Genomic DNA, 56,510 nt, shown 5'->3' with positions numbered 1-56,510 from the left:
GTCGCCTCGGCGGGTGAACCTGAGGATCGCGCATCCGCTAACGCGTGGACCAACTTCGACAAGGCCTTGGCGATCACGGTCACGGGTGAAGAACACGCCACGGTACGGATCTCACGCTCTGATATGGGCGCCTCAGCGCGCGCGGCACACACCGTGATAACAGCGCGCCCCCATAGCAATAGCACGGTGCTCATCGAGTCATCTGGATCGGCCTTGCTCAGCGAGAATGTTGAGATTGTGGTCGAAGATGGTGCGACTCTCAATGTCGTCAGCGTTCAAGATTGGGCTGACGACGCTATCCATCTTGCAAGCCACTTCGTTCAAGTTGGCCGCGACGCTACCCTCAAGCACACGTTGGTGTCGCTTGGCGGCAAGGTTGTGCGCGTGAACCCTTCAGTACATCTCTCTGGGGAGGGCGCTGACGGCGAGCTCTATGGACTGTACTTCGCCGACGAAGGACAACACCTTGAACAGCGTGTTTACCTTCACCACCAGGCCGCGCAGACTCGCGGCCGCGTGAACTACAAGGGTGCCCTTCAAGGCGCCGGTGCACGCACGGTGTGGGTGGGCGATGTCCTCATCGGCAGTGGTGGATCAGGAACCGATAGCTACGAGCAGAACCGAAACCTCGTGCTCACCGAGGGCACTCGCGCCGACTCGATCCCGAACCTTGAGATCGAAACCGGTGACATTCAAGGCGCAGGCCACGCGAGCGCAACTGGCCGTTTCGACGACGAGCAGTTGTTCTATCTGCAGGCCCGCGGCATCTCTGAGGCCGAGGCTCGTCGTCTCGTCGTCATTGGGTTCCTCGCCGAGATCGTTCAGAAGGTCGGCGACGAGCAGCTAGAAGCTCGGCTGCATACTGCAATCGAATCTGAGTTGGAAGGCACGAACTCGTGACCTCCCAGCGTGTCTGTGGCATTGATGAGCTCGAACTCAATAAGGCGTATCGGGTTGATCTTGACGGCACCGCAATCTGCGTCGTTAAGGACTCCGCCGGCGTTGTACACGCGATCGGTGACACCTGCACGCATGGTGACATCTCACTTGCCGAAGGCTTTGTCGAAGACGGTGCTATCGAATGTTGGGCGCACGGTTCGCTTTTCTCCCTTGACACCGGCAAGCCGCTGAGCCTGCCAGCCTATGAACCTGTACCGGTCTTTGTAGTGAAGATCGACGACGACGGAGGGGTCCATATTGACCCCGAGGACACCGTCGCCATCGAGAGCTAACCGCTCTCTATACGAGACCACGAAGGAAAGAAATAATGTCAGTACTGTCAGTAAAAGACTTACACGTCAGTGTCGAAACCGAACAGGGCACCAAGCAGATCCTCAAAGGCGTTGACCTTGAGATCAAGCAGGGCGAAATCCACGCCATCATGGGTCCTAACGGTTCGGGCAAGTCCACTCTCGCTTATACAATCGCCGGCCACCCGAAGTATCACGTAGAGAGCGGTTCGATCACGCTCGATGGTGCAGAAGTGCTCGATATGACCATCGATCAGCGTGCTCGTGCTGGCCTCTTCTTGGCTATGCAATACCCGGTTGAAATTCCGGGTGTTAAGGTCGCTGACTTCTTGCGCACCGCAAAGACTGCGCTTTCTGGCGAGGCCCCGGCTCTGCGCCCCTGGATCAAAGAAGTCAACGGTGCGATGAAGGCTCTCCGCATGGAGAAAGCTTTCTCCGACCGTAACGTTAACGAGGGTTTCTCTGGCGGAGAGAAGAAGCGCAACGAGATTCTTCAGCTTGAGCTGCTCAAGCCACGTTTCGCTGTTCTCGATGAGACTGACTCCGGCCTCGACGTCGACGCGCTCAAGATCGTTTCGGAGGGTGTCAACCGTGCTCGAGAGTCGACGGGCCTCGGCTTGCTCTTGATCACTCACTACACCCGCATTTTGCGTTACATCAAGCCAGACTTCGTTCACGTATTCGTTGATGGTCGCGTCGCTGAAGAGGGCGGCCCCGAGCTTGCCGACCGCCTCGAAAACGAAGGCTATGATCGATTTTTGACCGACACGAGCGTAGTCTAAGCGTATGTCTACCGTTCTTGCACCCGCCCTATTTGACGAGGTCGAAGAAGCGCTCAAAGACGTCGTGACCCTGAACTCGGTGTGAATATTGTCGATCTCGGCCTGATCTATGACTTGAGTTGGGATCCAGAGAACAACGCGCTCATCATCAGCATGACGCTGACGTCGGCGGGTTGCCCTTTAACTGACGTCATCGAGGAACAGATCGCTCAATCTCTCGACAATGTCGTAGAAGCTTTCCGCATCAACTGGGTGTGGATGCCGCCGTGGGGTCCCGAAAAGATTACTGATGACGGTCGTGACATGATGCGCGCTTTAGGGTTCTCAATCTAGCTAGCCAGATCGCTTGAGGCGACCGCTGCTCGTGAACCCCTCGCTATTGCAGGGCAGGTTCACGGGCGGCCTTGCGCAGAATGGCTCTCCAACTGAGAGCGAAAATCGCGGAAGCCAGAAGGATCTTGATTGTTGCTCCGAGGAGGAATGGCGTAAATCCTGCGGCGAGTAAATTCGTGATGCGGTTTTCGCTCTCCATCCGTTCTAATGCGAAGCTCAGACCTGCCAGGCCGAAGAGAAACGTCACCGCTGTCCCCAAGCTCGTGGCGGCCGTTGCCAGAGCAAACGAACGGTCCCATTTTTTTTCGGCAAGAAATCCGACCAGCGCTGCAGAAACCACGAAACCAGCGATATAGCCGCCGGATGGACCTGTGAGAACCTCAAGGCCGGAGCCTAAATTACTAAACACCGGAAACCCCATCACACCGAGTGTTGCGTAAAGAATCATCGCTAGCGCGCCGCGGAGTGCGCCCAAAGCCATCCCGACCACCAGAACTGCAAGAGTCTGGGCTGTCACGGGGACGGGATAGAGCGGTACGACGAATTGCGCAGCGATAGCCGTAAGTGCGGCACCCGCTACGACGAAAGTCACGCTCGATGCAATATTTTGACCAAAAATCCGATCAACGATAGTCGGCCGCAACCCCAAGGTTGTATCGCTCATAGAGGAGCTCTCCGGATCGTCTAGATCTGCGACTGCACTTCGCAGCCGACGCTAGGAAGTAGACTAGTTGGTTGGTGCTGTCGCCCGTAAACCCTAACCCCAAAGATTTGGATGTTTTCCCGTGCTTGCTGTGCATGATCTCGAGTTGCGCGTTGGCGCACGCATGCTGATGCAGGGCGTCAATTTCAGGGTAGACCGCGGCGACAAAATTGGTTTGGTCGGGCGAAATGGCGCCGGCAAAACGACCCTCACCAAGACCCTCGCTGGCGAACTGGAATCCACCGGTGGTTCCATCGAGCGCACTGGCGAAATCGGCTATCTTCCTCAGGATCCGCGCTCCGGGAATCCCGAAGATCTGGCGCGCACGCGCATTCTCGACGCCCGTGGCTTAGGCAGCATTGTTTTAGAAATGCGCCAGGCTCAAGACGAAATGGGCAGTAGCGATCCAGAGATCAGTGCCGCCGCGATGAATCGCTACGGCAAACTGGACGACCGCTTTCATTCGCTAGGCGGCTACGCTGCCGAAGCAGAAGCCGCGTCAATCGCGAGCAACCTGAGCCTTCCTGACCGTATTCTCGATCAGGCATTGTCCACGCTCTCTGGCGGTCAGCGCCGACGAATCGAACTTGCCCGCATCCTCTTCTCTGGTGCCGACACGATGCTGCTCGACGAGCCAACCAACCACCTTGATGCAGACTCGGTTGTCTGGCTTCGCGAGTTTCTCAAGAACTTTAGTGGTGGCCTGATCGTGATCAGCCACGATGTTGAGCTGGTTGAAGACACCGTGAATAAGGTGTTCTACCTTGATGCCAATCGGCAGCAGATCGACCAATACAACATGGGCTGGAAGCACTACTTGCGCCAGCGTCAGTCTGACGAAGAACGCCGTAAAAAGGAACGCGCAAACGCGGAGAAGAAGGCGAGCACTCTGCAGGCACAGGCCGCAAAGTTCGGTGCTAAGGCATCGAAGGCGGCGTCAGCTCACCAGATGGTGGCGCGGGCCGAGAAACTCCTCGCGGGTCTTGATGACGTTCGCGCCAACGATCGTGTTGCAGCATTGCGTTTTCCCGATCCTGCTCCTTGTGGGCGCACTCCGCTGATGGGCTTCAATCTCAGCAAGAGCTATGGCTCACTTGAAATCTTTGCCTCGGTCGACCTCGCAATCGACCGCGGGTCCAAAGTGGTTATCCTCGGTTTCAACGGTGCCGGAAAGACCACGCTGTTGCGGATGCTCGCCGGTGTGGACGAGCCTGATACCGGTCGGATCGAACCAGGTCACGGACTTCGCATCGGCTACTACGCGCAAGAGCACGAAACCATCGATGTAAAGCGTTCGGTTCTCGAAAATATGGTGTCCTCGTCGCCCAACATCACCGAAATGGAAGCCCGCCGAGTTCTGGGATCCTTCTTGTTCACCGGCGATGATTCGGCAAAGCCCGCTGGCGTACTCTCCGGTGGAGAGAAGACTCGACTGGCCCTCGCCATGATCGTGGTTAGCGGCGCAAACGTGTTGCTCCTCGACGAACCAACTAACAACTTGGACCCTGCCAGCCGTGAAGAGATTCTGGGCGCCCTCGCTAACTACAAGGGTGCCGTTGTGCTCGTGAGCCACGATGAAGGCGCCGTTGAGGCGCTCAACCCAGAGCGCGTGCTGATTCTTCCTGACGGCATCGAGGACCACTGGAACAAGGACTACGCCGACCTGATCTCTTTGGCCTAGTTCGCCCCTTCGGCCCAGCTCGCAGTCGATAGCACTGCGCTATGCAGGGGAACGCCCGTCGTTCAAATAGTGCGTTAATTATGCATCTAAGATGGCGTCTTCGATTTCTGCGTCCGTGGGGCCGCGGTCTTCTACTTTTTGTTTGCGCTTTTCTGCGCGTTCGCGTTCGACCGGATCCGCTTCATTGATGAGCCGATACTCCTGACGAATCGCCCAGCCGAGACCGATGAAAGCCAGTACTCCGAACGCCACCCACTGGAACGCGTACGACAGATGTGCGCCTTCGTCTAGGAGCGGTTTGGGATACGCAAGCGGCATCTCAGCAACACCGGGAGATTCTGATGCAAGAATTCCATAGCCACCGGTGTAGGTCGGCTGGTTGAGAATCTCGGCGACGGTCGGGAGGTGGATTGTTGCCACCTGACCAGCTGGGGCAGACCGCCCCTGAACTGTTGGTTCGCTTGGCTTGAGCCTCATCACGACATCTACTCGACCCGATGGGGGAGCGGGGACGGCGTCTGGGGCGTCCTGGCTGTTGCCGGCGGGCACCCAACCGCGATCCACAATGATCAGACGGCCACTGTCGAGTTGAAACGGCACGAGAATTTCGAATCCTGGCTGCCCTGAATAAGGGCGACCTCGAACGAGAAGTTGTTCTGATGCCAAATACTGGCCACTTACCGCGACCGACATCCACTTATTGTCGACGTCGAACTCGCTGAGTTCTGGCATAACATCACTCAGCTGTAGAGGATCGGATTCCCAGTTTGTGCTCACGCGAGCCACCTCGGCAGCTGCTTCTTCTCGGCGATCGAACTGCCAGTGAGAGAGGAACACACACCCGATCGCAAAGCCGATAACGAGGGCGAGGTAACCGAACCAGCGTTGTGAGAACGCGAATCGCCACTTGTTCATTGCCCGGCTCCATCGAGAACGACTGCGGCCGGTTGCGCCAATTCGCTGACCACAACGGGAAAACTTCTACTGCTGAGGTACTGCTGGAGATAATCGACATGCTCGTCACACGCTAGCCAAATCTTCACCCGATCAAGACCATGGATGCGAGGATTGCGCCAGTTAACGTTCCAGCTAGCGTCTAGCAAGCATCCTGATCGCGAGCACCGGGACGTCGCGGGGCCACTCTCGCCAATCACCGATGTGCCTCATCAGAAGTGCTTGAGTGGTATGACGGGTCTGCCGAGCTCAAAGCGAATTGGCCGGGAGCATCAATAGGACCGGATCGACGGGTTGTCACGTTTGCTAGTACAACTGCGACGTAGGGCAGAACTACCGCGCCTAAGACGGGCAAGACAAGCCACCACCCGCGAACAAAGACGCACAGAAGAACGCACACAATTCGGATGCCCATCGCGATCGAGTAATTGATCGCGCGTCTGCGGCGCTCGTCATCGGGTCGTTCGGGAAGCGAAGTGATCGACTGAGGACTGTTCATGGGCTTTCTTAGTTCGTCGAAGGTAGGTACCCCTAAGCCTACGCCGCTAGCCGCGACTATATGCTGGGAACCATGATCAGCACAGCACCAGCACCTCGTATCGTTCTCGTCACTGGAGGCAACCGCGGCATTGGCCGTGCGATTGCGGAGGAGTTTGTAGCGTTGGGGCACAAAGTTGCCGTTACCGCTCGCACCGGAACCGGCCCCGAGGGAACGCTTACGGTTATCGCTGACGTAACGGATCCTGCGAGCATCGATGCGGCCTTCACCGAAATCGAAGCGAAACTGGGTGCGGTGGAGGTTCTCGTTGCCAACGCCGGCATCACCAGGGACATGTTGCTCATGCGCATGAGTGACGACGACTTCACCGAGGTCGTCGACACCAACCTTTCCGGTGCTTTTCGTGTCGTCAAGCGAGCTTCCAAGGCAATGATGAAGGCTCGATTTGGGCGCATCATTCTCGTCTCGAGCGTTGTCGGCCTTCTCGGCTCTGCAGGCCAGGTGAACTATTCAGCATCGAAGAGCGGGCTTATCGGCCTGGCGCGTTCGTTGACTAGAGAATTGGGCAGTCGAGGAATTACGGCGAACGTGATTGCGCCGGGGTTCATCGAGACCGATATGACCGCGGCGCTCCCTGCTGAACAGCAGGATGCGTACCTCAAACAAATTCCGGCAAACCGCTTCGCCCAACCACAAGAAGTTGCCCGGGCGATTGCCTGGCTAGCAAGTGATGATGCAGCCTACATTTCTGGCGCCGTCATCCCCATCGACGGTGGCCTCGGAATGGGGCACTAATTCGCACCATTTCGGGCGCGGTGCTGGTCTAACCACGAAGCCCGATCAGCGGCAGAATCGCGCTCAAATCGCGCGAGTCGATATGAACATCTGCGTTGGCGCGCACAATCGGCTTCGCCGTGATGCCGACAGACAGTGCGGCCGCTTTCATCATGAGCAAATCGTTCGCGCCATCGCCCACCGCAATTGTTGCCGCTAGGGGAGTACCAGAGTGCTCGGCCCATTCGCGGAGCGCGTCTGCTTTGGCCTGAGCATCAATAACCGGGCCACTAACGACACCGGTGAGCTTGCCATCAAGGATTTCGAGTCGGTTCGCACGCGCGTAACTAAGCCCTAGGCGGCGGGAGAGGGGATCGAGTAGTTCATGAAACCCGCCCGAGACGGCAGCAACGTTCCCGCCGGCCGCTGTTACTGCCGCAATCATCTCCTCAGCGCCCAGCGTTACGCGAATGTCTCGTGCGCACTCAGCAAAAACCGACTCGGGCAGACCTGCGAGCGTTGATACTCTCGCTCGCAAGCTCGCGGCAAAATCCAGTTCGCCGTTCATCGCTCGAGTGGTGATTTCGGCAACTTCGGGCTCAGAACCCGCATGAGCGGCCAACAACTCGATGGCTTCGTTCTCGATGAGAGTCGAGTCAACATCGAGTACAACGAGAAATTTCGCCAAAGTCTGAAGCCTTTCGTGCGGCAGCGGTGGTAATTCGGTGCCGGATCGACACGACGCCACACGCCAGACTATCGGGATCGTTCGAGTGGCTTCCCCGCGCGGCGCTCAGAGCGAATAGGATAGGTGATCATGGCTAGCGTTCTCACCTTTTCCGACGTATCCGTTACTCGAAACGGCACCACGATCCTCGACTCTATTTCGTGGAGCGCGAAAGCATCCGACCGGTGGGTGATTTTGGGGCCAAACGGCGCAGGCAAGACGACCTTGTTGCAGTTGGCCGCCGCCCAAATACACCCGAGTTCCGGAGAAGTGGTTGTGCTTGAGAGCACTCTCGGCTCCGCCGACGTGTTCGACGTACGCCCACGAATCGGCTTTGCGTCAACGGCGCTCGCGCGTCGTGTGCCCAATAGTGAACGTGTCATTGATGTTGTACTCACTGCCGCTTACTCCGTAACCGGGCGATGGAACGAGCAGTACGAAAAAGTTGACCTTCGTCGTGCACGTCGAGTGCTCGCCGAGTGGAGCCTCTCGCACTTGGAAGATCGTCGCTTCGGTGAGCTTAGCGACGGTGAACAGAAACGTGTTCAGATCGCTCGTTCTGTCATGACCGATCCAGAACTTCTCTTACTTGACGAGCCGGCCGCGAGTCTCGACCTCGGTGCACGCGAAGAGCTTGTTCAACTTTTGAGTGGATATGCGAAAGCACAAACCGCGCCAGCCATCGTCATGGTCACTCACCATGTTGAAGAAATTCCTCAGGGATTTACGCACGCGCTGATTATCACCAACGGCACAGTGCATAGCGCCGGTAAGATTGACGATGTCGTGACGTCAGAGAACTTGAGTGCCGCATTCGGACTTGAGCTCGTCATCACGAAAGACGCTGGCCGCTACACCGCACGAGCTGCCTAAACCTCTGATAGGCTTGTGTGTCGGTCCGCGTGGCCGCCTAAGTCTTTCTTTTAATCCAGAACCCAGGGAAATCCAATGAAGTCCGAGACCCACCCCACATACATGCCCATCGTTTTTCGCGACCTCGCGTCGGGATCAACGTTCCTCACTCGCTCGACAGTGACGAGCGAGAAGACGATCGAGTGGGAAGACGGAACCACGTACCCGGTGATTGACGTCGAGATTTCCTCCGAGTCGCACCCGTTCTACACGGGCAAGCAGCGCATCATGGACTCTGCTGGCCGTGTTGAGAAGTTCAAGAACCGTTACAAGGGCTTCGGCAACTAGTAACACCCATCTTTTCCTGAAGGCGACCGGTACTCCGGTCGCCTTCAGTCGTTAACGCAGATAGTAGTCGGCGCGCGCCATGCGCGGGCAAGAAAAACTCCTCGCCCACGCACGGAAACGTTGGTCGCCGCGAGCTCTAAAGTTCGGGTAACGAACGAACGGGCCATTCGCCATTTGCGACGAAAGTGTGATCACCCTTTGACGAACGCATGTAGTCCTGGAAGCTTGCGGCCTGGTCGGAATACCACTGACGCTGGTTCTTGTGAAGTTCTGCGAAGGGGATGCTTAGTTCTGCAGCGAACTTCACCAATAGCGCTTGCGCGACGCGAGCGGCCGCGATCGCATCTGATCCCGCATCGTGCGCGTCATCAAGAGACACGCCGTACAGGCCCGATGTCACTTCAAGGGTGCGCTTTCCTCGTCGGTAACGATCCACCGCTTTGTCAATGACGAGCGGGTCGATGACCACATATGGCTCAGCAAGGCTGTCGAGCGAATGACGACGACATTCGCGATCGAGGAGGGAGAGATCATAGGGAGCGTTGTAGACAACCAACGGGATGCCTAGGGCGCAAGTGACTCTGAGCGTTTGCACGATCTCGGCGACCACGATAGCGGCCTGACGGCCTTCAGCACGAGCGCGCTCAGTAGAGATACCGTGAATTGCTGCAGCACCCTCCGGGATTTCGATCCCCGGATCTGCCAACCAATCCCATCGTGAGATGACAGCGCCAGAGGCGTCGACAATCGCGATGCATGCGGAAACGATACGGCTGGTTTCGACGTCAACGCCAGTGGTTTCAAGATCGAAGGTAGCTAGGGTGCCCGAGTTGCTCATGAACTCAGCGTAGGCGGGCGCACCGACAGCCGGAACACGGCTCGCGGATATCCCGGCGGCAAGCCCCATTGTTGGCGGCGCGATTGCGCCAGTGCCACCAACTTCTCCACCGACTGCCTAGAATTGTTGGAATGAGACCCGCATCGCCGTATGGAGCACTGCTCGAGCAGAACCAGGCGACGCACTCGACCATCGAAGTTCTTGGGGCGACTACGCATTATTGGGAATACGGTCCCGCCGACGCTGAGACTGTTCTCGTACTCGTTCATGGGTTTCGCGGCGACCACCACGGGCTTGAAGCAGTGTGCGCGCACATTCGCGACATCCGAATCATTAGTCCCGATCTACCGGGCTTCGGTGAGTCGGCACCCCTCAGCGGCCGCGTCCACGACATCAGCGGCTACGCGCTCTGGCTGGAAGCTTTTGTCGAATCTCTAGGCCTCACCGGGCGGGCGGTGCTTCTTGGGCATTCGTTTGGTTCAATTGTGGTCGCCGCGGCCATAGCCCGAGGTCTTGAAACTCCTCAACTTATCTTGGTGAATCCGATCGCGGCACCTGCCCTCTCGGGACCCAATGCGGTACTGAGCAAGATCACACTCGCATTTTATCGAGCAGCTCGCGCTCTTCCTCATGCGCTGGGAGCGCCGATGTTGAGTGCCTGGGTTGTGGTTCGTGTGATGAGTCTGGCGATGGTAAAGACCCACGATTCTGAGTTACGTCGCTGGGTTCATCAGCAGCATCATGCGCACTTCAGCAGCTATGCAAACCGCGACAGTTTGCTCGAAGGATTTGAGGCGTCAATCGGATCTGACGTGAGTATGTTTGCCGAAAAGATCTTGATGCCGACGCTACTGATTGGGGCACGAAGCGATCCGATCAGCCCGGTTCCCGCGCAGCAGCGACTCGCACATCTGATTCCGGATGCTCGGCTTGAGCTCTTCGCTGACGTCGGTCACCTCATCCACTATGAACGACCGCGCGAAGCCGCGGAACTGATTGTTACGTTCCTGAAGACAGGGACAGTTGCGGAGCCCACAGCGTGAAAATTATCTTTGATTGCCGTTACACGCGCATTGGTCGGCACGATGGAATCAGCCGCTACGGCTCACGCCTCGTTGAAGAGCTCAGCAAGCTGCATCCAGTGACCATGCTAATTTCTGACAAGCGCCAGCTGGAGCTGCTGCCCGATCTTCCTTGGGAACTCGCAAGCTCGCCAACCGGGGCTGGCGAGCCGTTTGTGGCATTCCAGGTGAACAAGCTCAAGCCAGACGTCGTGTTCACTCCCATGCAGACCATGGGACCGTTTGGGCGCAAGTACACACTCGTAACCACCGTGCACGACCTGATTTACTACAAGCATCCAACGCCGCCGCACAACCTGCCGTGGCCCGTTCGCGCGATGTGGCGTATTTATCACCTCACGTGGGCCTTCCAGCGGGCACTGCTGAATCGGGCAGACGCTCATGTCACTGATTCGCAGACCACTCGCGATCAAATGCTTGAACATCGGCTCACGAAGCGCCCCATCTCCGTTGTCACGCTCGGCACTGACAGCATCACCGAGTCCCCGGTGCGCGCTGTACCCACGTCACGTGAACTTGTTTACATGGGGTCGTATATGCCGTACAAAAACGTAGAACTCTTAGCACGTGCCATGCAAGACCTACCGGGATACACCCTTCACTTGATGAGCCGCGCGGATGACGATGTAAAAGCGTTCCTTAGCGAGCTGGCCCCAGAATCTAGCTTGATCTTTCATAACGGGGCAACCGATGAGGTCTATGTCGAGACGCTCTCACGGGCAACGGCTCTGGTATCGGCATCGCGCGACGAGGGATTCGGCTTGCCACAGGTGGAAGCGATGGCGGTAGGAACTCCCGTAGTGCTCAGCGACACTCCAATTTTTCGCGAGATTTCCGCGTCAGCCGGCGGATTTTTCGACCCGGATGAGCCAGCAGCCCTAGTGCGGGAAATCAAAGCGCTCGAAGACCCCGCCGTGTGGCAGTCACGCTCAACTGCCGCACGAAGTCGTTCCGCAGAATTCACGTGGGCTAAGGGTGCCGCTGAGCTGTCACAGGTGTTGCACGATGCCGTGGCTGCCCGCGCGCGCACACGTCAGTAGACGAACGCCGCGAACCTACTGAGTGGATGACTCTCGGCGCGCGATGGCGTTTTGTTCCGCGAACGATTCCGTGCCGGTCGTCTCGGACTCTGCTTCGATCGGATCATCGAAGTTCACCAGACTCAGGGTTCCGCCGTCATGGCGAAAGCTGTGTATTGAGCCGTTGACTATGGGGGTGCGCGGACGATCAGGAGCAACGGCCGCCAAGATTGACGCGATGACCCCGCCGTGAACGACCACAATGACAGACTTGCCATGGTTTCGCTCGGCAAGTTGAATGAGCGCGGGGAGCGCTCGATCAATCACCGACTGTCGAGTTTCTCTGCCGGGAACGTCAGCGTCACCGGGATAAAGCCGATCGACTTCGTTATCGGTACGACCCTCGGCGTCGCCGTAGTTTCGTTCGACAAGGGCAGGCAGCGCAATAGGAGTTTCTGCGCCGATTTTGGCGGCGATGATTTGCGAAGTCTCCATGGCGCGGGAGAGCGGGCTCGCGAAAACACCGTGCCACTGGCGTCGCGTCAGTAGATCGCCGGTGGCCGCAGCTTGCGCCCGACCCGTTTCGTTTAGCGGAATATCGCTGCTGCCCTGAATGCGCCTTTCACGATTCCAATCGGTTTCGCCGTGGCGCACGAGATAGATGAACATGAAACTCCATTACTAGCGAAGGGTCGGGTTTGCGTTCGAAGAGTGTTTAGGCTGTGAGCTGATCCAGCAGTCGGCACAGAATGTCGGAGGCTCCACCGTCGATTTTAATGTCGGCACGTCGATCGACCTTCGTTGTTCCGCGATTAATAACAATGAGCGGAATGTGGCGACGAAGTGCTCGTTCCACCAAACGGATGCCGGAATTAACCACCAGCGATGAACCAGCCACGATGAGCGCATCCGACTGGTCCACGAGCGACGAAGCAAGCTGAAACTTGCGAGGGGGAACGAACTCGCCAAAGAAAACGACATCCGGTTTCAAAATTCCGCCGCACACGGTGCACTCAGGAATCATGAAAGCGTCAACATCGTGAACTTCGGCATCCCCGTCGGGGTTGAGAGTGTGCGAGGTGGATTCCTCGAGCCAAGGGTTGAGCTCAGAGATACGTTGAGCGAGCGGCGTCCGCGCGAAATACTGGCCACAGCGCAGGCACCGGGCGCGATCAATACTGCCGTGAACATCAACAACGCGTGTTGATCCAGCACGCAAGTGCAAGCCATCGACGTTCTGGGTGATGATCCCATTGCTTAGTCCACGACGCTCGAACTCCGCGAGTGCTGCATGACCGTCGTTGGGATTTGATGCGGCGAAGCGTTTCCAGCCCAAGTGGCTCCCTGCCCAATATCGCTGTCGAAAGCCGGGGTCGCTTTGAAACTGTTGGAACGTCATTGGATTACGCACCGCGGCACCTTCACCGCGATAATCAGGGATGCCGGAATCGGTACTGATGCCCGCCCCGGTGAGCACGCTGATGAGCTTTCCGCTGAGGAGCTCTGCAGCACGATCGATCTCAGGGCTACCGTTTTGTGTCTGCACCCCTCCAGCGTAGACACTGCTAACAGCACAAATGCCGAGTTGAGACTTTCTTGGCTCGCAATTGCACAGTAGGGAACGCATCGTGAATGTCATCCGAGTCACCGAACTCTCTGATCCGCGCTTGAGTGACTTCGCGAATCTGACCGACGTTGCCCTTCGCCGCCGCACTGAGCCGGAGGGCGGTTTATACATTGCGGAATCGTCAAAGGTCATCGCCCGGGCATTGAGGGCCGGGCACATTCCGCGGGCGGTTCTAGTTCTCGAGCAGTGGCTCGACGACGTCGCAGAACTGCTCGGCGACTCGGAAGCACCCGTGTATGTGGGGGACTCAGCGCTGCTCGAACAGTTGACGGGGTTCAACCTTCATCGCGGTGCACTCGCATCGATGCATCGGCCGCAATTGCGCCCTGTAGCAGAGCTCATCAAGGGTGCGCGGCGCATCGTCATTCTCGAAGACATCGTTGACCACACGAATGTCGGCGCAGTGTTCCGTTCGGCGGCGGCGCTCGGGGCGGATGCCGTTCTGATCACTCCGCGCTGCGCTGACCCTCTTTACCGTCGCAGCGTGCGCGTGAGCATGGGCACTGTTCTCCAGGTGCCCTGGACCCGACTAGAGAACTGGCCCTCCGATGCGAAGGTTCTGCAGGAGGCAGGCTTTCACCTAGCGGCTCTTGCCCTGAGCGATGACTCAGTCGATCTCGATACTTTTGCCGCCCACGCGCCCGAGCGAGTCGCGTTGATTCTCGGCACTGAGGGCGATGGACTATCACGGCAGACGATCGAAGCGGCGGACAGTGTCGTGAAGATCCCGATGATGCATGGAGTGGATTCCCTCAATGTTGCCGCGGCCAGCGCGGTCGGAATGTACACCCTTCGCGTGCGCTAACCATCAAATGCCGTCTAACTGTTAGCGTTATGCGGTGCCGCTGACTCAACGCCAAACTTTTCGTCGCCGCCGTATCGTCGTCTTCTCTGGGATCGCAGTGGTGCTAGCGACTGCGTTCTACTTGCCGATGACCCTGCTGGCGCCGCTCGACGAAATCGCCGCCTCCGTCGCAATACCCTCGATGCCGCAACGTGCTGCCCCGGCCCTCGAACTGCCGGCCTATGGCGCGTCGGCGATCGCCGCAATCGACCGCCCAGAAGTTCTCGCGCACGCTGGCAGCGAAGACGCGTTGCCGATCGCCTCGATCACAAAAGTGATTACCGCGCTCGTCGTGTTGGAGGCGAAGCCCCTGGGGGCCAACGAGCCAGGCCCGACCATCACCTTCGGGCCCGCCGACCTCGACTACTACTACACGCAACAGGCCGCGTATGGCCTCGTGTGGCCTGTCGCTAATGGCCAACAGCTGTCGCAACGTGACGTCATGAACGTCGTTTTGCTTGCCTCCGCCAATAACTACGCGCAGTCCCTCGCACTTTGGGCTTACGGCTCTGAGGACGCATTTGTTGCGGCTGCGGCAACCTGGTTGACCACCAACGGACTTGAAAATACGACGCTCGTAGAAGCATCCGGCATCAAAGAGGCCAATCAGAGCACGGCACTAGACCTCACAAAACTGGCGCAATTGGCGATCGAGAGTCCTGTCGTTGCCGCAATAGTGTCAACGCCATCGACGGAAGTTTCAGGATTGGGCACCGTCAATAACCGAAATCAACTACTCGGCATTGATGGGGTCGACGGCATAAAGACTGGAACCCTCGGTGACGCGTGGGCGTGCCTACTCTTCTCTACGGATGTCGTCATTGGGGGAGAGACAAAAACCTTCGTGGGTGCTGTTGTTGGTGGGCCAGATCATCCGACTATCGCAGCCGCGATTCGGGCACTAATAGAAGACGCAACCGCGGGCTACACAGAAATAACCCTTGCGACTGCCGGAGAAGAGTTCGCAGAATACGACACGCCGTGGGGCGATGAGGCTAACGCCATTGCCTCCGCCACGGTGAAACGCGTGGTGTGGGGAGAAGATGAGATCACGGTCACCGTGGATGCTGACCCCGTGCGCCTGACAAACGCGGGCGAGAGCGCGGGTGTTATTCACATTCGCGTCGGCACGGAGTCTCTCGATGTTCCGCTGGAATACAGCGATGAGATCGACGATCCGGGTCTTTGGTGGCGACTCACAAACCCACACGGTATTTTTTAGTTTCGAATAAACACTGGGCACACAGGCACTCGCGATAGGGTGGAGTGTATCTAGAGCACAAGCTCACCTGTCACATGACTGGGAAGTCATTCGAAATATCTGAGGTCACGTGAGTAGTTCTCTCTCAGCCGATCCCACACGTGTAATAAAAACTGGTCCACGCGGTGTCGGCAATCCCATCAGCGAATTCGCTGCTTTGCTTCGCACCGTGCGCGAGGCTGGTCTTCTGCGTCGCAGCAGGGCCTTTTACATCATTACTTTTGCGGTAATCACGCTGGCTATGGTCGCCGCCTGGTTCGGCTTTGCGATGCTCGCCGGCACATGGTACGTGCTCATTATTGCCGCCGTTATGGGCGTTCTCTTTACGCAATATGCCTTCATCACCCATGAGCTTGCACATCGTCAGGTGTTCGATTCGAGCAAGCTTAATGACACTCTTGGTCGCCTCTTGGCCGACCTCGTTGTGGGCATTAGCTATGCGTGGTGGATGAACAAGCACTCGCGTCACCATGCAAACCCCAACACTGTAGATAAAGATCCGGACATCGAGACCGACTTCATCATTTTCCAGAAGGAAAAAGCGGTCGGTCTCAAGGGCATCACTAAGTTCATGGCTAACCGCCAGGGCTATCTCTTCTTCCCTGCACTCCTGCTCGAAGGCTTTAACCTTCACTCCCACGCTTTTCAAGAGGTCTTTAACGCTAAGAAAAAGGTCGACAAGCGTGCGCTCGAGATCGTGTTGCTGCTTGTGCGCAACATCGGCTACCTCGCCGTCGTCTTCACCTTCCTGCCCATCGGCATGGGGTTCGCTTTCCTCGCGGTTCAGATGGGTATCTTCGGTTTGTACATGGGGGCGTCGTTTGCTCCCAACCACAAGGGAATGCCGATCCTGCCTAAGGGCTCAAAAGTTGACTACTTGCGTCGCCAAGTTCTGACTAGCCGCAACATTCGCAGTGGAGTCTTTATGAACCACTTCATGGGTGGTTTGAACTACCAGATCGAGCACCACTTGTTCCCCACGATGCCGCGCCCGCATCTGCCTCGTGCCGCTGAAATGGTCAAGGAATACTGCAAGACCAAGGACATCAAGTACACCGAGGTTGGTCTGATCACCTCGTACGGAATTGTTATTCGTCACCTCAATGAGGTCGGCCTTGGCGCCGACGGTGACCCGTTCGATTGCCCCGCAGCGGGCCGAACCGGGTACACCGGCTAAATAACTCCGCACAGCAACGCTAAAGGGCCCCTACCAACTTGGTAAGGGCCCTTTAGCGTTGTGTCTCGCCTAAAACTCGGGGCGCTTCGCGGTGATGTTGTCTCCTGATGACTGGTGACGGATCCGCCGAAGTACCCACGGCACGAGGTGTTCTCGTGCCCAGCCCATGTCTTCTACGCGAGCAGTACGCCACCGTCGAGGGGGAAGGGGCTCTGGCTTAAAGGGTTCCAACTCGTTCGCTACATTGAGTGCTTCCAAGACCATCCGAGCGACCGTATGGTGGCCGATCGCCGAGAAATGCAGGCGGTCCGGCGCCCACATCCGAGAATCTGCAAGCTCCCGCAACGACCACATATCAGCGACGACGGCGTCGCGATGGTGCGCAATGCTCCGAATATTCTCGTTATAAATGGCTACTTTGCCACGCATCCGGTTGAGCACCGGGGTCATCCCTATATCAGGGCCCGTAAATAGGACGACGGTTGCCCCATCGCTGCGCAGACCGGCAACGAGCGCATCGACTCGGCTTGCCACCTCGTCGGGATCTGAGCCAGGTCGGATGATGTCGTTTCCGCCCGCTGAAACGCTGATGAGATCGGGCTTGAGAAGCAATGCCGGCTTGAGTTGCTCGGTGTGAATCTGGTTGAGCAGCCGCCCGCGAATGGCAAGATTGGCATACGCAAAACCTGGTTTGTTATGGCCAAGAACCTCGGCTACGCGGTCGGCCCACCCCCGATTGCCGCCGGGGGAGTCGGGCTCGGGATCGCCGATACCTTCAGTAAAAGAGTCACCGATCGCAACGTATCGGGTCCACGGATGTTGTTCTTCCATCTACCTAGCTTGCCTCAGATCTTGTCTGTGCAAAACCCGAGTGATTCCTGTGAGCAACCTGTATTGCTTTGACCCCCAGACGGGGCTCATATTAGGTTTATTCACGATCTTCACATCGAAGACAACTTACAACCGTTTGGAGAACACACAATGGGAATCATTGGTTGGATCGTACTGGGACTTATCGCTGGCGCAATCGCGAAAGCAATTTTGCCCGGACGCCAAGGCGGCGGTTGGATCGCGACACTGCTTCTTGGTGTTGTTGGTGCTCTTGTCGGTGGATTCGTCGGAGGTGCGATCTTCGGGATTGGTCTCGAAGAATTCTTCTCCATCCAGACGTGGCTCGTAGCCATCGCGGGTTCAGTGCTCGTGCTGTTCATTTACGGACTCGTTACCCGCGGCTCACGTCGCTAACTCTTGACAAACAAAACAGGCGGCACACTACGGTGTGCCGCCTGTTTTGTTTAACGAGGGCACGGCGGGACGCCTTCGAGATTGGCGGATCGATCGTCCATTCAACGTCAGAGGCACCTGAGACAATAGAGCCATGGGCAAGCAAGACGGATTGACGCGGTACGTTTCCGCCATAAACGTCGATGACAGCACCGCCACCATCCTGCACGTAGACATGGATGCCTTCTTCGCGTCAGTTGAACTTCTCGACCATCCAGAGCTCATCGGCAAGCCGGTGATTGTTGGCCACAACTCAACCCGTTCTGTCGTTACCGCAGCAACCTACGAAGCCCGAAAATACGGAGTCAACTCAGCAATGCCCATGGCACTTGCGCTTCGTCGCTGCCCCAACGCCATCGTGCTCGAACCGCACTTCGAGCGCTATCAATACTTCTCTTCGAAAGTTTTTGAGATCTGTGATGAACTCACCCCTAAGGTCGAGCGCTTAGGCATTGACGAGGCCTTTCTGGATGTCGCGGGCGCGCGTGCCATTTACGGGTCGCCCAAGGAAGTGGCGTCGCTGCTTCGCTCACGAGTGTTCGCCGAGACGGGCCTCGTGTGTTCGGTGGGCGCGGCAGCATCCAAATACGTAGCCAAAGTTGCATCGGGTCTATCGAAGCCTGACGGGCTTTTGGTGATTCCTGCGGACAAGACCGTGGAGTTTCTTCATCCACTTCAGATCTCCGCGCTGTGGGGCGTCGGAGCCAAAACGGAGGAGAATCTTCGACAACGCGGATTCTCCACGATCGCCGATATCGCGCACGCCGATCGTGAATCCCTCACGCGTGCTGTAGGGGAGTCGGGCGCCGTTAAGCTGCATAATTTGGCATGGGGCAACGATGTGCGTGAGGTCTCCGAGCGCCCAGCCGAGAAGAGTATTGGCCACGAGACAACGTTCGAATATGACGTGCTCAACGGTGATGAAATCCGCAGAGAACTGCTGCGACTCTCCGGAAAGGTCGCCATTCGCCTGCGGGCGTCCGGCATGGTCGCTCGCACGGTAGTGCTCAAACTGCGGTTTGAAGATTTCAGTACCGTGACTCGGTCGCGCAAGCTCCCCGAGCCAACCGACTTGGGGCGCACCCTCTATGAGACTGTCCGCGGCATCTACGACGAGTTTGCGGCAGAAGGCCGCCCAGTGCGACTCGTCGGGGTGCGGGGCGAGCAGCTCGTCGATCCTGGAGGCACCCTTGTGAGCCTCTGGGACACTACCGACGGTTGGCGAGATGCCGAAGAAGCTATGGAAGCTGCCTCTGCTCGTTTCGGTAGCGGAGCTATTGGTCCCGCACGGCTATTGGGCGTCGAACGCTCCGAACGCCCGCGACTCGGTCAACGCGATTAACCCGCCAGCAGCGAAACTCCGCTGCGGCGACAATTAATGTCAGTGAGAAACGGTAAAGTCTTATCAAGTGAGCACTCCATTGCCTGGCCCCACCGTGGGCACGTTTGCGGCGGAACATCTCTCACCGTCGTACCCCGAACGCGCTGCCAGAGGCACAGCATCTAAACTGCGTGCCTGGCAAGCTGAAGCGCTCGACCTCTATTTTGAGCGCGAACCTCGCGACTTTCTGGCCGCCGCAACCCCCGGCGCCGGCAAGACGACCTTCGCATTACGCCTTGCCGTCGAACTCATCGCACGACGGGTCATCGACCGCGTAACCGTTGTAGCGCCAACCGATCACCTAAAGCGTCAGTGGGCTGATGCTGCCGACCGCGTCGGATTGCGACTCAACCCTGGTTTCTCCAATGGAGACGCGTGGGGCGGGCGCCGGTTCAACGGACTAGCAGTCACGTACGCCCAAGTGGCGATGAAAGCATCCCTGCACCAAGAAATTACCGACTCGGCACGAACCTTGGTGATTCTCGACGAAGTGCATCACGGTGGTGACGCTCTCAGCTGGGGCGACGCGATTCACGAAGCGTTCGGCCGAGCAACTCGCCGACTTTCGCTCACCGGAACGCCCTTCCGCAGCGATACGGCACCAATCCCCTTTGTTACGTACGCTCCTGACGGCAAAGGCATCCGCACCTCCGTCACTGATTACAGCTACGGGTATGGCCGCGCTCTCTCCGATGGCGTTGTTCGTCCCGTCATGTTCATGGCCTACGCCGGCAAAATGCGGTGGCGCACGCGGATGGGCGACGAAATGGAAGCCCGACTGGGCGAAGGCGACACCAAAGACGTTACCTCCCAGGCCTGGCGAACAGCTCTCGACCCCAAAGGCGAGTGGATGCCAGCAGTGCTGCGTGCAGCGGATCGCCGTCTTACCGAAGTGCGGCACTCCATTCCGGACGCGGGCGGACTCGTTATCGCGACTGACCAACTCGCTGCTCGCGCCTACGCCGGACTCATCAAAGAGATCACCGGCGAATCAGCAACGATCGTGCTCTCGGACGAGAAAGAATCGTCCGCCCGCATTGAACAGTTCGCTGTTAGTGACAGTCGGTGGATGGTTGCCGTTCGAATGGTGTCCGAAGGCGTAGACGTTCCCCGGCTAGCCGTTGGAGTCTACGCAACCTCCGCATCCACCCCGCTCTACTTCGCCCAAGCCGTTGGCCGCTTTGTGCGCGTGCGCCGCCGCGGCGAAACCGCATCGATCTTCTTGCCGAGTGTGCCGTCGCTCATGCTCCTCGCCGAGAAACTTGAAATAGAGCGCGATCACGCACTCGATCGCGACAGCGAGAAAGATGATGATCTCCTCGAGGACAGTCTTCTCGATAGCGAGAATCGCGAAGAGAAGACGAGCGACGAGCTCGCTGACGAATTTATTTGGGAAGCGATTGAGTCTGACGCAAACTTTGACCGCGTGCTCTTTGACGGCAACGAGTTCGGGTTCGCGGCCGAAACCGGCAGTGACGAAGAACTCGACTTCATCGGCCTGCCCGGCATCTTGGAGCCCGAGCAAGTGCGCGAACTGTTGCTGCAGCGCCAAAAAAGACAATCACGTCGTGCAGAAAACAAGCCCAAAGAAGATCAACCACAGCCGCTCTACCGCACGCTCAAAGAACAACGCACGCTACTCAACAACCTTGTGGGGCGGCGCGCAAAACTCGCCAACGAACCACACGGGCTGATTCATGCAGAGCTACGAAGAGTGTGCGGTGGCCCCGCTGTCGCCCAAGCCACAGTGACTCAGCTGCAGACCCGCATTGATTACCTGAGCAAGAGTAAGCACTCGTAGAACGGGGGATCGCTGAGCTTCGCCGCAAAGCCGACACTCACGCTGCTTGTTAACAAGAAAACGCCCCCGGTATAGGACCGAGGGCGTTTTCGTTACTGAACTATCAAGATCAGATGGGGCGGATGTTCTCCGCCTGGGGTCCCTTGGGACCCTGTGTGATGTCAAACTCAACCTTTTGGTTCTCGTCGAGCGACTTGTAGCCATTTGTTGCGATGGCCGAGTAGTGGGCGAACACATCAGGACTTCCGTCCTCGGGGGCGATGAAGCCAAAGCCCTTTTCTGCGTTGAACCACTTGACGGTACCTAGTGCCATTTAAAACTCCTCCAGGAGCGTTTCTATCAGGCCCCGACAGTCGAGGCCGCATCCATGCCTTGTATAGAACATGAACGATTCCATAAGGCTATATCAGTATGGCGCTGCATGCGTCATGTATTTCATTAAGTTCACACAACGGTAATGAAGTAGCTCTTACTGAAAATCACGAGATTGCGTGCGGGGGAGCCCAGAAAGCGGTTCAAAACGGTCGGCGAGCACATTGATGACCCCATCCGCGGACCGCTCAACAATGCCGCGAACGATGAGCGCAGCACTGTCACGCGCGACCCTGCGGTACCGCCCCCACACGCCCACGCTGCAGATTACGTTGATCAGCCCCGTCTCATCCTCGATATTCATAAAGGTGATTCCGCTGGCTGTTGCCGGGCGCTGCCGGTGAGTGACAACGCCACCGATCTCAATACGGCGCCCAGACTCAGTAACCGTGAGGTCAGCAGCAGACAGAACCCCACGCTGAGTCAGGGCTTGACGAATGTGAGCTACCGGATGACTTTCTGGCGAAATCCCTGTTGCCCACAGATCAGCCATCAGCTGGTCGAACTCGGTCGCCAACGAAAATAGCGGCGGCTGAACTGTGACCATGCTGTTGGGCAGATACTCTTCTCGGTCGTGGGCGGCATTGCCTGCATTCCAGAGCGCCTCTCTCCGCGTCATCCCCAAAGATTCGAAGGCGCCCGCTGCTGCCAGCGCCTCGAGCTGCTTCGTGGTGAGCCCGACACGACGCACCACATCATTCATCGACAGGAACTTGCCAGAACCACGCTCCACGACAATCTTCTCGGCAATAGCCGTACCAATGCCCTTAATCTCATCCAAACCAAGACGCACAGCAAAGGCGCCATCGCGTCGATGGTCATCTGTATCGAAATGAGCAGAGCGATCAAAAGGACCAACCGGAGGCTGCTCGTGCTCCACACAGCGAGGGTTTCCGGTAGGTGCTGTGCTCTCAGAATGCTGCTCAAGCACAGCAAAGACTCCCGACCGCTGGATGTCGGGGCCACGCACCTGCACACCGTGACGTCGAGCATCCGCCACCAACGTCTGCGGTGAGTAGAACCCCATAGGCTGTGCCCGCAATAGAGCGGCAAGAAATGCGGCGGGGTAGTGCAGGCGAATCCACGCACTGGCGTAGACAAGCAGACCGAAGCTGAGGGCATGGCTTTCGGCAAAACCAAAACCAGCAAACGCTTGAATACTTTCGTAGATGCGGTCGGCATCCACGCCAATGATTCCGTTGCTCGCCATTCCCGTATAGAGCTTCGACCGCAGCTTGTCGATACGTTCGATGCCGCGCTTAGAGCCCATGGCCCGCCGAAGCAGGTCAGCATCATCGGCTGAACAACCACCAACCGCCACCGCAATCTGCATCAGCTGCTCCTGAAAGATTGGCACCCCTAGGGTGCGCTCGAGCGGCTCGACCAGATTGGGATGCAAGTACGTAATCGGATCGGCACCCATCTTTCGACGCACATAGGGGTGAACGGCGCCGCCCTGAATCGGACCGGGGCGTACCAGCGCAATCTCGACCACCAAGTGATAGAACTCGCGCGGTTGCAAGCGCGGGAGCAACCCCATTTGGGCGCGGCTCTCTACTTGAAAAACACCAACGGCATCCGCGCGACACAACTGGTCATAAACGCCCTGTTCTTCGGCAGGGATTGTCGCGAGATCCCAGCGTTCACCTAAGGCTTCATCAACGAGGTCGAAGCTGTACTGCATCGCCGAGAGGATGCCGAGGCCGAGCAGATCGAACTTGACCAGCCCCATCCACGCACAGTCATCTTTATCCCACTGCACCACCGTGCGCTTCTCTTTACGGGCATGTTCAATGGGCACGACCTCACCCACTGGGCGCTGCGTGAGCACCATTCCGCCCGAATGGATACCCAAATGGCGGGGAAACTTCATCACCTGCTTGGCAAGGTCCAAGACCGAATCGGGAATGTCGTGGTCGATTCCTGAAACCTCAGAACCCCACCGTTCCATTTGTTTCGACCACGCATCCTGCTGGCCGGCGCTGTAGCCGAGCGCTTTCGCCATATCGCGTACAGCAAATCGCGGACGGTACTGGATGACGTTGGCCACCTGGGCCGCATTCTCACGGCCGTAGCGTTCGAAAACATATTGGATGACTTCTTCTCGACGTTCAGAGTCGAAGTCGACATCGATGTCGGGTTCTTCTTCACGCATCGCCGAGATAAACCGCTCAAACGGAAGCTTGTAGCGGAGGGGGTCAACCGCCGTGATCTTGAGGAGATAACAGACCACCGAACTGGCCGCCGAGCCGCGCCCCTGACACAAGATTCCCCGACCACGAGCAAACGCCACGATGTCGTGCACGATGAGGAAATAGCCCGCAAAGTTTTTCTCTTCGATCACATCAAGTTCGCGCTGGATACGGGAACGATTCTCTTCAGAGAGATCAATTTTGCGGTCAGCAACCCCCGCCCAGGTTAATTCGCGCAGCCAGCTCGCCGGCGTGTGCCCCACGGGAACGTCCTGATCAGGAAGGGCCGGTTTTGCTTGTCGCAGTTCGAAAGCAGCTTCGTTCGCAATATCAACCGTCGCGGCTACTGCCCCCGGATAACGAGCGAAACGTGCAGCCATCTCAGCGCCCGACCTCAAATGAGCGGAGCCGGCAGCCGGAAGCCAGCCATCCATCTCATCAAGACTGCGGCGAGCCCGCACGGCAGAAATTGCCGAATGCAAGTGGTGTTGGCGGGGCGTTGCGTAATGAGCATTTGACGTCGCGACCACACGAAGGCCACGATCAGCGGCAAGAGAATAGAGGGCATCGTTGTATGCGGAATCGAGAGGGTACCCCTGATCGAAGAGTTCGACAATGACGGCTTCGTGGCCAAAAAACTCGCTCAAGCGGTCAAGCTCTTTTCCCGCAGCAACCATCGACTCCCGCGTGGGAGCCGAATTAGGTTGTGCACCATAGAGCGCTCGACGCACAGCACCCTTGCGGCATCCGGTCAACACAAACCAGTCACCCTGAGCTAGTTCCGCCAGCTCGTGCAGGTCATACTGCGGTCGGCCTTTTTCGCCACCGGCGAGTTGAGCGCGCGTAATAGCCAGCGCGAGCCGGTGATACCCCTGCTCTTTGCGAGCGAGTACCACCAGGTGGTCACCTTCCGGATCAGCATTACCTGCCTGCGGGCCCGTCAAGCCCAGAGAAAGTTCAGCGCCGAAAATGGTCGAGAGACCTAATTCGGCCGCAGCTTCTGCCATGCGCACAATGCCGTAGAGCCCGTCATGGTCGGTAAGGGCAAGAGCTGTGAGCCCCAAGCGCGCTGCTTCTTCGGCCAGCTTTTCTGGCATGCTCGCGCCATCAAGAAAACTGAAACTCGAATGTGCATGGAGCTCGGCGTAGGGCACGACCTCAACGGCTGGGGCGGATGCTGGCTCCGAGCCGTTGGGTAGCCCATCCTGTTGCGCATCTGGTGCTGTATCCGGCTGCGCAGTCGGTGCGACATAAGGTGCACGCTTGCTCGACACCAAAGACATAGCGCGCCCGTCGCCGGCTTCGCCAAGGGGAGTGACCGTACCAAAGCCTGATAGCGTGCGCTCCAGCTGGTGCCAAGGAATCGGCGGATTAGACCAAGCCATCGCACACCTCACTCAAACGGTGCCCGCGGCACCCGCGGCTCACACCCGGCAGTTTCACGCCGAGCAATTTCACATTTATCGATTGCACGTTCACTAGTCGTACCTCGCCTCAGCCCACCAACCGCCATCGTCGAGCACCAATAACCAGGCGCATCCGGTGTCGTCGACGGCCTGAAAACGCCAAGAGAGACCGGATGCCGCGGTCTCCCACCACCGCTCCGTTAATGGCCAAGGACCAGCCCAAGCCGTGAGTGTGCGGGAACGCGAATCGCTGGTAGCGAAACTGGCGGGTTCTGCCGCCATCTGCCCCCGCTCATCCACAGAAACGGTGCTCCCATCGTGCGCAAAAACATGCACGGCATGACGTGACGAAAAAACTGTTCCCGGCAGGGGAGCGGGCAATGCTCCTGGCCACGGTCGTTGTGTCGAACGTTCGCCCACGTTGCGATCGCCCCAAGCGGTGAGATGCTGACGTGACTGCAGCGTGCGCCCGCCTTGCACGGTTGGCACGAGCACCGCACCATGCCCGAGCATGCTTTGCACTCGAGAGAGTCCGTGGTGGATGCGCGGCTCAAACCCTGACCCCCACAACCCCGTTTCGTGGTTGCCGATCGGTTCCACTGTTTCCGGCGAAATGCGCACACGGGTGATTCCCGAGCTGAGCCCTGCCTCAATAAGGTTCGAGCCTTGCACTTGCCAACGAACCCGATCAACAACATCGGCGGAAGAGAATGACCGGGGATGCAGCCACACTCGTTCTGCGATCTCACCCGAGTCAGAATCGAGTTCAATGCGGATCGCCGTAGCAACCAGTTGGGCACTAACCAAGCCCTCAATAAAGTCATCGGCTCTGCTGCGAACCCCAAAAGCAACTTGGTCGACTCTGTCGAGCGCTGGCTCAAAATCGATGACCACGTCACGATCAAGCGGAGGAGTGCGAGCGATAAAAGCTTGAGGATCGCGACCCCTTGCCAACGAATGTAGTCGGGCGCCAAGCTCCCCAAAACGAGTGCGCACATCGGTGGCCTCTAACTGCGCAAAATCGCCAAGAGTGGAGACGCCCAGCTTTATCAGCAACGTCACGATGTGAGGCTCATCAAGAACCGCGACCGGTAGTGGTGCCAGAAACTCTGCAGACTTCGTGGCAGCAATAATTCGCGCATACCAAGAACGAGAGCGCGGATCTGTGCCGATGGTGCTGCGTGCAGCATGCACCGCGGTGAAAAGAGCATCAGCAATACCCACACGGGCGTCAGCGGAAGCAATCTCGTTAACGCGGCCGATGACGGTGAGCGCGGCAGCCTTCTCGCCGCCGTAATACTGGGCTGCACCACGCACCCGCACAGCACACATGCCCGGCCGGAGCAATTGCACTCCGGGAATTAATTCTTCGATGCCAGCGATGACCGGCTCGAATGCGCGACTATCGAGAGCAGGATCATAGGCACGATCGATGAGACCAGGAAACCGTGACTGCGCCTCCCGGAGCCTGAGCCCCCGGGTGACCCCTTCAGCGCGAGCAGAAGCAGAGGCCGCGAAAACGAGCCCCTTCTCGGTGAGCACCAGTGGAGCATCCGCTGGTAACTTCTCATGCTGTCTGGCCGCCACCACTGGCCAATCAGGGCACCACAGCACGAGAACACGGGGGAGAGATTCGGGCAGCGGCAAGTGCGAAACCGGGAGCGCGCCAGAAAGCGCTGCAGGAGTCATGCCGAGACTCGCTGGGGTACTGCTGTTCGGTCTGGCGGTGCAGATCGGTCAGGTAGCGCCACCAGATCGGGCAGCACGGTCAGGTCTGGCTTGGCTGTCTCGTGATCGCGATAAGAACGAATAGTTTCTGAAGAGTCAGGTAGCCACAGCCGGGCGCTGCGAGGTCGCGCAGCACTCTTACTTGTCACTGTCACCGTCACTTCACGCGCCGCTAGGTGTCCATGCCCCGCACCAATTCCGTGCCACCGGCTTTCTCCCAGCGACACCATTGCCTCACTTTGTGGCCACGAGCCCATCATGAGCAACGTAGATTTTCGTTGCCGAAGGCGTGAAGCTAACCGAGCTACAGCAGAATCGGATGCCCTCGATGGTGGTCGAGCGACCACCAGATCAATCACATCGGCGATTGCGGCAGTGACAGCGAGCCACTGATCACCAGGATGAGGAACCAGCACCAATCGTTCAAGATTGACACCCAACCGCGCAGCAGCTTCAAGGCCAAACTCGGGTACCCCAATAACGGCACACCATGATCCTGCCGCAGATGGTGGGGCGAGCAAAGCCATGAGCAGCATCATTGATTTGTCGATCGAATAGACGGTGCCTTGCTGCAAGCCACCACCGGGCAACAGTTGGCCGATAGCCGGGTGGGTAGGGATTAGTTTTGTATTGAGGCTTCGCGACTGCATCTGGCTGATGCGGAATTGCAGCTCGGCTACCCGGTCAGATGTTGCTCGAACAGAAGGCACGCTGTTAGAGGGTTCATTGCTGGGTTGCTCACGGCCAGAGAACTCGCTCGAAAACGCTTCAGCGGTTGCTGAAAAGGCGTGAGCGGAGGCAGAAGACACCTGTTTATGTTCGAACATATGTTCGAGTGTGTCAATTGCGTAAGACATTCATCGGCGTGTCTTTGCGATGTCGCACGCATGATTTATCTTTACTGCGTGACTTTTATCGAAGCAGTGGAACTCAGAAAGACTTACACGCCAAAGGGCGCCGCTCCCGTGCACGCACTCGATGGCCTCGATCTTGTCGTTCCCCAAGGAACAGTCACGGCCCTGCTTGGGCCAAACGGTGCAGGAAAGACAACGACGGTGAAGGTGCTGACAACACTCATCCGCCCTGATTCAGGCAGCGCAACAATCGATGGTGTTGATGTAATCGCTTCGCCCGAACGTATCCGTCCGATGATCGGGGTGTCCGGCCAATACGCGGCCGTAGACGAGAATCTCACCGGTTTTGAGAATCTCGACATGGTCGGGCGCCTCTATCACTTGGGGGCAAAACAGTCCCGCGAGCGTGCGCGTGAACTGATCAACATCTTTGACCTCACAGAGGCTCAGAATCGCCCTGTTAAGGGTTTCTCTGGTGGCATGCGACGACGCATCGACCTCGCCGGCGCCCTCGTTATGCGACCACCGGTGCTCTTTCTCGATGAGCCGACCACTGGCCTTGATCCGCGCAGTCGCATCGGAATGTGGGAGATCATCACAACGCTCGTGGGGGAGGGCACAACGGTGCTTCTGACTACCCAATACCTCGAAGAAGCCGATCAGCTCGCTGACAGCATCTCGGTCATCGACGACGGCAAGGTCATCGCTAAGGGCACATCAGATGAGCTCAAAGCCTCGATCGGCGGTCAGCGTGTTGAGGTGAGCTTGGTTTCGACGGATGATTCGGCCGCCGCCCACGAAATCCTTACCCGCTTCGGCTCAACCGAACCTGCCGTGAGTATTGACGGGCGCGGCCTCACCGTCAACGCAGAAGATGCCCCCGCCGCCCTGCAACTCATTCTTAGTGAGTTCGCCCACCGGGGCATCCAGCTTTATGACGCGGGAATGCGTCGGCCAACGCTCGATGATGTGTTCTTGAAAATCACCGGCCATACGGCAAGCGCTGACGATGCCACGGATAGCGAATCGACTTCACCGCCGCAGAAAGCTACATCAGCAAGGAAGGCACAGCGATGAGCACCTCGGTTCGTGAAAAGACACCATACCCGACTACGTCATCGCCGGTTGTGGCGTGGCTCAATGACGGGTGGATCACCACTCGTCGCAACCTCATCAAGATCAAACGTGTGCCTGATATTTTGGTATTCACGACGCTGCAGCCGATTATGTTCGTGCTTCTGTTCACCTATGTCTATGCCGGCGTCATCGACATTCCTGGCAGCTCTTATAAAGAATTCATCATGGCCGGCATCTTTGCGCAGACCGTTGTTTTCGGTTCCACGTATTCAGGCTCGGCAATGGCTCAGGATCTCAAAGACGGAATCATCGACCGTTTTCGCACGCTGCCCATGAGCCCATCGGCTGTCTTGGTCGGGCGCACGAATGGTGACCTTCTCATTAATTCGATTTCGATGATTGTCATGATGTCCACCGGGCTTATCGTCGGGTGGCGCATCAAATCAAGCCCGTTGGAGGCAATCGCCGCAATTGCGCTTCTGCTGCTGTTTGCTTACGCACTTTCGTGGGTTATGGCTTTCATCGGCATGAGCGTGCGCAGTCCTGAAGTCATTAACAACGTCTCGTTCTTGGTGCTCTTTCCCCTCACGTTCATCTCCAACGCTTTTGTGCCCGCAGGGACGTTGCCCGGCCCATTGCGTGTTTTTGCCGAGCTCAATCCTGTCTCAGCTTTGGTGCAGGCAGCACGCGAACTCTTCGGCAACACTCCACCGGGATCGGCGCAGTCTGACGTCTGGCCGCAGCAGCATCCCGTGCTCGCTGTGCTCATCGGCATCATCGTGATGTTGGTTATTTTTGTTCCGTTGGCAGTGCGCAAGTTTGCCAGCATCAGCACACGTTGATCGGTGAGAGCGCGATCATTGCGATGTATTTGCTATAGAAACGCGGCCGTAACGATGTTAGAGTGCGCTTCAATAGACTCGCCCCTCCCGCCGGGGTCTTTCGTCGCAACAACCTGAGCGACGCACTCCGACATTGCCCGAAACGGAGTTCGAGATGTTCGCCACCCTAGGACATATCGCCATGAAGTCATTCTTGATGGTGTGGCTCTACGCGTCTCCGCATTCTTGGCGGGGATTGCCGTTACCGGACTCAGGTCCGCCAGTGCGCGTTGAGGGCGCCAACCTGAAGCATGTTCTCTTGTGCGGCTCGGGGATTGTCGTTGGCTACGGCGTCTCGTCACACGAGCTCGCTCTCGGCGGCTCTCTTGCTCGCTCCCTCGCGGCGCTGACAGGAAATGGAGTCGAGGTAATTACCGTCACGAGTCCGCGGCTGTCGACCAAGAGCGCACAGTCTCAGCTGAACCGTCAGGTACTTCAGGGTACAGACGCGGCATTGCTCTCGTTCGGAACGTTCGACCTGTTAACTCTCTTGCCGGCATCGACTTGGGGGCGACGGATGAGCGAATTAGTTGATTCAGTACTCACTAACGCTGGATCGCATGCCCACGTTTTTGTATTGGATTGCACTGCACCAAAGATGTCGAATTTTCCCGCCAGCTACCGGCGTCTTCTCCTTCGATTGACTTCTGAATACAACGAAGAAATTCGGTCTCTAGTCGAACGACATGAGCGTGTACTTCAGATCGACTTCTCGCCGGAGCCAGAGGACCCCGAAGCGATTGCGGGCCGTCAGAGTTATCGCACTTGGGCTGAGGCAATTGCGCCACACCTCGCTAAAGTACTGAGCTAACCCAGTCGACGTCGTCGATCATTGCCGTTGCCGAGGGAGCGTAACGCGATTCCCTCGGCCTTTCAGCGCTTTTTCGGCTGGCGCTTGCCGGGGCGAGCAGCGCGGTGTGCATTAGCGCGAGGATATTTGACGCGTGGTTTCGACTGATTTGCTCGTTGCTGTTTCTTCTCTGGCGTTTTCGCTGTGGCCGCTTCCGCTGCGGCATCATCCTTCGCCGTTCCTCGGGAGCTCCGCGCTGTGCGGCCCCGAACAATGCCGATGAATTCTTCGACATGAGGATCCACGGAACCATCTCGCCACGCGATAGCAACACGCCATTCCGGCCCGTCTTCGAGCAACTTCGCAACGACGTCACGCCGCATTAGTGCCCGCGCTACCGATTGCGGCATTATTGCCACTCCGACGTTCGCTGCAACGAGTTCAATTGTGTCTGGCCACTCACCGGTGACGGCATTTTCCTTGCTGAGATCGGCTACAAGTAAGGAATCACTTTCGGCGAGAGAATGTTCTTTGGGCACGACGACAACAGCGCGTTCGGTGTAGAGCGGAATTGCCGCAAGCGGGCGATCACCATCGAAATCAAGATCAATAGGAAGACGCACGAGCGCGACGTCTGCAGCACCACTGCGCAACATCGCTAAAGCATCTTCCTGCTCACTCGCGACGAGGCTCAGCGATACGTCTGCGAGTCGTTCATTCCACACTCGCGCCCATTTACCCGGCGTTGCACCGAGAACAAAGGCGACAGTGAATGATGAAGGCATGTGTTCAGGTTAGTCTTGGCGTGTGCCAGTTCAGACCATGAAGCCCGCGACAGCCGCCAAGAAGCTTGGCATTTACCTGCCAGCCACCCCAGAAGAGTTCCGCGATTCCGAAATCAGTCGCCAAGAACTTGCGGTGTTGTTGGAGTCTCCACCCGAATGGCTGGCGCAATTGCGACGCGAAGGCCCGCATCCTCGCCAGGTTGTCGCCCAAAAGCTTGGTGTCTCGACATCTGGCTTGGCTCGCGCCGGTGCTCCCGACGTCATGACGAGCGCCGAAATCAAAGCGCTCCTAGTCGAGATGCCCCAGTGGCTTGTTGAAGAACGTTCCGTGCACGCTGCGGTTAACGAAGAGAACGCACGCATCAAATCTGAGCGAGCCACTAAAGCAGCAGGAAAGTAACCGCTAGTTTTCCTCAATCTATCTAGTGCTGAAAAGTTTTCAGGTCTATACTCTTTAGGTTGAGTGCGCCCGTGTCTGGGCGTTCGGGTGGGAAACGATTGCTTCGTAGTTACGCTGCGCTTTTGGCGTGGCCATTTGTCAAGCTCGGTCTCGCGGTAATTCCGCAGTCCTGGCGCACACTTGTCGTGCCTACGGACGAACCACATGCCGAAGCGGTTGGACCCGATCCTGATCGAGTACTAGTCCTCGGGCCAGGTAAGTCGATGGGGTTCGGAGTGAACTCCCACGAGTTGGGACTGGGCGGGCATCTCGCTCGTCAGCTGGCAGTGCTCACTAAGCGCGGGTGCAGTGTCGACATTGTTTCTGATCCTTCGATGTCTCTGGCAGACACTCGCGTCGCGGTCAGCTGGGCGCACCTTGAGCGATTCGATGCGCTCGTACTCACCCTCGGCGGCACCGACATCCTGCGTATTCGCTCGCACTTCGTATGGCGTCGAGACGTGACAGCACTGCTTGACGCGGTGCAAGAGAGTGGCGGAGGAGCCTTGCCAACTTCCGTGCTCGGTATCGCTCCCGCCGACGACGTTCTCTCGTTACCGTCGTTTTTGCTTCGGATCGTCAACATGAATATTGCCAAGCTCAACACGATTACCGAAGAGCAGTGCAACGCTCGCGCAGGAGTAACGTTCGTTCCCGCGACCGCTCCATCGGACGATCAGCGCGTACCGTTCGAAAGCCGCACCTACGAGCACTGGGCACGCGAACTCGCTCCTGCAATTGCGGTCAAACTTGCCCACGTCGCCGTCCCGCCCGCGACGAGCGAGCTGGTCAACGAAAACCAACGTGTGTTTGATGGGTCAGCTCTTGCGACGAAAGAGGTTTCGGCCACGCTAACCGCCATCATGAATTCCGCACGGGTCATGTTTGGAACGAGCGGGGCGGCGGTCACCTTCCACGATCAAGAAGCACACTGGTTCACATCGACATCGGGCGTCGGCGACATGAGGCGAGAAGAAGCCGGGGCGTTCTGCAGTTCAGCATTCACCACCCGTGGGCTTGTGGTTCTCGAGGACACGATGAACGATCCACGATTCGCTGATCACCCGTGGGTGGTGAGAGGCCCGCGCATCCGCTTTTATGCTGGGTATCCGATTTCTGCGGCCAACGGACACATCATCGGTGCAGTCTGCGTCTTTGACACGGGCCCCCGCACGTTCGATTCGAGCCACGAATCGCTGCTCCGCGAATTGGCCTTACGGACAGAGTCGGCAATACAGCGCCATTAATTGCCGTACCTTGGGTACGGAGGTCATTTCTGAACTCCGAGAGAGGACCCAATGAGTGGCACCGAGTGCATCCACGGCTTCGAGAATCAATTGTGCGATTCCTGCTTCCCCAAGGCTGCCCCCGTTAAGCCGGTGACGCGCGCTACAACGTCGTCACGCACAAAACGGGTTCCTGGAGCGCCTCGAGCCTCCAGCAACAAGCTGCCTCTACTGGCAGACCAGCGGGTGTATCACGTCACCCACATCAGCAATCTTGAAAATATCCTTCGCGTTGGGCAACTGGTCGCCGCAGCGCAGATTGAATCGACAATCCTCGATGTCAGCTCGCCGCTCACTCGCGAACTGCGCGGTACTGCATCGTTGAGCACCGGCGAACCAGTTGACCGCTACGTACCCTTCAGCCTCGTGCCGGAATCAAACGCTTGGCGCGAGCTTCGCGATGGCGCCATCGAGCCTCGATGGTCCGATGCGGCCCGCTCAGCTTCGTCAACGGATTTCGTTTTCTTAGTGACGACCATTCGCGCGCTGGGAGATGACGCGGTCCTCGCTGATGGTGATGCTGCCGCCAGTCTCACTCGGTTCGCTGAGGATGAAGACACGAAGACGCGCATGTTGGGCAATCTGCGAGCAGATGAGCTTACTGATGATGCCGAAGTTTTGATCCACGGTTCCTTCGCTTTTGACGAGGTCCAACTCGTTGGTGTCGCGAGTGACCGAGCGCGCGATCGCGTGAAGGAACTGCTCGACGCTGCATCATTTGCGACGAAGGTGGCCGTCTACCCGCCATGGTTCATTCAGTAAAGTTCGCGGTACCGTTGGTACATGACCAACGACTTTGCCAAGCATCCTGTTGACGAGACCTCGACCGATTCACTGGTTGCCAGTGGGCTGCGCTATGGCTTAGTCGATACGAGTGATCGGGATTCGTTTGAGGCTTGGTTACAGGCTGATTATCGCGGCTTCCACGGCCCGACGGCGTCCAAAGAGCAGGTCGATTCGCAATTCACCGGAGTGACTTACCGTCGCACCGTCGGCGTCTGGGACGACAGTTTGGTCACACCGGATGTGCCGGTTGCGACGACAAGTTCGTGGACTGAGCAATTGACCGTGCCCGGCGATCGCACTATTGAGGCATGGGCAATTAGTTCGGTCACTGTGTCACCGACTCACCGGCGCCGCGGAATTGCACGGTCTCTCATTGAGGGGGAGTTGCGTTCCGCTGCCGCGATGGGGCTTCCGATGGCCATTCTTACGGTCTCGGAATCAACCATTTACGGGCGCTTCGGCTTCGGGCCGGCAGTCTTTGCTGCCGATCTCTCGATTGACACGCAACGCGCACAGTTCAGGTCAACTCAACGGCGCGGCAAGCTCCAGCCGGTGTCCTCCACCGAATTTGTCGAAGAGGCCCCCACAGTTTTTGAACGGATCCGCACCTCAACTCCGGGCCAGATCAAGATTTGGCCGCTGAGATGGGATCAGATATCGGGCAAGGCTCCTGGCGACGACGACTATACGAAAAAGACCCGTATCGTTCGGTACGACGATGACGGGGGAACCCCTCGAGGGTTCGTGGTCTATCGTGTCGCCGGTGACGAACTCGATTTCACTAACCACAAGCTGACTGTCGACTACCTTCTTGCAGAGAATCCAGAAGCCTACGAAGCACTCTGGCGTTACGTTCTTGAAGTTGATCTCGTGCGCGAGGTAAAGGCAGGGCTTCGGTCAGTAGATGAGCCCCTTCTCTGGCAGCTTTCCGACCGACGTGCCATCACAGCAACTCCTGTTGATCACTTATGGCTCCGTATTCTTGATGTTCCGGCAGCGCTCACCGCTCGTCGCTACTCTGGTCCATCCCGAATCGGTTTCGACATTTCGGATGCTCTGGAATTTGCCCAGGGCCGTTTTGTCTTGGAAACCGACGAAACGGGCAACGCTCACGTCTCGAAGGTTGAGGACTTTCCGGCGGATATCGCCGCAGTAGCGCTATCGATCAACGAGCTCAGTTCGCTTTATCTCGGGGGTGTGACAGTCAACTCCCTGGTTGCCGCTCATCGCGTACAAGAGCTCACTGAAGGCGCCGGTGACATCATTGATCGCGCCTTCCGTTCGGCAATGACCCCGTGGCTGAGTGTCTGGTTCTAACTGGTTCTGATTCCTGTTCGCGCGCGGTCAGCGCTCCCATAACAGTGCGAGAATTGAGGCATGACTGCCGCTCTCGACCACATCCATGATCTCGCTAGCTTCGTTTCCGCATCCCCTTCGTCGTTTCATGCCGTAGCTGAAGCAGCACGCCGACTTCGGGATGCCGGTTTTAGCCAACTCCACGAGGCGGATGACTGGAACGGAACCCGGACTCGCAAAGCAGCAAAGTACTTCGTGATTCGCGATGGTGCGATCGCGGCATGGATTCAGCCGACTAAAGCGACAGCAACGACTGCTTTTCGCATCCTCGGCGCGCACACAGATTCTCCGAGTTTTAAACTCAAGCCGAAACCCACTACCGGCAATGAGGGGATGTTGCAGGCCGGGGTCGAGGTTTACGGGGGGCCGCTGCTGAACTCGTGGCTCGACCGTGAGCTTGAACTGGCTGGTCGAATCATCTTCAGTGATGGCACCACAGAGTTAGTGCGAACCGGACCCATGCTGCGTTTTCCCCAGCTCGCCGTGCACCTAGACCGCAAGGTGAATGATGGGCTGACCCTCAAACGCCAGATGCACATGAACCCGGTTCTGGGCCTCGGTGACCTGGGAGATGCTGATCTGCTCGAGCACCTCGCGTCCCTTCTGTCGTCCGAGTCGTCGAAGCGGTCAGCGGCAGACATTGACGGGTACGACATCGTCGTCGCCGATACTGCCGCGCCTGCCGTTTTTGGCCTTGATCAGAAGCTTTTCGCATCAGGTCGACTCGATAATCTTTCGTCAGTCCACGCGGGTCTTGTGGCTCTCATCGGGCTGAGCACGAAACTCGATCACATTCCGGTGTTTGTCGCGTTCGACCATGAAGAAGTTGGTTCAGCTACTCGCTCTGGTGCAGCAGGGCCATTCCTTGCTGATCTACTGGCGCGCATCGGGGGTGGGCTCGGCGGCACGGATACTGACCGGATGCGGGCTGTCGCCGATTCATGGTGCCTCTCATCTGACGCAGGTCACGCTGCGCATCCCAACTATCCTGAGCGTCATGATCCCGCTAATCGTCCCCGTCTCGGCGGAGGGCCGCTGCTCAAGATCAACGCGAATCAGCGCTATGCCACTGACGGCGTCGGCGCAGCGGAGTGGGCTCGGGCCTGCCGCCAAGCGGGCGTTGAGTACCAGGAGTTCGTCTCGAATAATGACATGCCGTGTGGTTCGACGATTGGCCCCATCACGGCGACTCGCCTAGGTATTCGCACGATCGATGTCGGCCTTCCGCTACTGTCAATGCACTCGGCTCGAGAAATGTGCGGGGTCGCCGACCCCCTTGCGCTGACCAGTGCTATTGCCGCGTTCTACGAACCGGCCTAGATCGCAGCACGGGTGCGAAAGCTGAAGGCCGGTCTCTCGGGAGTTGGTGGAGAGAGGTCGGTTAGAAAAGTGTGGTTGGCCCGTCGGCCGTACTACGTGAGTTGACGCCGTCAGGGCGGGACTCGCTGATCGCAGCACCGGGATAGCCCGGGCCTGCCGGGCACACGCTGCGACGCTGGAAGGCTTCGGCAGCGCCGCGCGCTCGAACATCAGCTGCTTCGTTGAGTGGATGACCAACATGGCCGCGTACCCACTCAAACCGGTAGCGCCGTCCAATGATGGCTTCATCGATTTGTTTGAGCAGATCGACGTTCATTACCGGTTTGCCGTCGCCTTTTCGCCAGCCCTTTTTCTTCCACCCGGGCATCCACTTTGTGACGGAATTGATTACGTATTGGCTGTCACACAAGATCAACAGATCTTCGTCGACGTGCGCCGTCGCGCGAAAGAGTTGAAGCACCGCCATGAGTTCGCCTTGATTGTTCGTTGCGTGGTCCCACCCGCCTGCGCCCCAAGTTTTGTCGTCGATGTACCACGCCCATCCTGCGGGCCCGGGATTACCCAGTGCTGAACCATCGGCAGCGGCGGTGATCGTCATAACAACCTTTCTCGGCGAGATTGGGGCGGCAGCCACCATTCACTTCGACTCTAGTAGCTGCGCGAACGCACAAATTCTGGTGTCTAACGCACTGTGAGCACAATTCGGTTTTAGGCTAAGGCTGTGCCCGATTTGACGCCACTTGTGCCTGCCCTAGAAATTCGTGGACTCACCAAGCGATTCGGCGACAAGCTGGCCGTGAACTCGGTTGACCTTGTGGTTCCCGCGGGCTCTTTCTTTGGGCTGGTTGGGCCCAATGGTGCCGGCAAAACCACGACGTTGTCGATGGCAACGGGATTGTTGCGGCCAGATTCCGGAACTATTGCTGTGCATGGTGTGGATGTGTGGACTCACCTGGTCGAGTCGAAGAGGCGCATCGGTGTGTTAAGCGACGGCATTCGGTTGTTTGATCGCCTTACCGGTTTGCAGCTCGTAACCTATGCCGGCCTCTTGAACGGTATGGAGCGTTCCATTGTGGCCGAACGTGCTGCCGATCTTCTCGAATTGTTCGACTTAGAGGTTGCTAGTGGCACGCTCGTTGTCGACTATTCCGCCGGAATGACAAAGAAGATTGCTCTCGCGTGTGCCCTTATTCACGCTCCCGAGGTGCTCGTTCTCGATGAGCCCTTTGAATCTGTCGATCCGGTCTCAGGCGCAAATATTCGCGACATCCTGCACGGCTTCGTTGAGTCTGGCGGCACAGTGATTGTGTCGAGTCATGCAATGGACTTGGTGCAACGCATGTGTGATCACGTCGCGGTCATCGCCGATGGTCGAGTACTCGCTTCTGGCACGACCGTTGAAGTGCGCGGAGCTTCCACACTCGAAGACCGTTTCGTCGAGTTGGTGGGCGGGCGACGTCACGGAAAGGGACCCGAGTGGTTACGCATCTCGTAAGGCTGCGGTTTCGGCTTCTCTTCAACGGTCTCAGCCGAAGCCCTTGGCAGGCCGTCGCCGTGATTCTCGGCACGGTGTATGCGCTGTTTCTCCTTTTTCTCGCGATAGTTGGACTCTTCAGTCTTAGTTTTGCCCCCACCGAAGTCGGCCGTACCGTGAGCATTCTCGGTGGTGCTGTGTTGGTGCTTGGCTGGACAGTACTGCCGCTGCTCAGCTCTGGCATCGACGAAACCGTCGAGCCGTCTAAACTCGCTACCTTCCCCATTCCGCTCAATACTCTGGTGCTCGCTCTTGCGGTCAGCGGTCTTCTCGGAGTTCCGGGAATCGTCACGACCCTCGTCACCTTCGCGACTGGCCTGCTGTGGTGGCAGACTCCGCTGATCGCTGTCGTCGCAGTCGTGTGTGGCCTAATCGGGGCAGTAACGTGCATTGTTGGATCGCGGATGCTCGCAGCTTTGACAGCTCGGATGTCGAGCGGCCGACGAGCTCGCGAAGCAAAAACTGTTTTCGTGCTGATCCCCTTGATGCTTCTTGGTCCGGCAATCTTGGGGATTTCGTCGCTCTTTCGAGAGTTCTCCGATATTTTCCCGACCATCGCTAACGTTGTGGCGTGGACGCCAATGGGTGCGATTTGGGCTGTTCCTGGTGATCTCGCTCTCGGAAACTTTGGTCAGGCAGTCATCCACTTTGTCATTGGCATCGCCACGCTTATCGGCGCCACCTTTGTGTGGCGGTGGGCGCTAGATAGGGCTCTTGAGCAGCCTGCCCATTCCACCGCAAGCAGCGGAGCCAAGCACGGTCTTGGTTTCTTCGGTGTATTTCCGGGCACTCCGAGCGGTGCGATTGCCGCACGAGCCCTCACCTATTGGATTCGTGACCCGCGTTATGCCCAATCACTAATCAGCATTCCGCTAGTGCCCGCGCTGGTATTTTTCTACAGTGGGGCAAGTGGCGACCTCACTGGCCTGCTCTTTGTCGGACCCGTCGTCGCAGTTCTCCTCGGCATGTCGATTTACACCGACGTTTCTTACGACAACACAGCTTTTAGTTTGCACTTGCAGACCGGAGTCAGCGGACGAGATGATCGGTGGGGGAGAGTACTCGGTGTGTCGGTGTTTGCCATACCAACAACCATCATTTTGGTCCTTGCCGGCGTGTGGGTAAGCGACAGTTGGGAACGACTACCAGGGCTTCTCGGAATCGCGCTTGGCCTACTGCTGACTGGCATGGCACTCTCGTCCCTAGTTTCCGGCCGGTTCGCCTTTTCCGTGCCCGCGCCCGGAGACAATCCGTTCAAATCACGCCCGGGGGGCGGATTCACCCTCATGCTGTCGATGTTTGCGTCGTGGACTGCACTCGCCGTTTTGGCACTACCGGAGATGATTCTGGCGCTGCTCGGTTTCGCGACCGATCAACCGATACTCGGTTGGCTCGCCCTCGCCATGGGAATCGGACTCGGCTCTGGTCTGCTATTAATCGGGGTGCGATGGGGAGGAAAGATCCTTGATGAGCGTGGCGCCGAACTACTGGTGCAGCTTCAGCGTCAAAAGTAGTTCTTAGAATTGTGATGCCGTTTGCAGCTAAGCGGCGTAGTTTTTCCTTATGAGTGACGATCCCACTCGATTGAGAAACCAGCCTTCGCTAACGACAGCCTCAGGCAACAGTTGGCTGATCATTGGCGCGCTATTTGCCGCGATCTCCATCGGCATGTTGGCAGCGTTAGCAACGCTGCCTCCCTCGGGACTGGCGTTAGTCGCAATCGCCGTGATAATCGCCCTCTACCTGGTGATGCTCATCCTGCGGTTCACGGTGCACGCTCGCCGACGGCGGCTGCGACTTATCGCCGTCTGCTTGCTGTCGATTGCTGCGGTAGGTTTGGGATCCGTTGTCGCCATAGCTGCCATCAATTGGGCAGCGCTGTGATCGCTCGAATAGGCAGAAGCTAGCGTGAAAGTAACCCTGCTCGCGTAGGATTCGCGTCGAACCATTCCGCGACGTACCAGCACATGGGGAGTACTCGTTTCGTCGAAGACGACTCCACATCATCCATCGCAAATTTCACCAGTTCCGCCGCATAACCTTTGCCGCGATGGGCTGGCTGAGTGTACGTGTGATTGAAAGATATTGACCCGTCATTCGTGCGGTAATCCGCGACGGCGACGAGCGCCCCATCTACGTTCATGACGTAGCGGTTCGAATCTTTTTCGTGCACAAATTGCGTGGTCATACGTCTAGCCTAGGCCGGAAGCCCAGCTTCGATCACACCGACGATGGCAGGATCATCCGGAACCATCGTTGGGCGAAAACGGTGCACGCTATCGTCAGGCGTAACCAAGAATTTTTCGAAATTCCAGGCAACTCGGCCAGCTTTGCCCGCGCTGTCCGGGGTTTTTTTCAACGCTGCGTACAGCGGGTGGGCAGATTTACCGTTGAGCTTCACCTTCTCGAACATGGGGAAGGTAACGCCCCACGTCGTAGAACAGTATTCCTTGATCGCGTCTTCGGAACTTAGCTCTTGCAAAAACTGATTACTCGGAAAACCGAGAACTGCAAAACCGCGGTCCCCGTACTTCTTCTGCAACTCTTCGAGCTGTTCGTACTGCGGAGAGAGCCCACAGCGCGACGCAACATTCACAATAAGTACAACCTTGTCCTGAAAATCGGCAAGGGATGTTTGGGTGCCGTCGATAGTTGTCAACGGTATGTCTCTGAGATCAGTCACAGGACAACGGTACGCCTGCAGGCTGAGCACTCGCCTACGACATCCCGAATGTTGCCAGCGAGGTTCGGTACTGTTGAAGGGTCACCTCACCCACCACAGCGTTTGCCGCACAGCGAAAGCGAGTCCATGCCCGATAGCCCCCTGTCAGCGAGCGCCTACGAGGTACTCGGTGTAGCGGCCTCGGCAAGCGAAGCTGAGTTGAAGAAGGCCTTCCGTCGGGCCCTCCGCGAAACCCACCCTGATACCGGGGGAGACCCGGAACAGTTCGCCGCCGTCCAACGCGCCTGGGAGCGAGTTGGAACGCCGATAAAACGGCGAGGCTACGACGCCGGGTTCGTCTCTCGCGCCAATTCGGCGCGAACGCCGGGTTCTCCTTTTTCCGCACGCACGCCGTCGCCGGGGCGCGAAGACTCTCGCCCTCGAGCGCGAGCTTATGGGCATCCGGGCGGCTGGCGACGCGAGCGCTTTCTGGACGGCATGCGCGAATGGGTCGGCCGGGGTGTCGCCCTAGATGACCCCTACGATCCTGCTCTCGTCAGAAGCGCCCCACGGGAGCTACGTCGGACTCTGGCCGACGCTCTGGCCGAAGAAGCTACAGCACGTACCGTCAGCACGCTCGGAATTGGCTTCACTGTCTGGCACGACGTCGCCACCGGAGTTCCCGATCGCAAAATCGATCACGTTGTCCTCGGGCCCACCGGACTATTTGCGATTCTCTCCGAAGATTTTGGAGGGCCAGTGAAGGTTCGTCGCGGGGAGCTCATCGGCCAAGACGTTCAACTAGAAAAACCAATGCATGAGCTCTCATCTCGGGCAAAAGCGCTCAGCCGCCAGCTCAGAGTCGCTTTCACGTGCTTCGTCATCGTTGTGCCAGACGACGCGCTTGCTCAAGCACAAGAGTCCTTGGGAACCGTACGCGGGCAGCCCGCGATCGTCGTGCGCCAGAGTGTTCTCGCCCACCTTTTGCGAACCGGCCCAGAGACGACACGTGGCCATCAGCTCGGGGGCAACGAACTCTTCGACGTTCGCACCCGTTTGAGTAACGGGATTACCTTCGTCGACTAACAACGACGACGTTTCTTTTACGGTCGCCAACTGTTCATCCAACACGGCTGCCGTTCGCTGCCGGACTCCGCCCGCCGGGAGTAGTGTGATCACGTGAATACGAACGCCAGCCTTTCTCGGCGATTGAATACACTCGATGCCACGATGATTGGCCTCGGTTCGATGATCGGTGCTGGGGTCTTTGCGGCTTTCGTTCCCGCGGCCCAAGCCGCTGGCGCTTGGCTGCTAATCGGCCTCGTTATTGCTGCTGTGATTGCGTGGTGCAACGCAGCGGCTTCGGCACAGCTCGCCGCTGTGCACCCCGTTGCTGGCGGCACGTACGCCTACGGGCGAAAACAACTTGGTCCTTGGTGGGGCTACTTCGCCGGGTGGTCGTTTCTCGTCGGCAAAACAGCAAGCTGTGCCGCGATGGCGCTCGTCTTTGCTACCTACGTAGCGCCGGCAAGCTGGGAAAAACCAGTCGCGATCGCTGCCGTCGTGATCATGACCATCGTGAATCTTCTCGGCGTGACTCGCACAGCACTCGCGACCAAGATCATTGTTGTTTTTGTTCTCGTCGTGCTGGTTGGTGTGCTCGTTGCCGCCGTCAGCTCGGGCTCGACGGCAACGCACCCGCTCGTGATCAGTGGCGACGTCAGCCTTTATGGAGTCCTTCAATCGGCGGGCGTTCTATTCTTTGCCTTTGCTGGCTACGCGCGGATCGCCACGTTGGGCGAAGAAGTTCGCAACCCACAGCGATCAATCCCCCGCGCGATCATGACGGCGCTGGCCATCACTGCGACGCTATACCTAGCGGTGGGAGTAGTGATGCTCGCGGTGCTCGGCGCTGATGGACTAGCCAAATCTCACGCTCCCATTGCTGACGTCGTCAACATTGCGGGCTGGGGGTGGGCATCCGGAATCGTTAGCGTAACGGCCGGAGTAGCATCCCTGGGAGCTCTGTTGGCCCTTATGGCTGGAATTGGCCGCACGACATTCGCGATGTCGCGAAACTATGATTTGCCGCGCTGGCTCGGTGAAGTGCATCCAAAGTTCGCCGTTCCCTACCGAGCGGAACTGGTTCTGGCTGCTGTGGTCATCGGTATTCTGTTGGTCGTGGATCTCCGGGGTGCGATCGCATTCTCGTCGTTCGGGGTTTTGCTCTATTACTTCGTGGCCAACCTGTCTGCCTTCAGCCAGCCCGTCACCGAGCGTCGGGTTCCACGCGCCGTCAACGTGCTGGGAGCGATCGGATGCTTGACTCTCGTCGCGACCGTACCGTTCGTGGGGGTCGCGGCCGGGATTCTCGTCCTGATCCTCGGGGTTCCTGTGCGTTTGATTTCTCATCGTCAATCTCGCGCACTTTCTGATCATGGCGCATAGGCTAGTTCTCTCTTAAGGAAGAGGTATTTGGATTCGTGATTCGCGTAATTAGTTACAACCTTCGTAAGAACAAGGCGGCTGTTGAGTTAGCAAAACTCGCGGAGACGCCCGACCTCGATGCGCTCTGCCTTCAGGAGGTCATCTCATCTGAGCTTCCGACTGAAATCGGAGGTTTGCATCTCGCCGATTCCACCAAGAACAACAGGCTCGGTCTGGCCGTCTACTATCGACGCGAACGGTATGAGCAGACAGCGAGCAAAGCATTCGAGCTGAAGAAGTCGCTTCATGACCGCGTCTTCACGCCCACTCCCGAACGCCTGGTCGGTTCACGACTAGTCGATCGTGACACGGGACATGAGCTTGTTCTCGCGTCGTTCCACGCCGCGCCACTCACCGCGCTCAATTCGTTGCGCCGCAACCAAATCAAGGCTGCACATGAGTTACTTCAGACGCTGGGTTCCGGTGCCCCGATTCTTATGGTCGGCGACTACAACTACCCGTTGTTCAAAGATGGGCTCACCCAACGAGTAAAAAAGACTGGCTACGATCTGTCACTGAGTGACCGAAAAACCTACACCAACTACAAATTTTTCCGTGGGCACTTTGACTTCGTCACGTCGCAAGGATTCACGATTGAAGGGGTAGAGACGCTCACTCGCGGCGTGTCCGACCACTTGCCGATATTGGTGACGGCTGCGTACGGAACCGCGAACACGCACCACTCCACAATCGAAGTAGAGCCCCTCGCTAGCTGAACGCTCCGTTAGCGCAATTGGCGGCGCGGTGAATTAGCCTTCGCCGCCAAGGTTGCCTGCCAGTCGTTCGTGCATGTACTGGCTGGCTTCGTTGAGCCCGATCAAAACGACGCGCTTTCCTTGGCGTTCATATTTTGTCGTAATTGCATCCAGAGCGGCGACCGTCGAGGCATCCCAAATGTGCGAGTTCGACATGTCGATGATGATCCGATCCGGGTCATCCGTGTACTCGAATTGCGTGGTGAGGTCGTTGCTCGAAGCGAAGAAGAGTTCGCCATTGACGCGGTAGTACGCGGTAGGCACTGTTTCATCTTCGGGCAGCGTGCGCTCGACGGTGGCGAAGTGCGCGACGCGACGGGCAAATGCCACCATCGCCACGATCACACCGGCCATTACGCCGATTGCAAGGTTGTGTGTCGCGACGACGACAGCCACTGTTGCGACCATCACGACTGTCTCGCTAATCGGCATGCGCTTCAACGTCGAGAGCTGCACGCTGTGCCAGTTGAACGTGGATACAGCGACAATGATCATGACAGCGACAAGGGCCGCCATAGGAATGATCGCGACGATGTCGCCCAAGACGACAACCAAGATGAGCAAGAAGATACCGGCCAAGAACGTGGAGATTCGGGTACGGGCTCCGGATGCTTTCACGTTGATCATTGTTTGACCGATCATCGCGCAACCACCCATCCCGCCGAAGAGACCGGAGAGTACGTTTGCAACGCCCTGGCCCCAGGCTTCACGTGTTTTGCGTGAGTGGGTGTCGGTGATGTCGTCGACAAGCTTCGCGGTCAGGAGCGACTCGAGAAGTCCAACCAACGCCATTGCCAGAGCGAACGGGCCAATGATCGACAGCGTCTCCCAGTTAAGCGGAACGTTCGGAATGAAGAGTTCGGGAAGACTGCGGGGAAGTTCGCCCTGATCTCCCACGGTCGGTACGGCAATTGCCATTGTCACAGTAGCGATCGTGATCAGCACGATGGCGACGAGAGGGGCAGGAATTATTTTGGTGAAGCGCGGCATCAGAATCATGATGATCAGTCCGGCGCCAACGAGGGGATAGACCATCCACGGCACGTTGATGAGGTGTGGCAATTGAGCCGTGAAGATCAGAATCGCCAACGAGTTGACGAAGCCGAGCATGACGCTTCGGGGGATGAAGCGCATAAGCTTCGCGACGCCCAACACACCCATGACTACCTGAATGATTCCGCCAAGAATGACGGTGGCGATGAAGTAATCCATGCCGTATTCGCGGGCGACGGGCGCGATCACGAGGGCGATTGCTCCGGTCGCCGCCGTGATCATTGCCGGCCGACCGCCGAGGAACGCAATCGATACAGCCATCACGAAGGAAGAAAACAGGCCGACCCGAGGGTCGACGCCGGCGATAATCGAAAACGAAATCGCCTCGGGAATCAATGCCAGCGCCACAACTAGCCCGGCCAACACTTCACGGGTAAGGATGCGTGGCGTGCGGAGCGCCGTCAGAACCGAAGGGTCCGCACGGTACCGATTCGGACGGGATGTTTGAGCAATAGGGATAATTTTCTCCTGCGAAAAGCGCCACACGCGGGCGCGGTTTAATAAATGTTTGGGGGAGCCTAGGTGCAAGATTTGCACGGCTGAATGCCAGCAACGCTGCTGGCTAGAGACCTGGGATAACCCGGGCTAATGAAGAACGGACAACAGCTGATGCAACTGAATCCCCTAACACGATAGCGGATCGCGCAGATTCATGGGTGACTCTCAGGCTGCGTGGCCGGCCGGAAGGACCGGGTTTGACCGACACGTTGCCGTGTTCAGAACGAACGGCTCCGGCTGACAATCCCCGCAAACAGAGCGTGTGCGAGCGGCAGGACCGATGCGACGAGAAGCACCAATCCCAGCGTGGAGTCGGTCTGCCGCAACAGAATTCCTCCAATGAGCAGCCCGGCGAAAAGCACCGCAGAAAGCACCCGCCGGGTGAGCTGTTCGATCACCCGAAGACGCTTATCTGCTCCCGGGGTCTCGACTGCTAGTTGGCCGCGTTGCATCAGAGTCGCGACGCTCTCTAGTTGCTGCGGCAATCGCAGGAGGAGACCAGCCGAAGACAGAGCTTGCTTCGCGAATTCCTTGACCGTGCCGCCGCCTTCATCAATCGCGAGCCGCTGGGCGAAGGGTTCGATTGCCGTCCAGACGTTGTAGCCAGCGTTGAGGTTGCTGGCGACGCCAGAGGTAACCGAGACCGCACGGATGATCAGCAAAAAGTTTTCCGGAAGTTGGAACGGCATAGTCCGAACCACTTCGCTGAACTCGTTGCCGAAGGCTCTGAACTCTTGCGGATCGACCTGCTGCAGTTCGCTAAAGCCCATTCCTCCGAAACGGTCAAAGAGCTCGCCCATTGCACGCTCAAGCGGTGCAGTCTCCGCGGTTCGCAGCAAGATGCCCATATCGCGCACACTGGCGACCAAGCCGGGTGCATCTCGCGCAGCGGCAGCAATAATGAGTCGCTGTAATCCACGGCTAAGGTTTTCGGGGACTTCACCCATCATCCCGAAGTCGATGAACGTGAGCGCCCAATCAGGAGTCGATGTGTCGGCGCGTTCCGGGTCGGCCGGCGTCACAAAAATATTGCCGGGATGCGGATCAGCGTGAAAGAAGCGGTGGATGAAAAGTTGCTCAAACATTGCCCGTGACAACTCATCAGCGACGTCAGACGGATTAATTCCTGCCGCTTCAAGACGCCCCAGGTCGTTAATCTTGATCGCGGTGGCGTCGGCCAGCGTCAGAACCCGACGCGTTGAGCGTTCCCAGACGACCTCGGGTGCGGTAATTCTGGGATCGTCAACGAAGTTGGCAGCGAAACGCTCTGCGTTACTTCCCTCGTTGAGGTAATCGATCTCTCGCAGGCTGATGATCGCAAATTCCTCAAGCAGAACAGGAAGGTCTACTCGCCGCGATATAAAACGAACACGGCTGAGCCAGCGCGCTACCCTTCGCAGTGCGGAGAGGTCGACATCAATGATCTCGGCTATCCCCGGGCGCTGAACTTTAACAACGACATCCGCGAATCCGACGTCACGAGCATCGGAGGGCCGCAGCCGCGCACGGTGAACCTGTCCAAAGGATGCGGCCGCGATTGGTATCGTGTCGAACGTTTCGTACGCGCGCTCAAGCTCAAGACCGAGCTCGCGTTCGGCGCTCTCACGGATAAGCGCGAAGTCAACCGCGGGAACTTCATCCTGGAGACCCTCGAGTTCGCGGGTGATCTCTGCAGGCAACACATCGAGGCGAGAGGACATGAACTGTCCCACCTTGATCATGAGGCCACCGAGATCGACCGCGAGCGTGTGAAAGTTGCGCGCGATATGGGCGGCACGCGCCAGCCGCCGCCGAGCGGCAATTCGCTCGAGACCGAATCGCGGCAGGACAAGCTCGAACCACCACTCGAGGACCATGTACCGGGCAGCGAAGCGCAGAATCCGACGGTAACGGGCGCGCAGCTGTCTAGTGTCGGTCATCGATGCTCCCTAGGGCCAAAGTGCGGCGTCTAATCAGTCTTGGGCGAGGATTGCGTAAAGCTTACGGCGCGCATCATCAACAATCGTGATGGCTTCGTTGACCTGCTCAGCGCTGCCATTGCGCATGATCGGGATTACTGCTTCTGCCAGCTTGGCCGCGGCATGGGGGAGTGCGGTCGGGCGTGACGTATCGCGCGCTTCAGACTCATCCCACGGTGCCGGCCTGTTCGACTTGACCTCATCGTGGCCCTTTTCGGTCAACGTGTACGTTTTCTTGCCGTCGGCTTCATGCGCTTCGATGAGGCCTTCGTCAGCAAGAAGTTGAAGAGTCGGGTAGACCGATCCAGGACTGGGCTTCCACGAGCCGTTACTGCGCTTTTCGATCTCGTGAATTATTTGGTAGCCGTGCATGGATTCTTCGGCCAGCAGAGAGAGTATGGCGACGCGCACGTCACCACGCCCCATGCGAGGCGCTACACGCCGATCGAATTCAGTGCGCACGTTGTCGAGCGCATCCCACAGGCCCTGACCCGCGTGATCGAATGCTTCTGCGAACGGGCGGCGAGAGTTGCGGCCACCGGTTCCGAATGAGTTGTTCATGCTGATCCTCCGCTCTGTGGATGCGGGGCACGAGTCGCCCTGCCGATACTCAACGATACATCGTTGACGAAACCAGGATGAGAAATCTCAGCGAACTTACAGCGGGCATGGAGCGCGATTGATTCCGACAAGCAGCGGCATCAGGGCATGAAAAAAGGCCGGCAACCAGATAAATCTGACTGCCGACCTAATTTCTCAACTACTGATCCGTAAGTCCGAATCGTTCGCTGTGCGCGAAGGGGGACTTGAACCCCCACGCCTTTACAGGCACTAGCACCTCAAGCTAGCGCGTCTACCAATTCCGCCATCCGCGCGCATCTGCGGCGCTACAAGAGCACCGCCGAGATAAGAGAATAGCATCCTTTTTGAGCATCGATTTACGCCTCGAATAGTTGAGCAGGATCGCTAGCTTTCGGGTATGCCGTGGCGTGCAGATTTTTCCCGGTCAGACGGCTAGCGTTACCTTATGACTCCTGAGCCCTCTCTCGAGCGCACCGCTCGTATCGCGCAAGATCTCATTCGCTTCGACACCTCAAACTATGGTGAAGGTCGCTCTAACGGCGAGACTGTTGCCGCCGAATATTTAGGCGCGCTCCTAGAAGAGATGGGGCTCACTACTCAGTACTTCGACGCCGCCACAGGCCGCACCACGGTTGTCGCCCACGTTGAGGGCAGCTACGACACCGAGTCGTCTGCGCCGCACGCCAAAGAGCGTCCGGCACTGATCTTGCACGGCCACACTGATGTGGTTCCTGCCGATCCCAAGAACTGGTCGGTAGATCCATTCGGAGGAGAGATTCGCGACGGGCTGCTGTGGGGCCGCGGCGCCGTAGACATGAAGAACATGGATGCCATGATCGTCACTGCCCTCGGTGACATCCTGGGGGCAGGAAAGCGCCCGGCGCGCGACCTCATCATTGCTTTCTTCTCTGATGAAGAGAACGGTGGCGAGTTCGGATCACACTTCATGGTTGATCACCACGCCGATGTTTTTGCGGGCGCGACCGAGGCCATTAGTGAAGTTGGCGGATATTCGATCGATCTTCAGGGTCAACGCGCTTACCTTTTACAGACTGGCGAAAAGGCACTCGTCTGGATCAAACTGACTGCCCGCGGTATGGCTGCTCATGGTTCGCGAGTGATAAGCAATAACGCCGTTACAAAGCTTGCCGAAGCCATCGCGATTATCGGCCGCCAAGAATGGCCGGTGCATCTCACCGACACCACCAAATTGCTCATCTCGGAGCTTTCTCGCATACTCAAGATCGACCCAGAAGTGGTTGGCCCCGACAATCTAATTTTGGCCACCGGAACCGCATCCGGCTTCTTGCAGGCCACTTTGCGAACGACAAGCAACCCCACGCAGTTGCAGGCCGGCTATAAGCACAACGTAATTCCGGATGTCGCCGAAGCGCTCGTTGACATCCGCACAATGCCTGGCGAGGAGGATAAAGTTCTCGCGCAGGTTCGAGCGCTACTGCCGGATGAGATTGAAATTGAGATCATGCACCGCGACATTGGCCTTGAAACCAGTTTCGATGGCCCTCTGGTCGACGCGATGATTGGCAGCCTCGGTGTTTTCGATCCGGGGGCTCCCGTGCTGCCTTATCTAATGTCAGGCGGCACTGACAATAAAGCGCTCAAGCGACTCGACATCACGGGCTACGGTTTCGCGCCCTTGCAATTGCCCCCTGAGATCGACTTTCCCGGTATGTTCCACGGTGTCGATGAAAGAGTGCCTCTCGACGCACTAGTCTTTGGCAGGCAGGTCTTAGGAGACCTGCTTCTCAAGTACTAGCTACTACCTAAGCGGGAGCGTTTCATGGGCTTTATTGAGGCCATTATTCTTGGGCTTGTTCAGGGCCTGACCGAATTTCTCCCGATCTCGTCAAGCGCCCATTTGCGCATCATGGGCGAATTTTTGCCGTCGGCAAGCGACCCTGGAGCCACATTCACGGCAATCACCCAGTTGGGCACTGAGCTCGCGGTCATCCTTTATTTCCGCAAAGACATTGCGCGCATCCTGAGCCGCTGGTTTCAGCAGTTTCGTCGGTCGGGTGGTTCCCATCATGAAGTGGTTGACAAGAATCATCCGGATGTTCGGCTCGGCTGGCTCGTAATAATCGGCACCGTTCCCATTGTTCTCGTTGGCTACTTCGCGCAGGAGTACATCCGTTCAACATTCCGCTCGCTGTGGTTGGTCGCCACCGTGCTCATTGTCTTCGGCATCATTCTGGGAATCGCCGATTACCTGGGCAAACGCACTCGTGCACTTGACGAGATGAAGTACAGCCACGGCATCACCATTGGTCTGGCACAAATGCTTGCGCTCGTGCCCGGCGTCTCACGTTCAGGGTCCACGATGACGGCGGGGCTCGCATTGGGCTATACGCGGCCGGCGGCGGCACGTTTTGGGTTCCTGCTCGCAATTCCCGCCGTGTTCGGCAGCGGGCTTTATGAGCTCGTGCACAGCTTCGGCGAGACGAATCAGGTCTTCACCTACGCCGAAACTGCGGTTGCAACGGTGATCGCGTTTATCGTCGGCTACTTCGTCATCGCCGCACTCATGCGGTATATCGAGAAGCGCTCGTTCTTACCGTTCGTGATCTACCGCGTGCTTCTGGGCGCGACACTGTATATTTTGCTGGCAACAAACGTGATTCAGCCGGTTTAGTCACTACAACGAGCGCTCTTCACCCAGCAATAATCAGCTAGTCCTTGCCGCGCCACGGTTCGTCGCCGGCTGAACCCTGATCAGGTTTATCGTCGCCACGGCGAAGGTATTTCTCAAACTCTTGAGCGATCGCTTCACCGCTGGCCTCGGGGGAGTCGACGGTGTCCCGAGCTCGCTCGAGCTGTTCGATATAGGACGACATGTCGTCATCCTCGCCAGCGAGGGCGTCGATTCCGGTTTCCCAGTCGCTCGCCTCGCTTACGAGATTTCCGCGAGGAATAACGACATCCACAATTTCTTCAAGCTTGTCGATGATCGCCAAGGTCGCTTTTGGTGATGGTGCGTTGTGGACGTAATGCGGTACGGATGCCCATATAGACATTGTCGAAATACCCGCTGCTTCAGCAGCTTGGCCAAGCACAGAGAGGATGCCAACGGGGCCCTCATAGCTGCTGCGCTCGATTTCGAGTGCGGTACGCACTTCAGGGTTTTCACTCGATGTGAAGACCGAGATCGGCCGCGTGTGAGGAACATCGGCAAGCATTGCGCCCAAGAAAACAATCGAGGTGATGCCGTTGTCCACGATTGTGTGGAGGATGTCTCTCGTGAACGCCCGCCATGATCGCGAGGGTTCAGTGCCGAGAAGAAGATAGATATTCGACTGATTGCCCGCGCTCACTTGGAGGTGGGCGTCGGCGGCAATACTTTCCGGACGCACTGTGTTGGGGCGGGATGGACCAAAAATGGTGACCGATGGCCACGTCAGCGATCGGTTGCCATCGTCGTCATAAGCCACGAGCGGCCTGTTGAATTGATAGTCGAAGTACTCTTCAGGGTCTACTTCTGCGATGGGGTAGACATCGAGTTGTTCTTTGAGTGATCGAACGGCACCGCTGGCGGCCTCTCCGGCGTCATTCCACCCCTCGAAGGCGACGACCAAGAGTCGTCCGTTCGCGAATGGGGTGTTAGCCACTGGGCTCCTTTGGGTCGAGTTCCACGAATGTCACTTACTCAAGGATAGAACTACGATGGTGCGTTGTGACTCACTCCACTCCGGCTGCCGTTCTTTGGGACATGGACGGCACCCTCATAAATTCCGAACCGTACTGGATTTCCGCCGAAAACGACCTTGTAGAGTCATTCGGCGGTGAATGGACTCACGATGACGCAATGGCTGTTGTCGGGAGCGGTTTGTTCACGTCGGCACGCGCTATGCAGGCAAAAGGCGTGCAGTTGGATGAAAACACGATCGTCGATCGTCTTACCGATCGCGTAATGGCTCAGCTGAAGGAATCAGGAATCCCGTGGCGGCCCGGCGCCCGCGAGTTGTTGCTCGAACTTCGCGAAGCGGGCATCCCTACCGCTTTAGTCACGATGTCAATTAGCCGGATGGCCCATCACGTCGTGGATAACCTCGGATTCGCGGGGTTCGACGCGGTGATCTCCGGAGATGACGTAGAAAACGCAAAGCCGCATCCCCAGCCGTACCTCGAGGGTGCTGCTGCTCTGGGAGTCGAGATTGCTGACTGTGTCGCCATCGAAGATTCACCTCCCGGTGCCACATCAGCGTTCAGCGCCGGAGCAACGGTGGTTGGCGTTCCCTTCATGGTGGAAATCCCCGAAGAGCAAACTCATGCACTGTGGCCGACCCTCGACGGCCGAACTTTAGAACACCTGTCAGAACTTCACGCAAAGGTATCCACTCGATGAGCGACGTATTTAGACGACAAAGTGGCGAGTTTCGCGTCGGCGACCGGGTTCAGCTCACTGGCCCCAAGGGCCGGCTGAACACCGTAACGCTCGAGCCCGGCGGAGCGTTCCACACCCACCGCGGCGTTCTCAGCCACGACACCATCATTGGCCTGCCCGATGCCAGCGTCGTCACTTGCTCAAACGGCATCGAGTATTTGGCGATGCGCCCGTTACTTACTGATTTCGTCATGTCGATGCCCCGCGGTGCCGCGATCATTTACCCCAAGGATGCAGCGCAAATCATCGGGCAGGCAGATGTCTTTCCTGGCGCTCATGTGGTCGAAGCGGGCGTGGGCTCGGGTGCACTCTCTCTGTGGCTGTTGCGCGCTATCGGTCCGAGCGGTCGCCTGAGCTCCTTTGAGCGTCGCGAAGAATTTTCGGAGATCGCTCAGTCAAATGTTGAGGCATTCCTCGGCGCGAAGCCAGACAACTGGTCGGTGACGGTCGGTGACTTGCAGGAGCAACTGCCCGCATCCGTGAAGCCAGGCACTGTTGATCGCGTCGTGCTCGACATGCTTGCCCCGTGGGAATGCATCGAGGAGTGCGCAACTGCACTAACTCCTGGTGGAGTGTTGCTGTGCTACATCGCCACGGTCACTCAACTGTCGCGCGTTGCCGAGGCAATCCGTGCCACTGGGCTGTTCACTGAGCCTGACTCCAATGAGACGATCGTGCGTGGTTGGCATGTTGAGGGCCTTGCAGTACGCCCGGATCACCGCATGGTTGCGCACACAGGTTTCCTGATGACCGCACGCCGTTTAGCGCCCGGCTCGGTACTTCCCGAGCTCAAGCGCCGTGCTTCCAAAACCGACTTCAGCGATGAGGATGTCGAGATTTGGACGCCGGGCGCCCTTGGAGAGCGCAGCGCAAGTGCGAAACGACTGCGCAAGACCGCGCGCGAAGCGAAGGCTGCGGCAGAGGCCGCGTCTTCAGACCGGTAGAGTGTTGGCGATGTCTGTGTCGAAGAAAAGAGTGTTTGTGCGCAAGCTTGCAGTAGTGGCCCTGAGTGCCGGAGTCATTGTTTCCTTGACCGGATGCGCGAATGGCCCGTTCGACCTGTCAGCCTGCTCGCCCCTGTACCCGGCGGGCAGCAATTCTGCTCTGGTGAGCGCAGATGGCCCGCTCGGTGATGATCCCGCCGCAGAATTCGCCACCCCGTTGATCGCTGATTCGGTTCAGAGCCAAGAGCTTGTTGTCGGCGACGGCGAACAAGTGAGCGCCGGTGATATCGCTTCAGTGAACATCACAATTTATAGCGGAGCAACCGGAGAACAACTGACTTCTTCTGGTCATGGTGAAGCTGGCTTGCTCGCGCCTGTGGTCGAACAAGCACCGCACTTCGGCCAAGTTGCGCAGTGCTCGACCGTGGGATCGCGAGTTGTAACTGTCGGTACCGCTGGGCAGATCTTGGGTGCCGAGAGCATCGCTCAGAACCAGCTACCTCTTACCGAAGACGACGCCATTGTGATGGTCAGCGATATTGAGCTTCGCTACCCCGGCAAGGCTGATGGAACGAATAGTGTTCCCCCTGCCGGCCTGCCGGCAGTTGTACTAGCGCCGAACGGTCAGCCTGGTTTCACCTTCCCGACCGCTGAGGATCCCACTGAACTTAAAGTTGCGACGCTCAAGGTTGGCTCTGGAGCCGTTGTTAAGTCCGGCGACATCGGTGTCATGCACGTCAGCGGCCTAGATTGGAACGCTAAGAAAACCTTCATGAACACGTGGGAGGGCAACGGAGTTCCTCAGGTCTTCGCCCTGGTGAGTTCTGACACGGTAGAAAATGGCCTTCCGCCCGCACTCGCTGACGCGCTCATCGGGCAGACTGTTGGATCCCAAGTGCAGATTGTGCTTCCGCCAGATGTGGGGTTCACCGAGGGCACGTTGCCCGAGGGCGCTACCGCCGGCAAAACGCTGGTCTTTGTGTTTGATATCTTGGGAATCCAAGAGCCGTAATCGTTCAACCACGACACGGCCGGGTGTCAGAGACGTAGGATTTGACTCGTGCCAGTAACCAAAGTTCCCAATGAGGAACGTCTTTTTAGCTTGGTTTTAGCCTTACTGTCGTCTGAGGCCGGGCTGACGAAGAGCGAAATTTTGTCGACCGTGCAGGGGTACCGCCAGCGGTTCGTTCACTCGGGCGATAACTCAAACCTTGAGCGTCAATTTGAGCGCGATAAGGACGATGTTCGCGAACTCGGGGTCCCGCTTGAGACCATTGAGTCGCCAGAGCAGGCCGGCAATAATCACAACCTGCGGTACCGCATCCCGCGTGCCGACTATGAATTGCCAGAAGACATTAGCTTCTCCGCAGAAGAGTCGACGCTTCTCGGGCTTGCCGCCATGGTCTGGCGAGAAGGTTCGCTTTCTGAGGAGTCTCGCCGTGCGATGGTCAAGTTGCGCTCGCTCGGAATTGCGACCGCGGAGCCCGTGCTGAGCTACGCGCCGCAATTGCGGGTGCGGGAGCAATCTTTCGAACCCCTGCGTTCCGCGCTCGACAAGGGTGTTCTCGTGACATTCGAGTACTTGAAGCCGGGTGAACAAACTGCGACCTTGAGAACTGTTGCGCCGCTCGCGCTGGTGCAGCACCAAGGTCGGTGGCATCTTTACGCGAAAGATCCCGCAACTGATCTTTTCAAAACCTTCCTGTTGCGCCGAATCGTCAGCGCGGTCCGAGCTACCAAAAAGCCCTTCGACGAAACCACCGCGGATGCAGCTGCGCGTGCTTTGGCAGAATTAGAAGCCGTCTGGCAAGCCAACCTCGCCGTCGTGAAGGTTGAGCCGGGCACTGACGCGGCGACTCGGTTAAGTAAGCGGCGTGGCGCAATGCCGAGCCCGTCGACGGAACTCGAACTCCATTTCACCGACCTCAATATATTCGCCGATGAGCTCGCGAGCTTTGGCCCTGAAGTTTTGGTGTTGGCCCCGCCGGTTCTTCGCGAAGCGGTTATCGAGCGCCTCACGAGAACGGCGGCAGACCATGGCTAAGAAAATTCAACCCTTGCGCGCCCAAGACAAATTGGTCTATTTGCTCGCGCTCGTTCCGTATCTGATGGACCACGATCGCGTGAGCGTGTCGGAGGCCGCCGCCCACTTTGGGGTTCCCCAACAGCAGATTCGCGACGCCGTTCGCCTGATTGCGGTTTCCGGAGTCCCGGGCGAGACCGCTACCTATCAAGACAGCGATCTTTTTGACATCGCCTGGGATGACTTCGAAGAGAACGACCAGATTGTGCTCACTCACATGGTCGCGATCGACGACTCACCTCGATTCTCGGCCCGGGAAGCCTCAGCACTAATCGCCGGGCTTCAATACCTTTCCGGTCTCCCTGAGCATGCCGATCGGGTTGCAATCGCAACCCTAATGTCGAAGTTGTCTCGCGGAGCCTCTGCCCAGCCCACGGCTGTGGGCGTTGAGGCGAGCGACCTGGATGAGACCCTCGCGCTTATTCGTGAGACTGTGGCCGCTGGCACCCAGATCGAGTTCGACTATCTCAACTCGCGAGGCGAGTCAGAGCGTCGCCGGATCGATCCGTTACGAATCGAATCAGTAGATGCGGATTGGTACGTTCGCGGATGGTGCCACTCGCGGGAAGATGTGCGAACCTTTCGTCTCGATCGCATCTCGTGCCCAACGATGACGTCCGAGTCGATCACGCACACCGTTGCCGATGTAAGTCTTCCTGAGACACTTTTTGATGCCTCACCCGAAGATATCCGGGTCACGATAGAGGTCGTCGAGAGCGCAATTCCTCTACTGGGAGACTATGTTGCCCTGACGCCAAATTGCTCCCCGCAGGGGACCGTGTCCGCACTACGGTGCTCGTGCCACACTTCCATGGGCTCAAGCGGCTCGTTGCTGGGCTTCCCGGCGTTGTCACGGTGATCTCGCCGGTCGAAGCCCGTGATGCTGCAGCACGATGGGCTCGTGCCGGTGCTGAACGTTACACGAAGGCGCTCTAGGTGCCAATGTGATTCAGTGGTGGGGATGGCTTCTAATCTGGGTGGGCCTTACGCTAGCCCTGCTTATCGTGCTTACCATTCTCGCAATCACGCTTTTTCGTAAGGCGATGGCTGTGATGCGTGAGTT

General features: G+C 57.8%; 57 protein-coding genes, 1 tRNA gene and 2 pseudogenes (2 of these 60 running past the window's edge). 39 read left to right on the top strand and 21 right to left on the bottom strand.

All coding sequences use genetic code 11. The annotated features are described in order from the left end of the window. From sufD to ON14_RS01410, 4 genes and pseudogenes are all read left to right on the top strand, one after another. A protein-coding gene (gene sufD / locus ON14_RS01425; RefSeq protein ID WP_010202526.1) for a Fe-S cluster assembly protein SufD crosses the window boundary here: on the top strand, positions 1-900 show its 3' portion. 288 nt of this gene lie to the left of the window's left edge; only the last 900 of its 1,188 coding nucleotides appear in the window; its start codon lies off the left edge, out of view; it ends in the stop codon at positions 898-900. Further along, positions 897-1,232 carry a non-heme iron oxygenase ferredoxin subunit gene (locus tag ON14_RS01420; protein WP_010202524.1) on the top strand — a complete coding sequence of 112 codons (336 nt, stop codon included), beginning with the start codon at positions 897-899 and terminating at the stop codon, positions 1,230-1,232. Before sufD ends, ON14_RS01420 begins: the two co-directional genes overlap by 4 nt. A 35-nt stretch (positions 1,233-1,267) precedes the next feature. Beyond that, positions 1,268-2,032 carry a Fe-S cluster assembly ATPase SufC gene (gene sufC / locus ON14_RS01415; RefSeq protein ID WP_010202522.1) on the top strand — a complete coding sequence of 255 codons (765 nt, stop codon included), beginning with the start codon at positions 1,268-1,270 and terminating at the stop codon, positions 2,030-2,032. Between the two features lie 4 nt (positions 2,033-2,036). Then, positions 2,037-2,365 (top strand): annotated as a pseudogene (locus tag ON14_RS01410) (metal-sulfur cluster assembly factor). Positions 2,366-2,408: 43 nt separating this feature from the next. Here the strand turns inward: ON14_RS01410 and ON14_RS01405 are convergent. Beyond that, positions 2,409-3,029, bottom strand: coding sequence for a biotin transporter BioY (locus tag ON14_RS01405; protein ID WP_010202519.1), 621 nt, complete (start codon positions 3,027-3,029; stop codon positions 2,409-2,411). 121 nt (positions 3,030-3,150) lie between these two features. On the opposite strand from ON14_RS01405, the gene ON14_RS01400 reads away from it, so the two are divergent. Beyond that, a complete protein-coding gene (locus tag ON14_RS01400) occupies positions 3,151-4,749 on the top strand; it encodes an ABC-F family ATP-binding cassette domain-containing protein (RefSeq protein ID WP_010202518.1) in 1,599 nt (532 codons plus the stop codon). A gap of 78 nt (positions 4,750-4,827) precedes the next feature. Here the strand turns inward: ON14_RS01400 and ON14_RS01395 are convergent, their stop codons facing one another. Both ON14_RS01395 and ON14_RS01390 read right to left on the bottom strand, forming a co-directional pair. Beyond that, positions 4,828-5,664, bottom strand: coding sequence for an SURF1 family cytochrome oxidase biogenesis protein (locus ON14_RS01395; RefSeq protein ID WP_010202517.1), 837 nt, complete (start codon positions 5,662-5,664; stop codon positions 4,828-4,830). Positions 5,665-5,899: 235 nt separating this feature from the next. Then, positions 5,900-6,202, bottom strand: coding sequence for a DUF3099 domain-containing protein (locus ON14_RS01390; protein WP_010202516.1), 303 nt, complete (start codon positions 6,200-6,202; stop codon positions 5,900-5,902). 72 nt (positions 6,203-6,274) lie between these two features. Here ON14_RS01390 and ON14_RS01385 point away from each other — a divergent pair, with 72 nt between their 5' ends. Beyond that, a complete protein-coding gene (locus ON14_RS01385; RefSeq protein WP_010202514.1) occupies positions 6,275-6,997 on the top strand; it encodes a beta-ketoacyl-ACP reductase in 723 nt (240 codons plus the stop codon). Positions 6,998-7,025: 28 nt separating this feature from the next. On the opposite strand, the gene serB is transcribed toward ON14_RS01385, so the two are convergent. Next, positions 7,026-7,664 (bottom strand): phosphoserine phosphatase SerB, encoded by a 639-nt coding sequence (gene serB / locus ON14_RS01380; RefSeq protein ID WP_010202512.1) that lies wholly within the window; start codon positions 7,662-7,664, stop codon positions 7,026-7,028. 129 nt (positions 7,665-7,793) lie between these two features. Between serB and ON14_RS01375 the strand changes: the two genes are divergently transcribed. Together ON14_RS01375 and ON14_RS01370 are read left to right on the top strand one after the other, a co-directional pair. After that, a complete protein-coding gene (locus ON14_RS01375; RefSeq protein WP_010202511.1) occupies positions 7,794-8,576 on the top strand; it encodes an ABC transporter ATP-binding protein in 783 nt (260 codons plus the stop codon). A 75-nt stretch (positions 8,577-8,651) separates the two neighbouring features. After that, complete coding sequence (locus ON14_RS01370; protein ID WP_010202510.1) at positions 8,652-8,903, top strand: type B 50S ribosomal protein L31; 252 nt, start codon at positions 8,652-8,654, stop codon at positions 8,901-8,903. Between the two features lie 136 nt (positions 8,904-9,039). Here the strand turns inward: ON14_RS01370 and ON14_RS01365 are convergent, their stop codons facing one another. After that, complete coding sequence (locus ON14_RS01365; RefSeq protein ID WP_026037455.1) at positions 9,040-9,741, bottom strand: 3'-5' exonuclease; 702 nt, start codon at positions 9,739-9,741, stop codon at positions 9,040-9,042. A 131-nt stretch (positions 9,742-9,872) separates the two neighbouring features. Here ON14_RS01365 and ON14_RS01360 point away from each other — a divergent pair, with 131 nt between their 5' ends. Further along, entirely contained in the window at positions 9,873-10,784 is a 912-nt protein-coding gene (locus tag ON14_RS01360; RefSeq protein ID WP_010202508.1) for an alpha/beta fold hydrolase, read from the top strand. Further along, positions 10,781-11,863 carry a glycosyltransferase family 4 protein gene (locus ON14_RS01355; RefSeq protein ID WP_010202506.1) on the top strand — a complete coding sequence of 361 codons (1,083 nt, stop codon included), beginning with the start codon at positions 10,781-10,783 and terminating at the stop codon, positions 11,861-11,863. The genes ON14_RS01360 and ON14_RS01355 overlap by 4 nt, the downstream gene beginning before the upstream one ends. A gap of 15 nt (positions 11,864-11,878) precedes the next feature. On the opposite strand, the gene ON14_RS01350 is transcribed toward ON14_RS01355, so the two are convergent. Further along, positions 11,879-12,511 carry a histidine phosphatase family protein gene (locus ON14_RS01350; RefSeq protein ID WP_010202504.1) on the bottom strand — a complete coding sequence of 211 codons (633 nt, stop codon included), beginning with the start codon at positions 12,509-12,511 and terminating at the stop codon, positions 11,879-11,881. A gap of 46 nt (positions 12,512-12,557) precedes the next feature. After that, positions 12,558-13,388, bottom strand: a complete 831-nt coding sequence (locus ON14_RS01345; protein WP_010202503.1) for a Sir2 family NAD-dependent protein deacetylase — start codon at positions 13,386-13,388, stop codon at positions 12,558-12,560. 82 nt (positions 13,389-13,470) lie between these two features. On the opposite strand from ON14_RS01345, the gene ON14_RS01340 reads away from it, so the two are divergent. From ON14_RS01340 to ON14_RS01330, 3 genes are all read left to right on the top strand, one after another. Continuing rightward, on the top strand, positions 13,471-14,274 hold the full coding sequence (locus ON14_RS01340) for a TrmH family RNA methyltransferase (protein ID WP_010202502.1): 804 nt from the start codon (positions 13,471-13,473) through the stop codon (positions 14,272-14,274). 34 nt (positions 14,275-14,308) lie between these two features. After that, a complete protein-coding gene (locus ON14_RS01335) occupies positions 14,309-15,535 on the top strand; it encodes a D-alanyl-D-alanine carboxypeptidase family protein (RefSeq protein WP_026037454.1) in 1,227 nt (408 codons plus the stop codon). A 109-nt stretch (positions 15,536-15,644) separates the two neighbouring features. Then, positions 15,645-16,751, top strand: coding sequence for a fatty acid desaturase family protein (locus ON14_RS01330; protein ID WP_010202498.1), 1,107 nt, complete (start codon positions 15,645-15,647; stop codon positions 16,749-16,751). A 69-nt stretch (positions 16,752-16,820) separates the two neighbouring features. Here the strand turns inward: ON14_RS01330 and ON14_RS01325 are convergent, their stop codons facing one another. Continuing rightward, entirely contained in the window at positions 16,821-17,582 is a 762-nt protein-coding gene (locus ON14_RS01325; RefSeq protein WP_010202496.1) for an SGNH/GDSL hydrolase family protein, read from the bottom strand. A gap of 150 nt (positions 17,583-17,732) precedes the next feature. Between ON14_RS01325 and ON14_RS01320 the strand changes: the two genes are divergently transcribed. The 3 genes from ON14_RS01320 to ON14_RS01310 all read left to right on the top strand — a co-directional run bounded on the left by ON14_RS01320 (position 17,733) and on the right by ON14_RS01310 (position 21,217). Next, the gene (locus ON14_RS01320) at positions 17,733-17,996 is read left to right on the top strand and encodes a GlsB/YeaQ/YmgE family stress response membrane protein (RefSeq protein ID WP_010202495.1); all 264 of its coding nucleotides are present in this window, start codon (positions 17,733-17,735) and stop codon (positions 17,994-17,996) included. A gap of 133 nt (positions 17,997-18,129) precedes the next feature. Then, on the top strand, positions 18,130-19,377 hold the full coding sequence (gene dinB / locus ON14_RS01315) for a DNA polymerase IV (protein WP_010202494.1): 1,248 nt from the start codon (positions 18,130-18,132) through the stop codon (positions 19,375-19,377). Between the two features lie 67 nt (positions 19,378-19,444). Continuing rightward, the gene (locus ON14_RS01310) at positions 19,445-21,217 is read left to right on the top strand and encodes a DEAD/DEAH box helicase (RefSeq protein WP_010202493.1); all 1,773 of its coding nucleotides are present in this window, start codon (positions 19,445-19,447) and stop codon (positions 21,215-21,217) included. A 109-nt stretch (positions 21,218-21,326) separates the two neighbouring features. Here ON14_RS01310 and ON14_RS01305 read toward each other — a convergent pair whose 3' ends face one another. The 4 genes from ON14_RS01305 to ON14_RS01290 all read right to left on the bottom strand — a co-directional run bounded on the left by ON14_RS01305 (position 21,327) and on the right by ON14_RS01290 (position 27,742). After that, the gene (locus ON14_RS01305; protein WP_009772173.1) at positions 21,327-21,530 is read right to left on the bottom strand and encodes a cold-shock protein; all 204 of its coding nucleotides are present in this window, start codon (positions 21,528-21,530) and stop codon (positions 21,327-21,329) included. Between the two features lie 156 nt (positions 21,531-21,686). Then, positions 21,687-25,166, bottom strand: coding sequence for an error-prone DNA polymerase (locus ON14_RS01300; RefSeq protein WP_010202489.1), 3,480 nt, complete (start codon positions 25,164-25,166; stop codon positions 21,687-21,689). 93 nt (positions 25,167-25,259) lie between these two features. Beyond that, positions 25,260-26,876, bottom strand: a complete 1,617-nt coding sequence (locus ON14_RS01295) for a DNA polymerase Y family protein (RefSeq protein ID WP_010202487.1) — start codon at positions 26,874-26,876, stop codon at positions 25,260-25,262. Further along, the gene (locus ON14_RS01290) at positions 26,873-27,742 is read right to left on the bottom strand and encodes a hypothetical protein (RefSeq protein WP_202800884.1); all 870 of its coding nucleotides are present in this window, start codon (positions 27,740-27,742) and stop codon (positions 26,873-26,875) included. Before ON14_RS01290 ends, ON14_RS01295 begins: the two co-directional genes overlap by 4 nt. 78 nt (positions 27,743-27,820) lie before the next feature. On the opposite strand from ON14_RS01290, the gene ON14_RS01285 reads away from it, so the two are divergent. The 3 genes from ON14_RS01285 to ON14_RS01275 all read left to right on the top strand — a co-directional run bounded on the left by ON14_RS01285 (position 27,821) and on the right by ON14_RS01275 (position 30,538). Next, positions 27,821-28,846 carry a daunorubicin resistance protein DrrA family ABC transporter ATP-binding protein gene (locus tag ON14_RS01285; protein ID WP_010202483.1) on the top strand — a complete coding sequence of 342 codons (1,026 nt, stop codon included), beginning with the start codon at positions 27,821-27,823 and terminating at the stop codon, positions 28,844-28,846. Next, complete coding sequence (locus ON14_RS01280) at positions 28,843-29,688, top strand: ABC transporter permease (RefSeq protein ID WP_010202480.1); 846 nt, start codon at positions 28,843-28,845, stop codon at positions 29,686-29,688. Before ON14_RS01285 ends, ON14_RS01280 begins: the two co-directional genes overlap by 4 nt. Before the next feature lie 154 nt (positions 29,689-29,842). After that, a complete protein-coding gene (locus tag ON14_RS01275) occupies positions 29,843-30,538 on the top strand; it encodes a GDSL-type esterase/lipase family protein (protein WP_010202478.1) in 696 nt (231 codons plus the stop codon). 62 nt (positions 30,539-30,600) lie between these two features. Here ON14_RS01275 and ON14_RS01270 read toward each other — a convergent pair whose 3' ends face one another. Next, positions 30,601-31,302: a LysR family transcriptional regulator substrate-binding protein gene (locus ON14_RS01270; RefSeq protein ID WP_010202475.1), complete on the bottom strand. Its 702-nt coding sequence runs from the start codon at positions 31,300-31,302 to the stop codon at positions 30,601-30,603. A 37-nt stretch (positions 31,303-31,339) separates the two neighbouring features. On the opposite strand from ON14_RS01270, the gene ON14_RS01265 reads away from it, so the two are divergent. The 5 genes from ON14_RS01265 to ON14_RS01245 all read left to right on the top strand — a co-directional run bounded on the left by ON14_RS01265 (position 31,340) and on the right by ON14_RS01245 (position 36,489). After that, positions 31,340-31,702, top strand: coding sequence for a DUF5997 family protein (locus ON14_RS01265; protein WP_026037453.1), 363 nt, complete (start codon positions 31,340-31,342; stop codon positions 31,700-31,702). Between the two features lie 122 nt (positions 31,703-31,824). Continuing rightward, entirely contained in the window at positions 31,825-32,988 is a 1,164-nt protein-coding gene (locus ON14_RS01260) for a GAF domain-containing protein (RefSeq protein ID WP_039741624.1), read from the top strand. Between the two features lie 51 nt (positions 32,989-33,039). Beyond that, positions 33,040-33,789, top strand: coding sequence for a DarT ssDNA thymidine ADP-ribosyltransferase family protein (locus tag ON14_RS01255; RefSeq protein WP_081503491.1), 750 nt, complete (start codon positions 33,040-33,042; stop codon positions 33,787-33,789). 21 nt (positions 33,790-33,810) lie between these two features. Beyond that, positions 33,811-35,130 (top strand): GNAT family N-acetyltransferase, encoded by a 1,320-nt coding sequence (locus ON14_RS01250; RefSeq protein ID WP_010202461.1) that lies wholly within the window; start codon positions 33,811-33,813, stop codon positions 35,128-35,130. 60 nt (positions 35,131-35,190) lie between these two features. Further along, the gene (locus ON14_RS01245) at positions 35,191-36,489 is read left to right on the top strand and encodes a M18 family aminopeptidase (protein ID WP_010202459.1); all 1,299 of its coding nucleotides are present in this window, start codon (positions 35,191-35,193) and stop codon (positions 36,487-36,489) included. A gap of 133 nt (positions 36,490-36,622) precedes the next feature. Here the strand turns inward: ON14_RS01245 and ON14_RS01240 are convergent. Beyond that, positions 36,623-37,087, bottom strand: a pseudogene (locus ON14_RS01240) (RNase H family protein); the annotation flags it as partial. Positions 37,088-37,210: 123 nt separating this feature from the next. On the opposite strand from ON14_RS01240, the gene ON14_RS01235 reads away from it, so the two are divergent. Genes ON14_RS01235 through ON14_RS01225 form a run of 3 tightly spaced genes read left to right on the top strand, consistent with a single transcriptional unit; the run spans position 37,211 to position 39,907 of the window. Continuing rightward, positions 37,211-37,984, top strand: coding sequence for an ABC transporter ATP-binding protein (locus ON14_RS01235; RefSeq protein ID WP_010202454.1), 774 nt, complete (start codon positions 37,211-37,213; stop codon positions 37,982-37,984). Next, positions 37,966-39,537: a hypothetical protein gene (locus ON14_RS01230; RefSeq protein ID WP_010202451.1), complete on the top strand. Its 1,572-nt coding sequence runs from the start codon at positions 37,966-37,968 to the stop codon at positions 39,535-39,537. The genes ON14_RS01235 and ON14_RS01230 overlap by 19 nt, the downstream gene beginning before the upstream one ends. Before the next feature lie 49 nt (positions 39,538-39,586). Continuing rightward, on the top strand, positions 39,587-39,907 hold the full coding sequence (locus ON14_RS01225) for a hypothetical protein (RefSeq protein WP_010202450.1): 321 nt from the start codon (positions 39,587-39,589) through the stop codon (positions 39,905-39,907). Between the two features lie 19 nt (positions 39,908-39,926). On the opposite strand, the gene ON14_RS01220 is transcribed toward ON14_RS01225, so the two are convergent. Continuing rightward, on the bottom strand, positions 39,927-40,211 hold the full coding sequence (locus tag ON14_RS01220; protein WP_010202448.1) for a GNAT family N-acetyltransferase: 285 nt from the start codon (positions 40,209-40,211) through the stop codon (positions 39,927-39,929). 9 nt (positions 40,212-40,220) lie between these two features. Continuing rightward, positions 40,221-40,706 (bottom strand): glutathione peroxidase, encoded by a 486-nt coding sequence (locus ON14_RS01215; RefSeq protein WP_026037452.1) that lies wholly within the window; start codon positions 40,704-40,706, stop codon positions 40,221-40,223. Between the two features lie 126 nt (positions 40,707-40,832). Between ON14_RS01215 and ON14_RS01210 the strand changes: the two genes are divergently transcribed. From ON14_RS01210 to ON14_RS01200, 3 genes are all read left to right on the top strand, one after another. Beyond that, the gene (locus ON14_RS01210; RefSeq protein ID WP_010202444.1) at positions 40,833-41,771 is read left to right on the top strand and encodes a J domain-containing protein; all 939 of its coding nucleotides are present in this window, start codon (positions 40,833-40,835) and stop codon (positions 41,769-41,771) included. A 93-nt stretch (positions 41,772-41,864) separates the two neighbouring features. Beyond that, on the top strand, positions 41,865-43,133 hold the full coding sequence (locus tag ON14_RS01205) for an APC family permease (protein WP_010202442.1): 1,269 nt from the start codon (positions 41,865-41,867) through the stop codon (positions 43,131-43,133). A 38-nt stretch (positions 43,134-43,171) separates the two neighbouring features. Then, positions 43,172-43,888 (top strand): endonuclease/exonuclease/phosphatase family protein, encoded by a 717-nt coding sequence (locus ON14_RS01200; protein WP_039741618.1) that lies wholly within the window; start codon positions 43,172-43,174, stop codon positions 43,886-43,888. Between the two features lie 33 nt (positions 43,889-43,921). On the opposite strand, the gene ON14_RS01195 is transcribed toward ON14_RS01200, so the two are convergent. From ON14_RS01195 to ON14_RS01180, 4 genes are all read right to left on the bottom strand, one after another. Beyond that, on the bottom strand, positions 43,922-45,442 hold the full coding sequence (locus ON14_RS01195) for a SulP family inorganic anion transporter (protein WP_026037451.1): 1,521 nt from the start codon (positions 45,440-45,442) through the stop codon (positions 43,922-43,924). 254 nt (positions 45,443-45,696) lie between these two features. Beyond that, positions 45,697-47,397, bottom strand: coding sequence for an ABC1 kinase family protein (locus ON14_RS01190; RefSeq protein WP_010202439.1), 1,701 nt, complete (start codon positions 47,395-47,397; stop codon positions 45,697-45,699). A 33-nt stretch (positions 47,398-47,430) separates the two neighbouring features. Next, the gene (locus ON14_RS01185) at positions 47,431-47,997 is read right to left on the bottom strand and encodes a PadR family transcriptional regulator (protein WP_010202438.1); all 567 of its coding nucleotides are present in this window, start codon (positions 47,995-47,997) and stop codon (positions 47,431-47,433) included. 230 nt (positions 47,998-48,227) lie between these two features. After that, positions 48,228-48,311 (bottom strand) — tRNA-Leu (locus tag ON14_RS01180). Positions 48,312-48,463: 152 nt separating this feature from the next. Between ON14_RS01180 and ON14_RS01175 the strand changes: the two genes are divergently transcribed. Next, positions 48,464-49,795 carry a M20/M25/M40 family metallo-hydrolase gene (locus ON14_RS01175; RefSeq protein WP_010202437.1) on the top strand — a complete coding sequence of 444 codons (1,332 nt, stop codon included), beginning with the start codon at positions 48,464-48,466 and terminating at the stop codon, positions 49,793-49,795. A gap of 24 nt (positions 49,796-49,819) precedes the next feature. Further along, on the top strand, positions 49,820-50,671 hold the full coding sequence (locus ON14_RS01170) for an undecaprenyl-diphosphate phosphatase (RefSeq protein WP_010202436.1): 852 nt from the start codon (positions 49,820-49,822) through the stop codon (positions 50,669-50,671). 37 nt (positions 50,672-50,708) lie between these two features. Here the strand turns inward: ON14_RS01170 and ON14_RS01165 are convergent, their stop codons facing one another. Further along, complete coding sequence (locus tag ON14_RS01165) at positions 50,709-51,644, bottom strand: proteasome assembly chaperone family protein (RefSeq protein ID WP_010202435.1); 936 nt, start codon at positions 51,642-51,644, stop codon at positions 50,709-50,711. 65 nt (positions 51,645-51,709) lie between these two features. Between ON14_RS01165 and ON14_RS01160 the strand changes: the two genes are divergently transcribed. The 7 genes in view from ON14_RS01160 to ON14_RS01135 are tightly spaced (at most 48 nt apart) and all read left to right on the top strand, a layout consistent with a single transcriptional unit that may run on beyond the window. Then, positions 51,710-52,381, top strand: a complete 672-nt coding sequence (locus ON14_RS01160) for an HAD family hydrolase (RefSeq protein ID WP_010202434.1) — start codon at positions 51,710-51,712, stop codon at positions 52,379-52,381. Beyond that, on the top strand, positions 52,378-53,364 hold the full coding sequence (locus tag ON14_RS01155; protein ID WP_010202432.1) for a tRNA (adenine-N1)-methyltransferase: 987 nt from the start codon (positions 52,378-52,380) through the stop codon (positions 53,362-53,364). Before ON14_RS01160 ends, ON14_RS01155 begins: the two co-directional genes overlap by 4 nt. 10 nt (positions 53,365-53,374) lie before the next feature. Beyond that, positions 53,375-54,376, top strand: a complete 1,002-nt coding sequence (locus ON14_RS01150) for an FKBP-type peptidyl-prolyl cis-trans isomerase (RefSeq protein ID WP_202800883.1) — start codon at positions 53,375-53,377, stop codon at positions 54,374-54,376. A gap of 48 nt (positions 54,377-54,424) precedes the next feature. Then, the gene (locus ON14_RS01145) at positions 54,425-55,408 is read left to right on the top strand and encodes a helix-turn-helix transcriptional regulator (RefSeq protein ID WP_010202427.1); all 984 of its coding nucleotides are present in this window, start codon (positions 54,425-54,427) and stop codon (positions 55,406-55,408) included. Further along, positions 55,401-56,306: a helix-turn-helix transcriptional regulator gene (locus tag ON14_RS01140; protein ID WP_010202424.1), complete on the top strand. Its 906-nt coding sequence runs from the start codon at positions 55,401-55,403 to the stop codon at positions 56,304-56,306. Before ON14_RS01145 ends, ON14_RS01140 begins: the two co-directional genes overlap by 8 nt. Beyond that, positions 56,240-56,383: a hypothetical protein gene (locus ON14_RS16470; protein WP_010202423.1), complete on the top strand. Its 144-nt coding sequence runs from the start codon at positions 56,240-56,242 to the stop codon at positions 56,381-56,383. Before ON14_RS01140 ends, ON14_RS16470 begins: the two co-directional genes overlap by 67 nt. A gap of 8 nt (positions 56,384-56,391) precedes the next feature. Then, positions 56,392-56,510 carry the beginning of a hypothetical protein gene (locus tag ON14_RS01135; RefSeq protein ID WP_010202421.1) on the top strand. Its footprint extends 229 nt past the window's final position, so the window shows 119 of its 348 coding nt (coding positions 1-119); the start codon lies at positions 56,392-56,394; its stop codon lies off the right edge, out of view.

The sequence above is a fragment of the Salinibacterium sp. PAMC 21357 genome (assembly GCF_000247645.1).
Classification (GTDB): Bacteria; Actinomycetota; Actinomycetes; order Actinomycetales; family Microbacteriaceae; genus Rhodoglobus.
The sequence above is the reverse complement of the archived record's forward strand: the minus strand, read 5'-3'. Positions and strand labels throughout refer to the sequence as shown.

Excerpts from the sequence above, each read along its gene's own strand:
- sufC (WP_010202522.1), top strand. The coding sequence starts at position 1,268 with ATGTCAGTACTGTCAGTAAAAGACTTACACGTCAGTGTCGAAACCGAA.
- ON14_RS01405 (WP_010202519.1), bottom strand. The coding sequence starts at position 3,029 with ATGAGCGATACAACCTTGGGGTTGCGGCCGACTATCGTTGATCGGATT.
- ON14_RS01395 (WP_010202517.1), bottom strand. The coding sequence starts at position 5,664 with ATGAACAAGTGGCGATTCGCGTTCTCACAACGCTGGTTCGGTTACCTC.
- ON14_RS01390 (WP_010202516.1), bottom strand. The coding sequence starts at position 6,202 with ATGAACAGTCCTCAGTCGATCACTTCGCTTCCCGAACGACCCGATGAC.
- ON14_RS01385 (WP_010202514.1), top strand. The coding sequence starts at position 6,275 with ATGATCAGCACAGCACCAGCACCTCGTATCGTTCTCGTCACTGGAGGC.
- ON14_RS01375 (WP_010202511.1), top strand. The coding sequence starts at position 7,794 with ATGGCTAGCGTTCTCACCTTTTCCGACGTATCCGTTACTCGAAACGGC.
- ON14_RS01370 (WP_010202510.1), top strand. The coding sequence starts at position 8,652 with ATGAAGTCCGAGACCCACCCCACATACATGCCCATCGTTTTTCGCGAC.
- ON14_RS01365 (WP_026037455.1), bottom strand. The coding sequence starts at position 9,741 with ATGAGCAACTCGGGCACCCTAGCTACCTTCGATCTTGAAACCACTGGC.
- ON14_RS01360 (WP_010202508.1), top strand. The coding sequence starts at position 9,873 with ATGAGACCCGCATCGCCGTATGGAGCACTGCTCGAGCAGAACCAGGCG.
- ON14_RS01350 (WP_010202504.1), bottom strand. The coding sequence starts at position 12,511 with ATGTTCATCTATCTCGTGCGCCACGGCGAAACCGATTGGAATCGTGAA.
- ON14_RS01325 (WP_010202496.1), bottom strand. The coding sequence starts at position 17,582 with ATGGAAGAACAACATCCGTGGACCCGATACGTTGCGATCGGTGACTCT.
- ON14_RS01320 (WP_010202495.1), top strand. The coding sequence starts at position 17,733 with ATGGGAATCATTGGTTGGATCGTACTGGGACTTATCGCTGGCGCAATC.
- dinB (WP_010202494.1), top strand. The coding sequence starts at position 18,130 with ATGGGCAAGCAAGACGGATTGACGCGGTACGTTTCCGCCATAAACGTC.
- ON14_RS01305 (WP_009772173.1), bottom strand. The coding sequence starts at position 21,530 with ATGGCACTAGGTACCGTCAAGTGGTTCAACGCAGAAAAGGGCTTTGGC.
- ON14_RS01300 (WP_010202489.1), bottom strand. The coding sequence starts at position 25,166 with ATGGCTTGGTCTAATCCGCCGATTCCTTGGCACCAGCTGGAGCGCACG.
- ON14_RS01295 (WP_010202487.1), bottom strand. The coding sequence starts at position 26,876 with ATGACTCCTGCAGCGCTTTCTGGCGCGCTCCCGGTTTCGCACTTGCCG.
- ON14_RS01290 (WP_202800884.1), bottom strand. The coding sequence starts at position 27,742 with ATGTTCGAACATAAACAGGTGTCTTCTGCCTCCGCTCACGCCTTTTCA.
- ON14_RS01280 (WP_010202480.1), top strand. The coding sequence starts at position 28,843 with ATGAGCACCTCGGTTCGTGAAAAGACACCATACCCGACTACGTCATCG.
- ON14_RS01275 (WP_010202478.1), top strand. The coding sequence starts at position 29,843 with ATGTTCGCCACCCTAGGACATATCGCCATGAAGTCATTCTTGATGGTG.
- ON14_RS01270 (WP_010202475.1), bottom strand. The coding sequence starts at position 31,302 with ATGCCTTCATCATTCACTGTCGCCTTTGTTCTCGGTGCAACGCCGGGT.
- ON14_RS01265 (WP_026037453.1), top strand. The coding sequence starts at position 31,340 with ATGAAGCCCGCGACAGCCGCCAAGAAGCTTGGCATTTACCTGCCAGCC.
- ON14_RS01255 (WP_081503491.1), top strand. The coding sequence starts at position 33,040 with ATGAGTGGCACCGAGTGCATCCACGGCTTCGAGAATCAATTGTGCGAT.
- ON14_RS01250 (WP_010202461.1), top strand. The coding sequence starts at position 33,811 with ATGACCAACGACTTTGCCAAGCATCCTGTTGACGAGACCTCGACCGAT.
- ON14_RS01245 (WP_010202459.1), top strand. The coding sequence starts at position 35,191 with ATGACTGCCGCTCTCGACCACATCCATGATCTCGCTAGCTTCGTTTCC.
- ON14_RS01225 (WP_010202450.1), top strand. The coding sequence starts at position 39,587 with ATGAGTGACGATCCCACTCGATTGAGAAACCAGCCTTCGCTAACGACA.
- ON14_RS01220 (WP_010202448.1), bottom strand. The coding sequence starts at position 40,211 with ATGACCACGCAATTTGTGCACGAAAAAGATTCGAACCGCTACGTCATG.
- ON14_RS01210 (WP_010202444.1), top strand. The coding sequence starts at position 40,833 with ATGCCCGATAGCCCCCTGTCAGCGAGCGCCTACGAGGTACTCGGTGTA.
- ON14_RS01190 (WP_010202439.1), bottom strand. The coding sequence starts at position 47,397 with ATGACCGACACTAGACAGCTGCGCGCCCGTTACCGTCGGATTCTGCGC.
- ON14_RS01185 (WP_010202438.1), bottom strand. The coding sequence starts at position 47,997 with ATGAACAACTCATTCGGAACCGGTGGCCGCAACTCTCGCCGCCCGTTC.
- ON14_RS01175 (WP_010202437.1), top strand. The coding sequence starts at position 48,464 with ATGACTCCTGAGCCCTCTCTCGAGCGCACCGCTCGTATCGCGCAAGAT.
- ON14_RS01170 (WP_010202436.1), top strand. The coding sequence starts at position 49,820 with ATGGGCTTTATTGAGGCCATTATTCTTGGGCTTGTTCAGGGCCTGACC.
- ON14_RS01155 (WP_010202432.1), top strand. The coding sequence starts at position 52,378 with ATGAGCGACGTATTTAGACGACAAAGTGGCGAGTTTCGCGTCGGCGAC.
- ON14_RS01150 (WP_202800883.1), top strand. The coding sequence starts at position 53,375 with ATGTCTGTGTCGAAGAAAAGAGTGTTTGTGCGCAAGCTTGCAGTAGTG.
- ON14_RS01140 (WP_010202424.1), top strand. The coding sequence starts at position 55,401 with ATGGCTAAGAAAATTCAACCCTTGCGCGCCCAAGACAAATTGGTCTAT.